Raw genomic sequence first — 44,630 nt, forward strand, 5'->3', positions numbered from 1 at the left:
CTACATTACCCTGCAAGTTGAACTTGAACAACGTACGTTTATTGCTACAGCGCAGTGGTGTCAAGGCAACCAAAGTAGTTTAGTGGTCTCATTAAGCGAACATTTTGAGGGTTACCGACAGCGCTCCAATGCTGAGCGTTTGGAGGCCTTAATCGAGGGCACTCAAGCCGGCACGTGGGAGTGGAATATGCAAACCGGCGAGGTTGTGTTAAATGAGCGCTGGGCCAATATTATTGGTTATACCTTGGATGAGCTTTCACCCATTTCAATTGATACTTGGCTGCTCTACGCCCATCCTGAGGACTTACACGCATCGGATGCAGCCTTTGACCGCCATTTCAGCGGTGAAGACCCTGTTTATCAATGTGATGTGCGCATGAAGCACAAGCAGGGTCATTGGGTTTGGGTTCGAGATTGCGGCAAAGTGGTGACCCGCACCGCAGATGACAAACCCGAGTGGATCTCTGGCACTCATATCGATATAACCCAACGCGTGCATGACTTGGAGCAACTCACACAAGTAAGAAACGAGCTTAAAACCATCATCGACAGTGTCCCTGCCGCTATTTATAAAGCCCCCTTTGATGAGCCTTGTTGTTTTAGTTTTATTTCTTCGCAGATAAGCCACATTACCGGTTATAACCGCATAAAGTTCGTACAAAGCCCGCACTGGTGGCGCGAACATATTCATCCTGAGGATTTAGATGCACAGGACACACAAACCCGCCACTGGCGCAAAGAAGGGGCACACGGGGTGTTTAAATCCGACTTTCGGTTTCGCCACAAAGACGGCCATTATATTTGGCTTACCAACTACAGCCAACGAATGCAAACCACGGCGAATAATGGCCAAGATTACTTAGTGGGCTCGCTCACCGATAAAAGCGAAAATGTCAGCCTCTCGAATCGGCTGGATGCGTTTGCACAAGTGCTTCCGGGAATGATTTATCAATTTGCGCTAACGGCTGAGCGCTCTTGGCACTTCCCTTACATAAGCGAGGGATGTACGCGCATCTTTGAAGTCGCACCCGAAGCAGTGCAACAGGACCCCGCCTCGTTGCTTACCAAAATCGCCCACGACGATCGTCAGCGGGTGGTACGTTCTATTTTAAATTCCGCGCAAAGCCTAGATGACTGGGAGTGCGAGTTTAAAGTGGAGCTTGAAGACAATGAAGAAAAATGGTTATTCGCTCATGCTATTCCCAAGCGCCAGCTCGATGGCACAGTGTTATGGTCTGGCATGGTGATTGATATTACCGATCGTAAAAGCTTGGAGCTCACTTTACTGCGCGAATCAACAACCGACCCTCTCACCGGGCTGTATAATCGCCGTCATTTCAATGAACAATTGCAGCAGCAACTAGCTCGCGCAGAGCGAGATGGTACCCATGTATCGCTGATGATCATCGACTTTGATTTATTCAAACAGATTAATGACCAATATGGCCATCATGCCGGTGACATTGTGCTCAAAGAAGCCACCATGCAGATCAGCGCCATTTTACGTAAGTACGATATTTTTGCTCGCATTGGCGGTGAAGAATTCAGTGTTATTTTACCCAATACTTCCTTGGCACAAGCACGCCATGTGGCAGAAAAAGTACGCCGTCAGGTGGAGCATTGCCACATTCAAGCGCACGAACACAGCATTTCGGTAACCACCACGATAGGTGTTGCCTCTACTGAGCAAACCACCGCCCACCCCGGCGCACTTTTAAAACAAGCAGACAATTGTTTATACCAGGGCAAGCATCAGGGTCGTAATTGCGTAGTGAGCGACTAGGCGTTGGTCTACGTATCAGCACCATAGACAATACTTAAATCTTAATGCACCCTGTGCTTTTAATTGCAGTTATCAACGAATATGAGCCTACGCCAACCTTACTCTGTACTCGTGGTTATCTACACCCTCGAGGGAGAATTTCTGTTACTACAACGCGCTGATGACCCTGACTTTTGGCAATCGGTTACCGGCGGTATTGATGAGGGTGAGCTCCCCTGTGCTACCGCAGCTCGCGAAGTGTTCGAAGAAACCGGCATTGATATTAGCCAGCAGCAACTCAGGCTGGTGGATGAACAGCGCTGCCACCGTTATGCTATCCGCGAGCAATGGCGCTATCGCTATCAACCGGGGGCAACGGTGAATACCGAGTATGTATTCTCATTGTGCTTGCCCAAGCGTTATCCAATCCAACTGGCCGCCGACGAGCACCTTAGTTACCTGTGGCTTGATGCCAATCAAGCCAGCGCCAAAGCGTGGTCTGACAGTAACGCGCAAGAAATCCGTACACTCGCGTCGAAGCTTGCACATAACAGCCGTTAAACACGAATATTTGTTCCGCCTTTAGCTGCTGTGGTAATCTTCGCTTCCTAACATGGAAGTGTGAACGCTATGGATACTGCACAGATACTGATCAACCTCTTACTCTTCGTTTTTTTGCCGCTATGGGGCATTGCCGGCTTCATTGACTGGTGTTGTCACCGCGCAACCGATATCGAACACACCTCTGGGTTAAAAGAGTCATTAATGCACTCGGTGATGGGCATCCAAGTGGGTATTCCTATCCTGATGTGTTTGCTATATCGCGTAAATGTTTTGGTGCTGCTGATATGCTTTGCCGCTTGGCTGCTGCACGAGGTGGTGGCCCATTGGGATGTTTCGTACGCGACGGGTAAGCGGCACATCAGCATATGGGAGATGCATGCACACAGCTACCTGGCGACCTTGCCGCTTTATATGTTGGCGCTCATCGCAGTAGTTAATTGGCCGGTGGTGGTCGATTTAGTCACCTTCAATTGGCAAGGCCAAATGCAGCTTACCCCGATGGAATACCCTCACGGTGGCTCTTGGTTCCTACCCGCTTACTTAACCTTTATGGCGGTGCTGTGTGTGTTCCCTTATTTAGAAGAAAATATTCGCTGTTTACGCAGCAGTTTGAAAGGACTTTAACGTGAGCGTTTATATCACCAGCACGGGTTACCACTTGCCGGGCCCGGCCATTAATAATGACCAAATTGAGCCGCTTCTGGGCTATGTGCACGGCAAAGCAAGCCGTCTAAAAAAGCGCATTTTACAATCTAATGGTATTAAAACACGCCATTACGCCATTGATAGCGATCACAACACCACTATTTCTAACGCCGAAATGGCCGCTAAAGCGGGTGCCGACTGCCTTGCGCAAAGCTATCTTGATAAACATCAGCTTGGCTTATTGTGCGCTGCCACCAGCCAAGGGGATTTAGTGCTGCCCGGGTTTGCCTCTATGGTGCAAGCCGAGCTGGCACTCAGTGATGTAGAAATCCACTCCAGTCACGGCATTTGCTCGAGCAGCTTAATGGCATTAAAGAATGCCTATTTACAACTATTGGCTGGCGAGCACGAATCGGCCATGGTGGTCGCCAGTGAACTCACTTCGCGGCTGTTCAAAGCCAGCCGTTATGAGGCCGCAGACGCGCAGCTAGATTTTAACGCCGAGTTTTTACGCTGGATGCTCTCCGATGGCGCGGGCGCCCTCATGCTCGAGCGCCAACCCCGTGGCACCTGCTTTAAAATAGAGTGGATCCGCAGCTTTTCGCACGCCGATGCCTATCCCGTGTGTATGTCGGTGGGTACGGCGGATAAAAGCACTAAGCCATGGCAGGATTACCCGAGCTATCGCGATGCAGAGGCCGCAGGGGCTATTTTATTACGCCAAGATGTGCGCTTACTCGATAACATCGTCAAACTAGGCGTGGATGGCTTTTTACGGCTATTAGACCAAGGCCGTGTCCAGGTCGACGAGATAGACCATTTGCTGTGTCACTACTCATCCGACTATTTTCGCCAGCCCATCTTCGACATGCTCAAGCGCGCTGGCTGTCATATTCCCGAGCATAAGTGGTACACCAACTTGTATGAACGCGGCAACACCGGCTGCGCCTCTATTTTTATTATGCTTGATGAATTTCGTCGCACTCAGCAGTATGGCGTAGGCGATACCATTATCTGTATGGTGCCGGAAAGCGGCCGCTTTAATAACGCCTACATGAAATTAACCGTGGTACAGGAGTAAATATGGAACATTACGTATTAAGTGAACACGGCCAGCAGTGCCTGCAAGGGCTAATGCGCATTTGGTTCGACTTTGAGCGCCAACTTGGGCGTGTCGACATTATTGCGCGCCTACAGCGTGGTCAGTTTACTGTGCACGACTACCAAAAATTACTCCTTAATCTGCGCCAGCAGGTGGTTGAGGGAGCCCGTTGGATCACCCGCACCGCTTCAAGCTTTGATAGAGACTATGCCGATGTACGCGCCGTGGTCATTGGTCATGCCCAAGAAGAGCACCGAGATTACGAGGTGTTAGAGCAAGATTACCTTGCCACCGGCGGCCAACTTGACGATATTCTCAGCGCCCCTCGCAACGCCGGTAGCGAAGCCTTGCATGCGTTTTTAATGTATCGCGGCTCGCAGCCCAACCCGGTGGATATGATAGGCGCGATGTGGATCATTGAAGGCCTAGGCCACAAGATGGCCAGCGATTGGGCAAAGCAAATAGAGCAATGTGTCGCGTTAGAGGGTGAGTACACTCGCTTTATGCGCTACCACGGCGAAAACGACGATGCCCACTTAGAAAAGCTTTATCAATTAATCGACCGGGTGTGTCAAAACGAGTCTCAAGTGCAAGCTATTTTACGCACCGCCAAGGTTGTCGCTCGCCTTTACGCCCTGCAATTGGAGGAAGTCGATGGCTAATAATAGCGCCAATAAAAACGACTCAGCGCTGTTGCAAGCGCTGGCCGTTGATAATTCCATCCCCATTGAGCAAGCGGCTGTGGATTTATGGCTTAAAGACTTAAACAACCCGCTGCGCTGGTTAGTGCGCCCGCTTTTTCAAGGGCTATTCGCTATTTTGCTGCATTTAGTGTGGTTATTTAAACGCCTACCGCTGCCTCAATTTAGTGCCCATGGACTACTACAAAAGCTGATTTGCTGGTTTTGTCGCCACTTTGTAAGTGTGGAGGCTAATTTGCTGATTTTGCGCCACTATGCCACCGAGTCTAACATCTTGAATTTTATCATCGCCAATAGTGATAAAGCCGGTGTTGAGCCGGTGCCGCTGTATCCAAAAACCATTGATGATATGCGCCATGCCAGCTTTGTTGAGCATGATCAGTGCTTGTTTAAAGCCTTTGCTCAGCTCGGCCATTGGCAACCGCTATCACAGCCTAAAGCTGAGCTTGATTGGCACCATTGGCAAGCGGTTAATATGGATGATTTTCAGGTGGAAAAGCGTTGGAGCCAGTTTTTAGACTTTGAAAGTGCTCATGCACTGTTTATGTGCCTGTTTTGTTTACTGCTCAAACGCGACGAATACCGCGACGCCATTAATGGCTTTAACCTAGACCAATCTATGGCTATTCGCATTGGCCAAATGATTGGCGAACCTAATCTCACCGAAATGGCTTACAACAAACATCCTTTGTATTTAGTTGGGCCATGGAACCTCAGCCAACGCTTTTTAATGCATGGCTTTTTTACCGAGTATATGTACGCACGCTTGGAACAGCTGCGTGACTCATCTTGCTAATATCAACAAGGATTTACATAATTAAAATGAAACATTCGCTTCTTTGTAGTGCTATTGCACTGTCTCTTTTTGGCTGCGGTGGCAGCTCTTCTGATTCACAAAGTGCCCCTTCACAACCACAAAACACAGCCCCATCGCTCAGTGGTGTTGCCAACAACACGGTTAAAGCTTTGCAAAGCTCCACGGTCACTCTAGAGATGAGCGACAACGAAAGTGATGCGCTCACCTTTACCATTGAAGACAAACCACAATGGGTCACTGTGGACCTTACCGAGAATACCGCCACGTTAACGTTGGCACCGGATTTTTTTGATATTGGCAGTCACGAATTAGCACTGAACGTTTCCGACGGTGAGCTTAGCCAAGCCTATTCTTTAACCGTTGAAGTAGATGACAACCCCGAGCAATGGCGTGATGACATCAGTCTGAGTCGCGCTGAACTGCGTGGTGCTTGGTCAAATAGCGCTAATGATTTTAATATTGTATTTAATGGTTATGATGCCGGCGCGCTAATTATTGATGACACCATGAAGCAGTTTGACTATGAGTTAAACAATAGTGCGACCGCTGTGAATTTAGCTATTGACCCTGCTTTATGTGGCCCATACTGCGAGCGTGAGCAACAAACTGCAACGCTGCGTGCCGTCGCTGAGTCTGACTCGCAACTGCGTATCCATGTCGAGGGGCTAGAGCAAAACTACACTTTTAATATGGCCAAACGCTCTGCTCCTACAATCGAAGATGCCTACTTTACAACAGCAATAGACCCTAGACTCACATTTTTAGGGCTGTTCACCGCTAACGCTGAAACTCGTTTAGAAGCGAAAGTTTCGTTACCTGATCGCTCTTTTTATTACGCTAGCCTAGTTGGAAAACTCGATGGTGAGCACTTCACTGTGAATGAAACCGAGATTAGTTTTTCTAAAGACTTTGAAAACGCCAGTGCACCTCGTTGGGAAGAAGTGACGATAGGTCGCAACATCGATTACATCGAGCCACTTTACGTTGATGATAACTTTGTCGTGTATGATGCACTGCACAGTGGCGAAGTATTGTCTTCATTAAATGGCTACGAAGTAGATGACTATATTGGCTTAGCCCCTTTATTAGCTGACTATGCTTCTTTAAGCGCCACCTATCGCCTGCACAAAGTAGCCCCCCCCTCTTTAGAATTCGGACAAAAATATGTTGGTCGATTAGCATCAGTTCACGATGATCTTGCCAGTGAAACACAATTTAAAGGAGTGGTTGAGGTCATCTTTGATTCTGCCAGCGAGCTGACTATTCCTTTAACGGTTCCACATACTGAGGGGTCATTAGAGCTAAAACTTCCTTATGAGATCAAAGCGGATCACTTGCTTGTAGGTAACCCTGGCAATGAATATAAAGTTGGCTTCTTCCAACACAAAGATGACGATATTTTTGTGTCGCCAGATGTAAGCCATGTATATACAACAAAAAGACCTATGAGTCTGTTTATGAAGGCCGAAGAGCAGCCGCTGCTTTCAGCGCAAAGCTTTGCCGGTTTGTATGAGCACCTAGATTGGGTAAATGAAAATGACGATATCTATTACTCAGTTTTTCACTACAATGGCACATTGGGATTCAATTTACGTGCCGATGGCCCTCTCGATGAAGTTGAATTGAGTGAAGAGACAACACACTTTTGGGGAGTTTACGATAATCGCGTCGTTTTTATAAAGTATAATAATTGTCCTCAAGCGACTAACTTTTCTACATGTTTTGGCATCGTACAAAATGCATTAAACAATAATGAATTAACTCTTATACAAAGTTTTGCACCTCTGGCAACAGAGGGTGAGAGTATCATTTTAAACTATTCATCATACTATGGTGGCTGGGCGAATAGTGAATTCGACTCAGTTTCCAATACCGCTGTAACTTCACTTCGACAACTAAAAAAGCATTAACTTTTTAACGCCGAGGCAAGCGCCTCGGCTCGCTTTTGCATTATTCGGGGTTGTTTATTTTGACGACCATTTTGCCAAAGTTACGCCCTGCCAGAACATCATTGAGGCCTTCAGGTGCATTTTCTAGCCCTTCAATTAGGTGTTCCTTATACTTAATTTTTCCCTCTTGCACCCATTTTTGCATGTCGGTGGCAAACTCTTCATAGCGATGAGCGTAATCATCAAAAATGATAAACCCTTTCATGGTCATACGTTTAGTAAGGATTTTCCCCATCAGCAATGATAAGCGGTCAGGCCCTGGCGGTAATTCGGTGGCATTGTATTGCGAAACAAGGCCACACACTGGAATACGCGCACCGGTATTTAATAACGGCAATACGGCGTCAAACACTTTGCCACCGACATTTTCGTAATACACATCAATACCGCTGTCGCAAACCTTGGCTAATTGCTCAGCAAAGTCATCGGCTTTATGGTCGATGCAGGCATCAAAGCCGAGTTCATCCTTTACATAACTGCATTTTTGCGCGCCACCGGCGATACCAATGACCTTTGCCCCTTTTAGCTTGGCGATTTGCCCAACATTAGCACCCACCGCGCCACTGGCCGCAGCAACCACGACGGTTTCCCCCGCTTGTGGCTTGCCAATATCAAGTAGCCCCATGTAAGCGGTAAATCCTGGCATGCCCAAAACACCTAAAGCATAAGATGGGTTTTGTGGCTGGGAGCCTAGGTTAATAACGCCTTCACCATTGCTGATGGCGTAATCTTGCCAGCCATTCATTGATAGTACCCAGTCCCCTGCTTGAAATCCTTCAATATGAGATTCAACAACCTGGGAGACCGTACCACCGACCATCACCTCATCGATAGCCACAGGATCGGCATAAGACTCGGCGTCGCTCATGCGCCCGCGCATATAGGGATCAAGAGATAAATAAATCGTGCGCAGCAGCATTTCCCCTTGCTTCGCTTTCGGGGCGTCCACCTCTTGCAGGCGGAAGTTATCTGCTACGGGCTCACCTTCAGGGCGAGAGTTCAATACGATCTGGCGGTTTGATAATGACATAGTCACTCCTTTTTGAATAGTCGTTCAAATTTAAATTGGGACATGCCGATGAATTTCAATAGCTAAGCGTCGATTTATTTTGAAGATGCGAAGATATCAATACAGCACAAAATGTTATAATATAACACTTGAAATTTAAGGGAGGACCTATGAAAGATAAATTAGCTATTTTTTTCAGTGCTTTTTGCCTAGTCCATTGCATTGTATTGCCCGCAGGCTTTTTGATATCGACATCTATTTTAGGGCAGTTTTTGTTCTCAGAGCGCATTCATCAAGGACTTTTCCTCGTTATTGCAGCCTTGGCGTTATGGGCTCTTCCTCAGGGGTTGCGTCAACATCATCAAACACTGCCGTTACTGCTCGCGTTGATTGGCTTGTCGCTGCTTGGCACCGCGTTATTTGTGCCAAGCTTAGAGGTGCTTTTCTCCGTTGTCGGCAGTTTATTGCTGATGGCTGCGCATCTACGCAATTTTTGGTTGTTAAAAAAAGCCAAGCCACTGTGTGTATAGTGCTTAGTTGACTGTATGTACGAGGGGCTTAAACGCCCCCCGACGATGAGTTAGAAGCGCGCTCGCAACCCAAGGGCTATGCTGCGACCTGGCAATGGAGCAATAAAGCGTAAGTAACTTTGGTGCGCACGGGCATCTTCATCAGTGATGTTATCGATATTGACAAATAATTCCCCGCTATCTCCTAACCAAGGCTGCGCAACACTGGCATCAAAGCCTAACAAGGCATAGCTTGATGAAGGCCTTTCATGCTTACCGACATTTTGTTGTTTGTCATGATGTGTGTAATTTACAGTAAATCGCAAGCCATCATACTGCCAACCTAGCTTTAGGCCCGTTCTATTCGCTGGAGTTTTAGGTATGCTGTCTCCTTCCATAGTGCGCCGCCAATATTCAGCTTCTTGTGCTTTATCTGGATTTAGGAAGTTATCTAGTTCAAAAGGATCGTAGCTGCCATCAAACTGATAGCGAGGCGTATTTTTTACACTATCTGTGAAAGCAGATAGCGTTATTACGCCCCAGTCTGTAAAGGTATATGAATAATCTAAAGTAATTTCATAGCCTTGATTATCGGTATCAGCCTGACGCCACTCTTGAACATACACACCCCCTCTGTTTACGCCAGTATTTCCTAGATAAGTGAAGTCGGTGTATTCATTATCAAACCATGTCGCGGCCAATTGTAGGTCACCCAAAGTAACGCGCGTCCCCCATTCTAACGCTCGGTTTTGTTCGACATTTAAATGCGTATTGCCTTGCTCTTCTATTAATAAAGCCAAATGGGGGTTACTTGCGTAGAGCTCATTAATTGCAGGTGCACGCTGCGCATCAGTGTAGCTAGCATGTAGGGACCACATAGGCACGGGATGATAATTCATGCTTACACTGTAGTTTTGCAAGTGAAACTCACGTTCCTGCACGTTTGCTCCTTGGCCACGCCCGGGCACATAACTCCCTTCAAGATTCGGCTTATATTGAATATGGTCATACCTTGCGCCAAACTGAAGTTGCAATGCTTGCAAGTGCAGGTTTTGAAGTAAATACAGCGCCTCTCGTTTGCCCTCGATCTCAGGCAAGTAGTTATCGCTCCCCTCGCCTCGGTGTTCACTGCGCTCTATCTGTAACCCTATCGAGGCCGGTGCTTGGTCGTGCCATGTAAAGCCAATTCGTGGATTGAGTTGCAAAGCATCTACTTCGAACAGGTTAACGGAGGTGCCAGCTAACGTCTCGTCATCTCTTTGTTGAGAATAAAAGCCATTAATTTCAAGGTAGTCTAGGTAGCTTTGGGTATTGAAGTGTTGACTGTAGCGGCCATCAATACGATGAAAAGAAGAGTAAATGCGAATATCCGCTGCTTGACCTACTTTTGGGGCCGTTGCGGACCCTAGATGCATAAACCCAGGGATCCCTCGGTTAGCTTTACCAAAGCTGTATGCAAACCCGAGCTCTTGATGCTCTGAAAATAGCTGGCTTCCGCCAATTGAGCCAGAGGTTTGATAGCTACTAGAGTTGCTAACTTTCCCTTGGTCATTGAGGCCATAGTGACTAATTATCTGCTCATCAACGGGGGTAATATCAACCCATTTTTCACCATTAAACTGCCACTGCGGCGACGCTAATTTAACCTGACAGCGGCCGGCTAGGCGCACATCGGTCACTAACTCTGACCAGCTTGCACACACCGGTGCCTTGGCGCTGTCTGGCACTTTGTAATCACCTCGTTGACGCACAAGGATATTGGCATTAAAGGCGAATCCTTGTTGCTGCCCTTGAGTTTGCGCTAGCAATGAGCTGGCACTATTGTAGCCACTTTGCAATTCGACTTTTTCTTGCGCTTGCCAAGCGCTTAATTGTTTGGGAATACGGCTATCATCAACGTCGACAACGCCTGCCATCGCCTCACCGCCAAAAGGGATCACCGCAGTGGCGCCTTTAATCACACGGATATTGTCGGCAAAGAAAGGCTCAATCGGCACGAGTTGATCCGCGCTGATAGAAGACATATCACGCACAGCCATCGCATTGGTCGCTAAGACCACACGTTGAGCGCCGAATCCCCTGAGTTGTGGACGACTAGCAGAGGGGCCAAAGTGGCTTGCGCTCACACCTGGCAACGTATCAAGGGTGTCGCCCAGCGTAGGCGCTTTTAACTCGTTTAATTGGGCACCATTGAGTTCAATATTTGCGCCAATCAATTCGCTGCTTGCAGAAGGAAGTTGATGCTGCCCGCTGACTTCGATGTGCTCAATGGCACTATTTACATTGTGGCTGCTGGCTAACGCTAAGGAGATAAGAGAAAGTGAAAGATTCATGATTTACTATAAAAGTTATGATACAACATAACATTATCACCACAATGATAGTTCCTTTTCAAGGAAATTAGACAAACTCTAGGTTCTTTCGTTACGCTTAACTTCTCGTTATCGCTAAGTCTGTTTGCTGTATGGCCTTGAATCCGCATTTACCTTTGGTTTATCACCCCAATTACTCGTTTAGCTTTGACCCCAATCATCGCTTTGTGATGAGCAAGTTTGCGCGCCTGTACCATCATGTAAAAGGCCTAGGCTTGGTCGGTGATAACCTTGAGCAACCGCCGCTCGGAACCCCGGATGATCTCAGCTTAATTCACTGCGATAACTATGTGCATGACCTATGGCATAACCGCTTAGATGCCAAAGCGATGCGCCGTATTGGCCTGCCCTGGTCACACAACTTAATGGCGCGTACCTTCACCGCGCCTTTGGGGACGCTGAAAACAGCCCGCCTTGCCCTTGCTCATGGGGTGGCTTGCCATTTGGCAGGAGGCACTCACCATGCTCATTATGACTTTGGCTCTGGCTATTGCATGGTTAATGATTTAGCGTTCACGGCGCAAACGCTGATTAATAGTGGTGAGGTCACCAATGTGTTGGTTTTTGATCTTGATGTACACCAAGGCGATGGCACAGCGGCGCTGCTGCAACATCAACCCTATGCTTTTACCTGCTCCATTCACTGTGAAAAGAACTTTCCATTTCGTAAATCTGCCAGTGATTTAGACATCGGCCTTGCCAATCACATAAGCGATGACGAATACCTCGGCGTGGTCGATGACACCCTAGTGCACTTGCTCGACAGCCTGAACCCCGACTTAGTGTTGTATGACGCGGGCGTTGATATCTGGCAGCAAGACGGCCTAGGTAAGCTGGATGTCAGCTGGCAGGGGATCGCACAACGTGATCGCTTGGTACTCAAGCGCTGTGCACAGCATAATACCCCGGTGGCTACGGTGATTGGTGGCGGCTACGATAAAGACCATGAACGCCTGGCGGCACGCCATGCCATTGTGGTTGAGCAGGCTGCACAACTATAAGAAAAAAGGCCCTTACGGGCCTTTGGTTAACTTTGGGAAAATGCTGCTAAAAGGTGCTAATTAAGCACCAGCAACTGTGGATTGGCAGCGTGATAGTCCACAGCCATGGTGATGCTCAACACGGTGATATTAACAATGGAAAAGGCAAACACTTGGCGTGCCCAGCCATGCATATCAATATCGCGGCGATAGCCACGCAAGGCCATCAGCAACCACCAAAAACTGGTCGTGCATGCCACCGCCATAAAGGCGAGCCCGGTGTAGCCACCGAGCGGCAATAGCATGACCACCAAGGCATACAAAGCAATGTAGAAAACAATATGCCGCTGCGCCCGGGCTAAGCCCTTTGCCACCGGGAGCACCGGAATATTGGCGTCGCGGTAATCCTGATAACGGAAAATCGCAATGGCATAGGAATGCGGCATCTGCCATAGGCAAAACATCAGCAGCAAAATGACTGCCCCTGCATCAAATTGGCCGGTGACGGCGCCATACCCCACCACCGGAGGCACCGCCCCAGAGAGGCTGCCAACCAGGGTGCCGTACACGGAGTGACGTTTCATATACAAGCTGTATACGCCCACGTAGATGATGTAGCCAAAGGCAGCAAAGCCCACCGCCAAGGTATTGGTGTAGTAGATTAATGCGCCAAAACCACATACCGCCAATACCAGGGCGTGGAGCAGTGCCGCCGACGCCGATATTTCGCCGGTGACGGTGACGCGGCCTTGGGTGCGCGCCATTTTGGCATCAATGTCACGGTCAATAACATTGTTTACAACGCACCCCGAGGCCACCACCAACGAGAGCCCCATGAGCGTAGCCAGCATAAGTGGCCAGTCTATCTCGCCGCGTGCGGCCAGCAAGAAGCCCCCCGCCACAGAGATAAGATTGCCGATGATGATCCCCGGTTTAGTCACCGAAAAATAACGACGAAACATAAGCACGACCTCGACGTTAGTACATCATCATGGCGTTGGACTCATAAATGATCCACACCGATAAGCCAACCACCATAACGATGATAAGGGCACTAAAAATAAAGGAGATACTATTCGCTTTGCCTTCTTCACTAACAAAGTTAAGGTGCAAAAAGTATTTTAAATGCACGCAAATTTGCACTATGGCTGCCACCACCACAGTGGCCAAAGTACTGGTTGTCGACAACGCTCCACTGCTCACCGCCCAAAACGGTGCGCCGGTGAGCACTACCGAGAGCACAAAACCAATGACATAATCCTTAGCGTGGTTAACTAGGCCTTGCTCTGCGACTGCCTCGAGCTTATCCATCGCGTGAGTTTCACTGTGACTCATGACATCACCCCCATTAGATACACCACGGTAAATACACAAATCCAGACAATATCCAAAAAGTGCCAAAATAAGCTTAAACAGCTTAAGCGCGTTACCGTTTGCCCCTTAAGCCCCCGGCGCAGCACCTCAATCATCATCACGCTCATCCAAATCAACCCCGCACTCACATGCAGGCCATGCAGCCCCACCAAAGAGAAAAACGAGGTTAAAAACGCACTTTGTTGTGGGCCATTGCCAGCGGCAATTAAGTGATGAAACTCATACACTTCCATAGCGATGAACACTGCCCCTAGGGCAAAAGTAACCGCCAACCAGCTCAATGTAGCCGCCTGTTTTTGCGCCTTAGCGGTTATCATGGCAAAACCAAAGGTAATACTGCTGAGCAACAAGGCCGTCGTTTCTAGGGCAACAAAGTCAAGCTCAAAGATATCTTTGCCGGAAACCCCGCCGGCGGTGTTCATGTACAGCACCGCGTAGGTGGCAAAAAATGACGCGAATAACAGGCAATCGGTCATCAGGTATAACCAAAAACCAAACACGGTATTGCTTGATGTATCGTGGTGCGCACAATCGGGGTGATGCGCCTCACCTAAGGTGTGAATAGCGGTTGATGTAGTGGCACTCATGAGCGACCCTCCGCAGTTGCATGATGGATATGGGCTGACTCGATGGCTTCAATTTCAGCCACCGGCACATAGTAATCAACGTCATTGCTGTAACAACGCTTAATAAACACGGTTATAGCGGCGCCAAGGCCGGCAATGGCAAGCCACCAAATATGCCAAATCATGGCGAAGCAAAATGCCGTAAGCGCGGCGCTCATAAGCACGCCAGCTGAGGTGTTTTTCGGCATGTGGATGGGCGCATAGTGTTGCCCTTGCTGATAAGCCTGCCCCTGCTCTTTGGTGTCGGTCCAAGCGTCAATATCACGTACCACCGGGGTGTTTGCGAAGTTGTAGTACTGGGGCGGTGATGCCGTAGACCACTCTAAGGTATGGCCATTCCAAGGATCGCCGGTGGTATCTTGCAATTGCGCACGGTTTTTATAACTCACCACCAGTTGGATCACCTGAAATACGATGCCAAACATAATGATCACAGCACCGACAAAGGCAATGTACAGCCAGATGTTCCAATCTGGGTTGTTGGTGTGGTTTAGGCGTCGCGTCATACCTAAAAAGCCCAGTACATACAGCGGCATAAAGGCAACAAAGAAGCCCACCAGCCAACACCAGAATGACGCCTTACCCCAACGCTCATCCAATTTATAGCCCATGGCTTTGGGGAACCAATAAGCAAAGCCGGCAAGGTAGCCAAACACTGCGCCACCAATAATGGTGTTGTGAAAGTGCGCAATCAGAAACAAGCTGTTATGAAGCACGTAGTCTGCGCCGGGAATGGCGAGCAACACGCCGGTCATACCGCCCACGGTAAAGGTGATCATAAAGCCAATGGTCCACAGCACCGGCACGGTGATGCGCAGACGCCCTCGGTACATGGTAAATAGCCAGTTAAACAGCTTCACCCCTGTGGGCACCGCAATGACCATGGTCATCACCCCGAAGAAGGCGTTTACATTGGCACTGGAGCCCATAGTGAAAAAGTGATGCAGCCAGACGATAAAGCCCAAAATGGAAATTGCACCACTGGCATAAACCATGGACTTGTAGCCGAACAAACGCTTGCCAGTGAAAGTCGAGATCACTTCAGAAAAAATGCCAAACGCTGGCAAAATCAGAATATAAACCTCTGGGTGGCCCCATGCCCAAAATAAGTTGATATACATCATGGCATTACCACCTGCTTCATTGGTGAAGAAGTGGAAATCCATGTATCTATCTAGAGTAAGCATGGCCAGCACCGCTGTTAAAATGGGGAACGATGCGGCGATAAGAATATTCGCCCAGGTACATGCCCAAGTAAAAATAGGCATTTTCATCAAGCTCATGCCCGGCGCGCGCATTTTAAATACCGTCACCAGGAAGTTTACCGCCGTCAGCAAAGTACCCAAGCCTGATATCTGCAACGCCCAAATATAATAATCGACTCCCACACCGGGGCTAAAGGATAACTCTGATAGCGGCGGATAGGCGACCCACCCAGTCTTCGCAAATTCGCCAAGCCCTAGAGATAAATTAATCAGTATTGCGCCGCCCGCCGTAAGCCAAAAGCTCAGGTTGTTTAAAAATGGGAAGGCCACATCGCGGGCACCGATTTGCAGTGGCACCACAATGTTCATCAACCCAATCATAAACGGCATCGCCATAAAGATAATCATGATCACGCCGTGTGCAGTAAAGATTTGGTCGTAGTGCTCAGGGGGCAAGTACCCGGCTGCCCCGCCGGTAGCCATGGCCAGCTGAGTACGCATCATTATAGCGTCAGCAAAACCACGGAATAACATGATCAGGGCAAGGGTTATGTACATCATGCCCAATCGTTTATGGTCAATGGAGGTGATCCAATCTCGCCATAGCACGCCCCATTTTTGATATTTTGTCATCGCTGCTGCAAGCAGCAGACCCAGTACAGCCACAACCGCCAAAGTCACCATAATAATGGGCTCGTGGTATGGAATGGCCTCAATTGATAGTTTTCCAAATAGATTCATTTTCACTCCTCGACGCGATGTTGGTTATGCGCCGCATGCTCGGGCTTGGCGTAGTAATTCATTTCACCGTGACCTTGCATGTACTTCATCACAATGCTGTGAAACAGCCCCTGTTCCACCTCGCTGTAATAGCTCACCGGATGGTATTCACTGGGTTGGGTTAACGTCTCGTAGCTGTGTTGGTCTAACTTAGTCCCTTTGGCTTTGACATTGGCAACCCAGGTATCAAAGTCGGCCTGTGTGGGGGTGGCAATGGCATTAAACTTCATGCCACTAAACCCGGCGCCACTGTAGTTGGCTGAAAAGCCTTTGAATGTGCCAGGCTCGTTGGCAATCAGGTGTAGCTGGGTTTCCATGCCCGCCATGGAGTAAATTTGGCTTCCCAGCTGGGGAATAAAAAAGGAGTTCATGGTACTTTGCGAGGTGATTCTATATTCCACCGGCACATTGGCTGGAAACACCAGCTCATTGACCGTGGCAATACCCTGCTCAGGGTAGATAAATAGCCACTTCCAATTTAGCGACACCACCTGCACGGTTAAGTGCTCCCCTTTACCGGCCAGCGGCTTGTATGGGTCAAGTGCTTGTGTGGAGCGCCAAGTGATCACCCCAAGCACAATGATGATAACGATGGGAATGGTCCACACCGCCGCTTCTATTTTGCTCGAGTGCGCCCATTTCGGGGCATAGATCTCATGGTCGCGACCATCGCGATATTTCCAGGCAAAATACAAAGTCATGATGATCACCGGGATCACCACAACCAACATCAGAACGGTGGCAATAATAATGAGATTTTTCTCATCAATGCCAATTTGCCCCTTGGGGTCCAGCACTCCGCCACTACAGCCACTGAGCGCCAACACCATAAGAGCGAAAGCGAATGAAAAGAGTTTTCGAGTTAACAAAACACTACCCTACAACCTAAAGGTTAAACCTCGCCACAAAGTGGCCTGAGCTACTTCAAGCGCATAAATACAGCGCTTAAAGAGCGAAATTCGCGGTTAAGGGAGCATTTTTAAGATGCAAAAATGCTGCTTTGCCAAAGGTTCTCTGCAGCCGCAGCATGGGCGACTAAGTCAGCGCAAAGCTTGACCTTCACTGAGATAGAGTGTGCAGAGATAAATTAGCATTGCTGCCCGAGGCACCGCGAATAACACTGCGGTGGGTTGACTGTGGTCAGTGACAAAAATTAAGCAGACGCACTGAGGTCGCTACCAAGGACACGCATTTCCTGAGTGGTAGCAACTAAAAACAATCAACCGGCAACTGATGGAGGAGCGCGGCACCCATGCGCGCCTTGAGGATTCTGGCAACGGGTGGGGGCGACAAAGGCAAACGCCGCTTTACGCAGCGAAATGGCTGCGCGCTTAGGCGCAAAAAAGTAAAACAATAACCAACATAAACCAATTAACAACTGGGCGCTAAGCACCGGCTGGGCAAAAAACTGCATCGCCGCCACCAACCAAGGCTCTTGGCTTAAACCTTCGCCCATTAGCGCTTCAAGCTCAATGGCATCTCCAAGGGAGCCGCTGAGCAACAACGCCGTATTAAGCGCAAAGAGTACACAAGCAAGCACAACACCACGACCAAAGCACGCGCCCAACACCAGCGGTTGCGTTAGCAAGGTTGAATTGTTCGTGTTAGCTGAAAGCACTGTGTACATCCACTTCGGGTTTAATTGCGAAATATTGGTTAGGAACTTTCACTACTTACTGAAAGTTCGCGCCGAGTATAACAAAGGCATGCTAGGTTGCAACTAACAAATCACCTAAGCCCGCGCATTAAAGTAAGGCGCTAGTTCTCTAGCCACGAGATAGACGCGATTGTTATTTTTTTAAAATAAAAGTGATCGCTCTATTTATAAAGTTCCGTAAAAGCGTGCGAAGGGTTTGCAATTGCAACCACCTTTTGTTCCTCTCTAATTGGATTCAAACAGGGGGTGTGCATAGGAATTGGCCCCCCTTCACCATAGCGTAGAATAAGCGCCCTGACTGGGCGCTTTCTTTTTATTGTGCTTTTTTTTAGGCATCACATCGGGTAATATTGTCGCCAGTTAAAAACAATTTATGTGTGCTATGGAAAGCTCTAGTCTCGTCAAGGATTACAACCCAGTAACGCCTGCGGCATTCGCTCGCGGTTACATTGTGTATTGCAGTTTTGGTCATCCTCATTTGGTGTGTCGCCCTGAACATATCCCCGATGATCCTATGCTTCCCCATCCCATCTATGCATTTCGGTCCGGGCGTGTATTCGCCGAGCAGTTTTTGCATGATCTCGACCCATGGCGCAATAGTCAGTTTATTATTAGCACCTTGTTCGACTATTTACATATCACCAGCTTCGGCTCAGGCTATAAGCCAGTCACTTCACAGCTTAACGAGGTGGCCGAAGCTTTGGTGGATGAACGCTTAGTGATGTTCGAACTGTGGGATATTGCCGAGCACCCCAACGTGGTTAAACAACAGCTGCAAAAATCAGATAAAACACGCAGTAGCGATGCCGCTGGCTCTAGCGCACCGAAGCGCAGCAGCGGCGCCGATTTGGCAAGCCCAGAGAAAAAGACACCCGCACCCAGTTCCACAAGCTCAGCGCCAGTGGTCACCGGCGCAGGCAAAAAAGCGGATACCAGCAAAGCAAGCGAACCGCAAGCAAGTGAAGCAAGCACTAAAAAAGCGCCAGCACCGAAAAAGGCCCCACCGCAAAGCATGGAAGAGTGTGTGCAGCGCCTGGCTGATGCGCGTAAACGTCTAGAAGAGACCGGCGAATATCAACCTAAATATTCACAGAGTGAATTAGAAGCCTTAGCCGCAAAGGGCGTTGTAAAAGAGCGCTTTATTGTCACCTTACAAGAAAAGAAAGGACCTAACGATAAGCTTGGTTTTGAACGTGAGTCGGGGCGGACAACCACTTGGACCACTACCTTTGACCAAATGGAAAATGCTGACACAGACCCTAAACTGCTGAACGATTTAAATGGTATGAATTGGAAAGAGGACGCCGAGTGGGAAGTTATTATCGTAGACCAAGAAAAGTATTTGGAAAACGAAGACTCCTATACCTTTGTACCAACCTATGATCGGATGAAGGACGTGGGTGTTAAGGAGTTTAGCAATAAAAACTTATCGGAAAAAAATGAACACTCCCCAGAGAAGTTAAAAGAGGTAATGACTCCAGAGTACTCTAAAGAGTACAGCAAAATTATGGACGACTTTGAAAAGGCAAAGCTCAACCAATACGATAAAGAGCACGTTAAAGCTTTTTCAAATAACTACTTTAAAGATAAAAATGAAAAAGAGAAATTCCTTTGCCGCCACGAGTACACCTGTGAAATTGGCACAAACAAGTGGTTCTCCGGCGATGGTCTAACAAAGACTAATGGCAACTCTGGATATGTTCCAGCAAATCAACATGGTACGCTAGAGAGCATTACACTAGAACGCTCCCCTAAAACAATCGCCGAACTAGAAGACCCTAGCTTAGGTGCTATTATTCGCGTTCCTGCGAAGCCGATAAAAGGGTAATAAATATATGCTGGATATTAATAACCTTCCTTCTGAATATCGTTTAATTAAAACCTTTCCTAATTATTTTGGCCCTCAAAAATTAATGCATATAATTGAAGGGAAAGATTCTCTTATTTTTTTTAATGAGAGTAAGTTGAACGAGGCACAGCAAGCTTTTTTGAAAAAAAGTGTTATTCAAAGCACCTTTAGCCTCCCATTAAGTTCACTCGATTGGGTGGTAGACGTCATAGAAAATGGCTTTATGAAACTACCGAGCGAGGGTGGATTATCTGCTGACACACGTCATGTTAAGAATAGTTTTGATAGGCAAGAATTAAAAGTACGCTTCTCACCGAATTGCCTAGCAGAAGGTGAAAAGGGAATTACGTTAATAAATCTCTCAATACCTGATGATGTATCAAGCTATACAGAGCTACAACTGCCTTACGTGTCTCTACTAGCGCAGGGTATTCTTGCTGAACTCAAGCGTATAGCCCAAAACTATAAAAACGCTTGAACGCTCTAATATAGATAGAAATAGCCAAAAGCGACTGAAGCGCTCATAAGAGGGTTTATGATTATACCAGCAGAAAGACTACAGTACATTGCAGACCTATTCTTACGCTGTGAAAGAGTAGAACAAAACCCTTGGACAGAATTAGCCTTTGTTTTCGAGTTTAATGAAGGTCATATGGCCAACTCTGGTTTCATATATAACGCAGAAGCAGTACGCCCTGCCTCTGCCGAAATAGAAGACGATCCTTTGTTGTTAGACGACACTCTGCTCGAATTCCGTGAGGAAGTTTATGAGCAATGCGACTGGCGTTTTATAAAGTTATTGTTCCAAATGGAAAGCGAAACCGGGCGCTTTAAAATCGACTTTGAGTTTGAAGATAAAAGCCGCTGGGAAATTCACCCTGGCAATATGATGGAAATGCGTGAGCAGTTGCGCCCTCATTTCGATTAATCGCTATTTTGGCGTTGGTTGTCGATTTTATGCATCAAACGCCTACAAGAGGACACCGTATGAATATACCAATGGAACGTCTCCAATACATTGCAGATCTATTTCTACGCTGCAAGAAAGTACAGCAAAACCCATGGACAGCGTTTTCGTTTGTTTTTGAATTTAACGAAGGACACATCGCTAACTCTGGTTTCCTATACGATAACGATAAAGTAGAGCTCGCTACAGCCAGGATTGAAGACGACTTGCTGTTGCTCGAGGATACCTTACTCGAATTCCGTGAAGAAGTTTACGAGCAATGCGACTGGCGTTTTATAAAACTGCTTTTTCAAATGGATGGTGAAACAGAGCGCTTTAAAATCGATTTTGAGTTCGAAGATAAAAACCGCTGGGAAATCCACCCTGGCAATATGATGGAAATGCGTGAACAGCTGCGCCCTCATTTCGATTAATTTACGCTCTGCCAATATTATTGAGTCTTTGGTTCTGGCCCAGCACCTTTTGTATAACTGACCAGTGCTTTTGTAAAACAAGGCTACAGAACAACTTATATTCAACCATAGCGCCCTGCAACCTGGATAGGGCTTAACTGCTTGGTTATAGGAACATGGGTGCTTTAAGTACCAACTCAACGCGACGGTTACGCTGCATATTATCGTCATTATCGTTTGCAGCCAACGGAGCGACTGGCCCGACACCCACCGCTTGCAATCGCTGTTGGGTTATTTGGTAATCACGAACCAGGGTGTTCACCACTTCTTGAGCGCGTCGACTCGCTAAGTCTTGGTTGTAGTCAAATGCACCTTTGTTATCGGTGTGACCAACCACATACAAAGAGACATCAGCCCTTTGCGTTAAGAACTTTGCAATTTCATCCAATTGCGCTTTTGAGCTAGGTTTAATGGTGTGTTTATTAAAGTCAAACTCAATACCATACAAAGAAACACTGCCTGTATTTTGTATTTCTTTTAAAAGATTGTCACTGTCGATATTTAAAGCTACGTGGCTAACCTCTTTTTCTTCAATAATATCAACCACCAACTCTACACTTTCCTTGGCCCTACGTTGTAGGCTGTACATCGATGTGTATAGCTTGCCATGAGGTGTGTCTTTCTCAGCTGTGAACAAGTAAAAGTTGCTTTTTTCAGTCATGTTATAGATATCAGAATCATGACGCTTAGCAAAAATGGTATCGCGGTAATTATCGCGCAAGATATAGTTGCCACAACTACGTGCTTGGCACTCATAAATAATAGTGAACCCAGCTTGGGTCAGTGCATTCATGTAGTTTTTATGAACTGCATAAGGTCCAACCGTTTTATCAATACGGTAATTTAGCGTGGTCACTTTACCGCCGACGGTGCGCACCGGAATTGACTTTTTATACTGACCTACAATTAACGGATAGGGTTCATAATCACTCACGCCGCTGCTTTTGATATAACTGCCAGGGAAGCGCTCGATTAATGGGTGATCAGCACTGCCTTTTGCATCTTTTTCCTTGGCTTTTAGCTGACTAAAATCCAACGCATCAATCTCAAAGTCTTGCTGTACGCTAAGACCCGCATCAGGCATAGGCAACGATGCAATTTGCTCATAGCCTAAGGAAAGCCCTCCGCTGCGCTCTTGTTTAGCAAACAGCATAACTGCACGTGGCTGCTCATTCACTGTTTTCATCGCTGACAGATAGCCAAATCGGTTTTCCTGAACATTGTAATAACCTAAGCGATACAACACTGTATCGCGAAAGGTATCATCAATTAGCCGAGCGTAAATGCGTTTATCACACTCCTGAACGCAATAAACCTGTATGCTAAAACCCTTGGCCTCCAGCTTGGCTTTAACATCAGCAAGTAGGTGTGAAAAGCCGAGCTTAGCGCTAGGCTCAATCTCCTGCATGTAAGCGCGATACTCCCCCGCTAACTCTATACGTTGATCATCTTTGCCTAGCACTAATACAGGCATATAGCTGTAATGGGCATCGGCCTTGGTGCGGCCGCCTTTGTATTTGTCGACGAATAGATTACTTTGCGCAAGGCTAGAAGTGGTAAGTAACAGTAAAGCGAAGGTAAAGAGCAAGCGAACCATTATTTTCATCCTTAAATATAATTAGCCTTATTAATACTTATTCCCGTATTTAAATCAACTAGTTTAAGTAGCGAAAGCAAAAAGGCGGTGATCACCGCCCTGCTCTTGCCTTACTAGTGTGAAATCTTGGTTTACTGCAAACTCAACGCCCTGCCTCGGCGCTGGGTTAGCGGCGATCGTGCCCGTATCGCCCGCACCGGGCCATAGTGCTTATTGCTCTTAAACGGTTGCCACTGGCCATCCGCCGTTTGTACTTCAATGGCAAACCCGGGAAGTAAAGTAAAGGCATCGATATGGCCTTGTTTAGTGGTGCTTGCCGCCACTGTGGGAATGCGATAAAAACGCCCGTACTTTTCTAATTTAGCTATTTCCCGTTCGCCAACTAAATAAGCAAAACGCTGCCAGTCCTGCTCTCGTTGCTGTTGGCGTTGCGCATCGAAAAACTCGGTGTCGGCACTGTAACTGCGACCGGCCACATAAGGCAATGCCCACTGCGGTTTGTGCCAAGCACGCTCTGCTAACGCCAATAAGCGCGGATACAACATGTACTCGGCTTGGCGGTCTGTGCGCAGCATCTCCGACCAAAGATGTCCTTGCACACCGGCAAACTGCACACCAGGTTGTAATGACGAGTCACTGTCATCGGCGCGATACGGTTGATTTTTAACACTGCGCCATATTTCTGCATGTGCGGGCAGATTATCAGGCATAAACTCAAACACCTTGCGCGTATCAACAGCCCGACTGGCCCAGTGATTACCGCGCTCTTGTGGGTGTGATTGATATGGAAAGTCAAAATAGGTGACATCTGGGCTGGAGATCACCACATCCCATCCTTGATTGGCATGCTGATGAGCAACCTCATGGCCATTGTCACTCAAAGTCGCCCAGGCGTTACTTTGCACGTGAGCTGGCATATTTGCTAAGCGCACATCGCCCATGCCATCACTCCAACCACCTACTTTAATGCCTTTATTAGCCAAAGATTGGCTAATCTTTTCAATAAAATAACCATTGAATGAGCTAAAGTCCGCGACCTTCTCTTTGAGCTGTTGGCATGCCGGTGACGCCAGCCAGGCTCCGGCCGTTTCATCGGCACCAATATGATAAGTGTGCAACGCCACTCCCGCACGCTGGTGCAAACGCTGTACTTCCAGCAGTACCTTATCAATAAAACGATAGGTTGACGGCAAACAAATATTTAAGGTGTTGTCGTTATAATGCTGAATAGAGCGGTATTGCGTACCGTCTTGTGGTTCCACTAAACGGTACTGACTGGCGCGCTGTTTGTCGCCTTGCGCCAGCAAGCGCTGATAGCGAGCCTCCATCGCTTTAATAGCGGCACGCGAGTGCCCGGGCATATCCAGCGAAGGCACCACTTCAATATGATGGGCTTGGGCATAACGCAAAATATCAACATAATCTTGCGCGCTATAAAAACCATTCACTCCACTGTCACTAAGGTGGCCGGCGCCCAACTGGGGCAACAAGCAGCGCTGCTCTGCTAAATCTAAACAACGTGTTGCCGCCACCTCGGTCAGCTCCGGTAAACCATCAATGGCAAGACGCCAGCCTTCATCATCTGCCAAGTGCAAATGCAGCTTGTTAAGCTTATACGCCGCCATTTGCTCTATGGTATTAAGAATAAACGCCTTAGTTCGGAAATTACGCGCTACATCAATGTGTAAACCACGAAAGCCATAATGCGGCGCATCTTCTATAGCGACCCGCTCTAGGCTTAAATCGTCACTATTCAATAGCCCCGCCACACTTTGCAGCCCGTAAAAAGCTCCGGTGGCACTGGGCGCTTGAATAACAATGCCCTCACCACGCACATTGAGTTTATAAGACTCTGGCGGCGCGCCTGCTTGCTCGCTGACATGAATTTCAATGCTCACCGCAGCTTGGCGCTCATGAACGCCGAGGGCTGCTAATCGTTTTAACGCCGCCTCGATAGCGCCTCGCTCTATCCCCTTTAATTGCAGTGTAAAACCTTGGCTGAGCGACAGCCGCCCCGGCGCCGTGCGCGCAATGTGCTGTGGCTGTGGCACCAAACCCAATACGGTATCACGGGGCTTCGGGCGTACTTGATGCTGATATAAATACTCAGCCCCCATCCAAGGTGTTTTATCATCATCACTCACTCGTAATTGCTTGATGCCGGTGAAAGCCTGTAAATAGGGTTGCTGCTCTAAGCCTGTAGTGTCATCAACAGCGTTTTGCGTGCTGGCGATCACCTGTGGCTCAAGGCGATGCTCAACATCGCTTATCAGGTAGTTGGGCATAAATTCCGAGCGGGTGATTTGCGATTGTTCAGTGTAAAAACGCACGCTTACGCCCGCCTCACCAAAGCCGGTAAACTGCGAAGTGGCACGGATGCGGTGTAGATCACCATTAACATGCTCAATAGCGAGCTGCTCCCCCTGCACCGCGTAGATAGGCATCAGTTGGCTAAAATAGATGGCCCAATCGCTTAGTGGCTCTAAATCCTCGGTGTTGGCTAACGACAGTGTCAGTTCACTGAGGTAACACGACTCTTTTTGCTCAGGACAACTATCAGGGTTGGCATCAATCAAGGTGTAATGCACTTGTAGTTGCTGCGCCAAGCGCTCAAGCTGCAACGCCGTGATCGCTTGCGCGTTGGCTGCGAAAATAAGCAACAATAAAATTAGGTTACGCACAATAGACCTCCTTGTGTGGCAAATGGGTGTGACGTTCGAATAACGCATATGCCCCCAACAGCGGCGCATATTCCAACTGCCCGGGGCTTATTTGCAACGCTTTAACTAAAATGGGGTGAGCCTGGTTACTGAGCGCGTGCCGCATGGTTTCAGCAAACAGTGAGTAAGAGCGTGCCACGGAGCCGCCAAGCACGACTTTGTCTGGGTCAAAAGCCAGCATCACCTGCGCCAAGGCATAACCTATGTGTGTACCTAACTCAGCAAATAACGCCTTTGCATGGGCATCGCCTTGTTGCGCTAACAGTGCCTGCTCGCCCCCTTCTAAACCTTGGCGCTTAAAGAATTGCCCGCTGGTATAGTGCTCAATGATACCATCCTGATAGGGAAAGCTCCCAAACTCGCCGGCCGCCGCATGTTTGCCACTATACAAGGTGCCATCGATGACAATGCCCGCGCCAAGGCCGGTGCCTAAGCTCACGCCCACGAGGTTTTGCACTTGATGGCCGCCATAACAATACTCGCCCATGGCAAAACAGTTGGCATCATTGTGCACCACCACTGGTAACTCAAAGTGGGTCTGTAACAATTGCTGCAAAGCAACGTTGTGCCAACTGGGAATATTCACGGTTTCCAGCACCCGACCTGATTGCATTTCCACCATGCTCGGAACGCCAATGGCAATGCCTTGGCTGTGCTCATCAATGGCACTGCGCACTAACTCTAAGACAAATGCATTGATTTGTTCTTTCTCTCCTTGGTAGGGCACCGCGCGACGAATCGGGGCGCTGAGATTCACGCCATCAACACGCGCTGCCAGTGCTTTGGTGCCTCCCAAGTCGATGCATACAACATTTTTCATGAAGGACTCTTTAACTCTTCGTTGGAAACGGATTTTTTAAACAGATTAAGGGTGTGATTGCGCACCAGTGGACGCGCCCAAATACCCACGCTAAAGATATAAATCAGCGGTACAAACAGCACTAGAATGGCGATTTGTAAGCTCCCTATACCTTGGCTGATTGCGCCAATGATTGGCGAGGCCACGGCGCCGCCAATAATGCCAGTGCAGAGGATCCCGGCCACAGCGCCATGCCCGGCTTTAAAAGAGTTGAGCGCCAAAGAGAAAATCACCGACCACATAATGGACAAGAAAAACCCACAAGCAGGAAACGCCAGCACCGACAGCGATTGACTGCCAAACAGCGCTACAATTAAGCAGAGCGCGGCAGCCACGCTAAAGAACATCAATAACTTTTGCGCATCCACACACTTAAGTAGCGCTAATCCGAGTAAACAACCCAGGGTTAAACTCAACCAAAAATGACTCACCACCGCTGCGCCCTCAGTGTTGGGCTCTAAGCCATGTTGCTGCTGTAAAAACACCGACATGGAATTGGCGATGCCTTGCTCCAGGGCAACATAAGCGGCGATTGCAAAGAAGAACTTAATGGCCGTGGGGTTTTTAAAGTATTGCAGGCTTTGCTTGGCGCTGAGCCGCTCACCGGCGTTGCGCTGGGCTCTTTTAATGGGTGTCAGCGCTATCCAGACCAGCATGGCCACACTTAATGCCGCAAACAGCCAATACATACTCAACCACCCCATATTCGCGGGAATACTCGGCGCTATCATGGCTCCAACACCTTGCCCAGTTTGCGTTTGCTCAAGTAATTGTGAATACACCAAAGGGGATAACGTTGCAGCGCCACCAAACATCAACTGCGCCAACACTGACAACAGCGCAAAATGCTGGCTACCGCCGCTTTCGCGCAATAATGGGTTAACCGCTACTTGCAGTAGTGCCATAGCTGAGCCGAGCAAGAACAGCGCTGTCATTGCAACCGCAAATACCGGCATAAGCACAAACGCCACAGCGCCTAATGCAGCGAGTAAAAACGCCAAAAACATCACGTGTTTCTCGCCCCAAGATTGCACTAGCAACCCCGCCGGAATGGACATGACTCCGTAGGCGATAAAAAATGCGAACGGGAAAAACCCCGCTAGCGTTAAGCCAATATCAAAGCTATCAATAAGCGCCGGAAATATCGGTCCGAGGATATTGGTAATGAACGAAATCATAAAAAAGGTCGCGAGTACTAATACGACCACAGGGATATTAGTTTTCATTGTTTTTCCCTCTGTGCCTTAAAATAAAAGGGGTGATGGTTTATACGAGCCGGCTTGTGGGCAAACAAACACAATGCTCAAGGGGAACCACGACCATCACCCCAAATGGGTTATTAATGCTCTTTGTATGCGCTGCCAGTATCGCAGCCTTTTGCCACCACTGGCGGCACAATTCAGTGCCTTACCGATACTATTCTCACAGCCTTAAAACCTGCTCATGGACGCCAAAATGAGTCTCGCATAGTGTTTTTACATAGGCCTTGGCGGCGCTGTCGATATGCGCCGGGGCGCACTCAAAAGGCTGGGTGAGGTGCGTGTCGCGATAATCCATGCCCGCTAATAGGCAATACCAGCTGGCTCGGTTATAAGCCTGCTGATGACGATGCTGATGCAACCACTGGTCGATATCTCCACCGCTGCGCCAACGCTGTAACAGCGGCGCAATTCGCGGGCTTTGTGCGGCTATTTCCGCACTGGCTAACCAATAGGGTGTATCGACACGACGGCTAGTGGCGTAATGGCCGAGAATATAATCTTTCACGCCCAACACGAGGGTGTGTAATTCATCATTAAGATGCTGCGCACTGACCTGGCCTTCAATAAATTGGCTCAGTAGTGCGATGCTGTGGCCAGTGATCATCAGCGCGGTGGCCTCCAAAGGCTCGATAAAACTCTGCGCTAGGCCAATGGCCATGACATTACTGACCAGTGCGCGGCGCATCATGCCCACTCGCATGTGCAGATGTTTAGCGCTGCTATGATACTCACCCAAGGCTTGGCGCAACTGCTGTTCAGCCTGCTCCGCATTTAGATATTGGCTGCTGTAGACATAGCCATTGCCACAGCGGCTTTGCAGTGGAATGTGCCAGCGCCAACCACTCGGCATCGCTTGAGCATGGGTGTACACCGGTGGGTTAGGCAGCGCCTCAGTGGCGAAAGCCACGGCGCGGTCATTGAGTAACTCATCGTTAAAGCGAATAAAGGGCTCTTGCAGCGCCTTTTCCACCAGCAGTGATTGAAAACCACTGGCATCAATGAAAAAGTCTCCCTGCAGCGTGCGCCCATCCGCTAAGGTGACATGCTCGATACGCTGGCGACCTTGTACTTGCGAGACTGTTCCGCTGATGTGCTCAACGCCACGAGCGCAGGCATAGGCGCGCAGCCAATCTGCCAGCTTTTGCGCATCAAAATGATAGCCATAGTGCAGCGGCCGCGCTAATGCACTGAGCGCTTTGGGAGCACGATTTTGCGCCGCCAACTGCGCCGCTAAAAAGTACCCATCCGGATGGGCGGGCACAGCAGCACCGCGACGCCTGGCATTGGCGTTGACAAAAAACACCTCCGCCGTTTTTTCATCTAACTCACTAAAGAAAGGGTGAAAATACTCACTGTCATCGCCATTCCAGTGACTAAAGCGGATCCCTGCCTTATAGGTGGCGTCGCAGGCACGCATCCAACTGCTTTCTGTTACCCCTAAGTCGGCCATAAACTGTTGCAGGTGTGGCGTGGACCCCTCGCCAACACCAATACGACCAATGTGTGCAGACTCTATCACCCGCACCGTTTTATCTCGGTGGTGCTTACTCAGATAGGCGGCGCACATCCACCCGGCCGTACCTCCGCCCACTATCGTGATGGTATTAATATTATTCATCGCCCTGTTTGCCCAGCGCTGAGGCTGGGCCCTTGATAGTTAGAACTTATAGCTGGCACTGAGGTAGTAGCGAGAGCCAAACTCAATGGTGTTTTGCGTTAAGTCATAGTTGGTATCGTAAGATTGAATGACCTCATTGGTAAGGTTCACCCCCTCTAAGCTGATATCAAGATTTTCCATGGCGTGCCAAACAATGGAGGCATCCCATTGTTGATAGTCATCATTGCGTACTGCTTGTGCGGCGCCCACACCTATCCACTCACTGCGCCAGTTGTAGGCGATACGCGCACTGATGTGATCGTTCTCGTAGAACAGCGAGCCATTAAATGAGTTTTCCGACACCCCAGGAACCATTTCTGTGGCGCCATCGGGGCGGGTTGTTTCACTATCAACATAGGTGTAGTTACTGACAAAGCCAAAACCATTGGCAAAGGTATGCTGCAATTGCAACTCTAAGCCGGTGACATCACCATCGCCATTACTGCGAGGTCGGGTGACTCGGCAGCTATCATATTCTGAAGGTTGAGCGCCACAGCCATCGACAAACTCGACCTCTTCAGTGAGAAAGACAACGTTGTCAATTTGTTTCACAAAAGCGGCTGCTGAAAACAGCGATGCCTCGGTAAAATAGTATTCAACCCCGAAGTCAGCTTGGTCGGCCTCATAAGGTTTTAGATAGGGGTTGCCGCCGTTGGCAGAGCCAAAGTTTTCTTGAATGGCTAAGCCGGGCTTCAGGTCGCTGTAGTTCACCCGTGACATCACACTGGATGCGGCGGCGCGCACAATAACATCGTCGCTGACATCAAAGGCGATGTTGATGCTTGGCAACCAATTATCGTAGTCCACCGTTTCTTTAAAGGCTTGGCCATCGGCGTAGCCAGACGAGGTTTGCTCAGTGTCCACATAGCGCAAGCCCACGTTTCCTCGGAAGTATTCGCCGCTGAAATCACTTTGCACATAAAGCGCCAGCATATCTTCATCCACGCCGAAGGTATCGCCCAAGGCCGGTGTTTCAATCAGCTCTCCCGCCTCATATTTGCCACTGATAAAATCCCACCACTGGTCTTCATCAAGCTTGGCATAGGAGTCAAGAATATGGCCGCTGCTTTGCGAGTGAAGATCAGTAAACACGCCATCACTCCAATTGCTTAAATTGCCATTGGGAACAAAGCCAATCACATCGGCTGGGTTACGATGAATCGCTACGCGTGAGAATTCAATGCTATTGACCTTCACCCCGGCTTCAATACTGGTAAACAGATCGCCGCTGAGCAACCATTTGATATCTGCTTGAGCGTAGCGGATATCATGCTCTTGTACGGTGGTTTGAAAGTTGGCCTCTTGAGCATGTTTAAACTGACTGGCATCGGTGGCATCGAGTGAGCTCAGCCATACTTGATAGGGGCCGGTCGCATCATAGCTAAAGCCGCCATCGGTGCTATTTTGACCATTTGCAAATGCCGGGTCGCCGATTTTATCACCCTCGTCAGTCGCCGGTATCCACCAACTGGAGGCGCCGAACTGCGTACCGCCATCGGAGGTAGACTGCCCCAGTACGGCACTTACTTCATAAGTATCACCGATATACTTACCCGATAAGTTCAGTACATCGGCTTTCATATTAACGGCATTGCGCACCACCGGATTATAAATAATCGAGGCGTAGGCAGGCGTAATGGTCGCTTGCTCCGTGCCGCCAAGGGCATTATTTTGCACGTTTTCAGAGCCGCTGCCGCGCCCGCCGACGGTCAAAAAGTTATGGTTTACATGAGGGTTATCGAGTTCGAAGCGAAAATAATCAAGCACAAACTCGGTATTATCGGTAGGCGCAAATTGCGCGGTTAATTGCGCACTGGTGCGCTCGCGCTCAGCTCGAAAAGCCTGCGAGCCTATCGCCCACGCGCCCACTGTCGATTCTTGCCCTGTGCCTGGGTCAGCGGCAAAGTATTCATAGTAACTCCCGATAGACTCCAGCACATGGCGCCCGGAGGTCAGTTGCTCAATGGAGTAAGAAGCGAGAATACCAAAGCGCTCTTGCTCATCTTTCCAGCTCGCTAAAAATGCACCACCCGCGTCGGTTTCATCGTACAGAGACCCACGCGCGAGCTCAGCGGATACCATCAGGGTGTTGGTGTCTAAGTCTAACGGCTTGCGCGTGGTCAAATCCACGGTGCCGCCTAAGGCCCCTTCCTCGATGGAAGCCTTGGGTGTTTTGTACACTTCCACCGCCGATACTTGCTCTGCAGAGAGTAATTCCATATTAAATGTACGCGTTGCAGGGCCTAAGTCGTACCATGAGGTGCTGGCCACTGATTGGCCATTTAACAGCACTCTTGATTGCTCAGGCGCTGTACCGCGAATGGTCACACCGCTCACTTCACCGTATTGGCGGTCCACGGTAACCCCAGAAATACGCTGTAAGGCATCACCAATGTTTTTGTCAGGGAATTTACCAATGTCTTCAGAGGTAATGGCATCGACCACGGCATTGGCAAAGCGCTTAGTGTTCATGGAGGCTTCCAACGAGCGGCGAATACCCCTCACCTCAATGGTTTCCATTTGCTGGTCATCTTGCGCTAACTGCTGTTGTGCATAGACGCTGGGAGTAATAGCCATGCTAGCGAGTAAACTTGTTGTCACGAGTGCAGCCACTCGATTGATTTTAAAGCGGCGTTTAGGTGTTGTTTTCATTGTTATGCTCATCTTCTTCCTTACTATTTTTGGCCTATTCAGAGTAAAGGCATGAGCGTTTTTTAAGCGGTACGATTCTATGCACTGATCATACTTTTCTCGCAGTGTTGCGGTTAAGCTGTCAAAAAAGCGTAAAACCAAAGCACTATAGCGGCAAACGAATGATAGGTTAGTATTGAAGTGTGAGAGAATAGGCGCACACAAGCGCTGGGGAGTTGCTGAAATAGCAAAACAATTAACAAGGACAATAACAGTGGAGGTTAGCGCGTGCGTGCAATGTGTGAAAAGGTGATCCCCTCACCAAACTGCTCTTGGCGTTATTGCTTGTATCGCTTGCCTGAAATCCCATTTAATTGGCACTATCACCCCGAGTACGAAATATGCTTAACCCTCAATAGCCGTGGCGTGTGCCATATCGGCGACTATATTGCACCCTATGGTGACTACGACTTGGTGTTGCTCGGCCCTGAACTGCCCCATACTTGGCAATCGAAAATCAATACTGACTTATCTGAGCAAATTGTCCATGTGGCACAAATACCGGCGCCGTGGTTAGAAAGCATGGTGGCTCAACACCCTGAGCTGCAACAACTGGAGGAATTACTCAGTGGGGCTCGCCGAGGCCTGCGCTTCTCGCAACAATTGGCAAAGCAATGCCAGGCCTTGTTCGAGAGCATGGAGCAAGCCAGCCCGTTACAGCGCTATGTACTGTTAATGGATATGCTAACGCGCATGGCACAATCGCAGTATGATTACCTTTCCAGCGCCGGTTTTCGTTTTGATTACCGCCAAGACCCAGCCAAAGACAAGTTTGACCGGGTGATTTCCTTTATTTATGACAACTACACGGAAAAGCTCAGCGCAGATATGCTTGCCGAGCATGCTCACATGAGCACCAACCACTTCCATCGCTTTTTTAAAAAACGCACCGAGCGCACCGTGACCGAGTTTATTAATCAGCTACGCATCGCCAAGGCGTGTAAGCTACTCATTAATACTTCTTCGCCGATTACGGTGATCTCCGATCAATGTGGATTCAATAACATTTCTAATTTTAACCGACGCTTTCAAACAATAAAGAACTGCACCCCGAGCCAGTTTCGCGCGCGGCTTCAGCAGCGCGCACTGATCTAAACATCGGAACCTCCTCCCAGGCGCTATTAAAGCTTTACGCAGCAACCACGCCAGAGCAGCCGCACAGCGCTATACTGATACTGTTAGCGCTTTCTAGCAACTGTACCAAAAATTAAAACTCATTGACTTTATAGCTCACAGTTGCCACAGTTAACTTATTGAGTAAAAAGACATTACTGGAGGCGAAATGGCTAATTGGCTGAGCGCAAAAGTGACCCGAGTGAAGTGGTGGAATGATAAGTTATTCTCGCTGGTGGTCCACGCCGACATCGCCCCTTTTACTGCGGGGCAATACACTAAGCTTGCATTAGAGGTGGACGGTGAGCGTGTGGCCCGAGCCTATTCATTTGTAAACCCTCCTAGCAGTGATGACCTCGAGTTTTACTTAATTAAGGTTGACGATGGTGCCCTATCTGAGGCGCTGGCCAACTTACAACCCGGTGATGAGGTACGCATCGCCGAGCAGAGTACGGGCTTTTTCACACTTGATGAAGTGCCCAGCAGCGAGCAAGTGTACATGCTTAGTACCGGCACCGCGATTGGCCCGTTTTTATCAATACTGCAACAGCCCCATGTATGGCAAAAATTTACTCACGTGGTGTTGGTACACTGCGTAAGAGAGCAGCAAGATTTAAGCTATCAAGCATTGGTTAAACAGCTGCAACAGCAGTATCCACAACTACACTATGTGCCCGTGGTCACCCGCGAAAATGTCGATGGCATGTTGAGTGAGCGTATTCCCGGGTTAATAAAAAGTGGCAAACTTTTTGATCATGTTCAGCTCAGTGCCAGCCCAGATGTGGCACAGTTTATGATCTGCGGTAACCCTGAGATGGTAAAAGACACCAGTGCCTGCCTTCAAGAATTAGGCTATAAACGCAACCGACGGCGTACGCCAGGGCAGATCACCGTAGAGCAGTATTGGTAAAAAAGGACCAACAAATGAAATACCTAATTGTGTCATTGCTATGCCTAAACTTTATTGGCAATGCCTACGGCGAACAAACGCCGCTTGAAAAAGACCCAGCGCAGCAACAAGCGCTTGAGCAAGCCATCAAAAAAGCCGAAAAGAAAGCGGTTAAAAAGCTCAGTAAAGAACAACAACAAGCGGTTGCAGTCGTGGATGCCTTGGTGGATGCCTATAACAACAAAGACATCGACACCTTCATTAGCTACTTCGCTGAGGATGTGGCGTTTTATATGTTCCCCAACGAGTTGATGTTCACTGGCAAAGAGCAACTCATAGCCCGCTATGGTTTGATGTTTAAAAAATTACAGTGTGTAAATACTGCCCCTATCAAGCGTATTGTTCATGGTAGTTTTGTTATTGACCAAGAGCTTTCAGAGTCGTGCAGTACAGACCCTGAAGTTATTGATAAACGCTCTGAGGTGGTCACCAGTTATCAAGTGAAAGACGCCAAAGTACAAAAAGTGTTGTTTTTTAAAACTACCAGCTAAACTGCTAGGTGTGCGCAAGTAATTGAGGAAAGCCATGGCAGCAAACCCCCCACCACAGATACAGTTATTATACCGTGTTGAACCGGGATGTTTGGGGCCGGATGGCAAAGATCACATAGAGGGGTTTTGTGCCTACGCACAACAGCATATCAGCGCTCCCGAATTTGCCACTTACCGTTTTGTGCCGCGTTACGATAAAAGCAAAGATGAAGTCAGCTACACGCTGCGTAACAAGCGTTTATCACTGCAACAGGCCGAGCAATTTCTCGCTCACTTTGGCAGCCAACGTAGTGATTTTGAAGAACATCTAGACGAACAACTCGCCGAAGCCATCGACCAATTTTTACGTCCCAGCTAGGGGCGTAGCACCGGCTACAACCCCCAAATTCCTTTAGCCATTAACGATTTCATTAAAGCTATCGTTGTCATGTAGGCTGGCAAACGCGCTTTCGTGCAACAGCTCATTGCGCAGATTAGGCGAGTAGTCTAAGGCCATACGAATATCCGCCAAGGCATCGCTGTGCTCGTGTGTTAGTGCGTATGCACAAGCCCGCTGCCAATAGGCATAGCCATAATCTGAGTCAATTTCTAGCGCCTGATTACACAAACTAATTGCCTCTTGGGTATCACCAAGCTCAAGTAAGGCATCCGCCTTATAGGCTATAGCTTCAACATCTTCAGGCTTACGATTGAGGATCTCGTCGTAAATCTCAACCTTGGTAGCAAAGTCACTCTCTAAATTAGCACGCATCCACAATGAATGAATTTCGTTGGTGATGGTGATCTTCTTCTGGTTGTTGAGGATTTCCTCTGAGCGACCTCGAAGCTGCTCTTCTAAATCTTTTAGGCGCGCTTCATATTCGTCGGTAATGGCACTGACGCGGGAGTTAACAATGTCTTCAACCTTATTTTTTACATCGCGTAGTGAGTTCCACCCAACTAACACCAAAATTGACGCCGTCGCGGTAAGAATAAAAAACACATTGTTAATGGTGTCTGTGGTGTAGACAATAGCGCGATCAGCGGTTTCTAGCTGCGCGTGAGCAATCTTTTCGGTGTATTCGGCACGCAAAGCCTGTTGGTCTTGGCGCACCGCCTTGAGCTCATCGAGGATGTAACGCTCAATCAACGGGCGATACATGGGCTCATTTAAATCCTTAACCACCTGCTGTGTTTGTTGCTCTTGGTTCGGTGTTAGCCCTTTCGCCTGTTGCGCCGGCAGCGCCGACTCGGGGGTATTGGCATAACTGCTGGCCATAGTGCCAAAAACAAAAAGTAAGCCGCTGAATATAAAGCAAACTAACTTAGACATGCCTATTTCCTTTTTTATAATTCTCTCAGCCCCTATGATGCCAGTTTGCTGTGTTTCAGGCAAAAAAAAGCCAGCTACAAAAGTAACTGGCTAACCTGCTTAACAACAATAAAGGTTCAAAGGAACATTAACAGGAGTGAGATTATAACTTAGCAAGATGTCCCTGAACCCATACTTAATTGATTTTGCTAAAACTTAGTTTATCTCCTAGGCTTATTTGGGACGAAGGATTGAGTAGATTGATGTGAAGTATTGGCTGTTATTATTACCCCTTGTGAGCTGTTTGAGCATAGCCCAGAATAAGGTTTTTTTGGTAACCGAGCAGTTGCCGCCGTTAAGCTATGTTGATAAGCAGGGCCAGGTGCGAGGAGATGCCACCGAGCGCGTACAGCAACTTATGCATCATGCCGGCCTTGATTACAGCATTGAAGTGTTGCCATGGAAGCGCGCCTACAAACAAGCAGAATCCTCTGCCAATACCCTTATTTTTACCATATTAAAAACCCCCACACGCAGTGAGCGTTTTGATTGGTTATGCCCTCTGGTTCCTCCTTTGGAGGTTTATCTGTATAAACTCAAAAACCGTCATGACCTGGCCCCAAGCTCTCTGGCTGACGCAAAATCGAGCTTAGTGGGCGTGAGTCGTGGCTCGGTTGCACATTCTTTACTACTCAATCAAGGGTTTATCGAAGGCAAAAACCTGATGGTGACGACCAATATCGATGTATTAACGCAAAACCTCCGTAATGGCCGGTTAGATTATGTGTTATTAATTAATACCTCAGTGCATGATACAGACAATATTACCGCAGCTCTGCCGGAGAATTTCAGCCGCGACCTCCCTGCATGCTTGGCAATTAATAAGCAATCTGACCCACAGATCAAGCAGCGATTAATGGCTTCGTTCACTACGTTGAGCGCTACAAACTTCCACCAACCTTGAGAAAAGCGCCAGTGTCATATTGGCTAATGACACTGGCGTTGAATACAGGCCGTTAATCAACTAACGCGATAGGCCACTGCCCCATTTCTCGTACAGCATTCATAACCGTCACAACTTGCTGATGACGGCTTTGCTCATGCGCGCGAATGGCAACCGAAGAGAATGGCTCTGTGGCAGATATGCGGGCGATGTTGCTGGCGATTTGTGAGGTCTCGATATTCCTCCCCGCCATCACCACATGGTTACTGTGAGTGACTTGAATCATCAAGGTTTTATTTTCTGCTGACACCGCTGAATTAGACTCGGGACGAGTAACGCTCAAACTGTGCTCGCGAACGAATGAGGTTGTCACCACAAAGAAAATAAGCAGGATAAAAACCACATCAAGCATTGGGGTCATATCAGCTTGCGCTTCGGTGTTGGTCGGTCTTTTTCTATTCATAGCATGTTCCTTTTTATTAGACTCCTTATTCACCCTAGACCACGAATGAAAACACTTTGTTACATTAAAAGCGTATAAACATTTTATTTTTATGATCTTTTTGTGCTTTTAGTGATGCAAAAATAAAAACAGTGCGGTGTATACCTTTGGCTGCGTTTGTCTCACGCACTTTTGTATTGTTTTGTAACAAGCTGGTTGTTTTTATTTACGTAGCCATGGCTTATGCTCACAGTAGCCAAGTAAATATGGATATAAGGAAAGGGCAATGAAAGACTTACAAAAACTCGTAGGGAGTTTAAATAAATCAGGCGCACTAAGCGGCTTCCTAGGCGGTGTCGCTGGCGGCGGTCTAAGTGGCTTAGCCACCGGCAAAAGTGGCAAAAAGACATCTAAGAAAGTGATGAAGTATGGTGCCCTTGCCGCCATTGGTGGCCTTGCTTGGAAGGCATACCAGCAGTATGCACAAAAAAGTTCCGCTGCTGAACCAAGTACAGTACATCCACGCTCAGGCAACTTTAATTATCACTCGACTCCTATGCAACAACAAAGCTTTGAACACGTTGTGGAAGATGACAACGAAGGCGGTCAACTGCTGCTGATGCGCGCGATGATTGCAGCCGCCTACGCCGATGGTCATATAGACGAGCAAGAGCGACAACGCATTTTTGCGCAAGTAGAAAACATGGACTTGCAAACCCATGAAAAAGCCATGTTATTTGATGAGCTGCGCCAGCCTATGAGCTTGTCGGAGCTGGTTAATGCTGTACCAAATGCGCAAACAGGTATCGAAGTCTATGCCGCCAGTGCCAGCGCCATAGACCTGAGTCAGCCCATCTCTGGGCAATATCTTGATGCGTTAGCAAATAAACTCTGTATCCCACAGGAATTAGTCAACAATGTGCATCAACAGCTGACTCAGCAAGCGCGCCTAGCCAGTGAGTAACAGTTGAGTGCACGCTAGAGTGACCCACGCGGCGTCACTCTCTGTTTATTTATCAAGTCACACTCCCCCTGGTTTTTCACGGCATTTGAGCCGACAAATAAAAAAGATTGATGTTATTTGAAAGTTAACTGAGAACCACAAGGTCTGTCTTAGCTGAGTGATGAAACGGCCGATTCGCATTCACGAACTTCCCATAACTAGGTTGCCTTTGCCAGTGCAAAACGCGCTGTGATCGGCATATGAATAACAGAGGATTCGAGATGAAATCGTTGCCAAAAATGACCCTGAGCGCTCTTGCACTCACACTTTGCCACACTGCGGGCGCTGCTGAACTTGATGTGCGAGTGCAAAACCTAACCCAAGGTATGTATTTCACGCCCCTGCTGGTGGCTGCCCACGATAGCAACAGTGAATTGTTTCGCGTTGCCACTGCCGCCTCCAGTGAATTACAAGCCATGGCCGAAGGCGGTGCCATCGACGGTCTTGTTAACCAAGTAGAAGTCGCTGGCGGTGATGTGCTTGCCAACCCCGCGCAAGGTTTGCTTGCGCCCGGACACAGTGGCGAAGGCACCCTCACCACCAGTGAAAGTAATACCTATTTATCGCTGGTGGCGATGATGCTACCCACCAACGATGGTTTTGTTGGCCTTAGCAATTGGCCTGTACCGAGCGAACCCGGAACTTACCATGTATACCTTAACGCCTATGATGCCGGCACTGAAGCCAACGATGAAATACGCGGCGGCGGTGCCCCAGGTGTGCCTGGTATGCCGGTTCCACCGCCTTTAGAGGAACTCATTGGCAGCGGGGGCAACGGCGTCACCAACGAATTGAGCAATACGTTGGTGCACATTCACCCCGGTAACCTTGGCGATGACAGTGCATCAGCGGGAAAAAGCGACATCAATAACAGCGTCCAGCGATGGTTGAACCCTGTCGCTAAACTAACAATTACTGTGCAGTAGGGGGTGAGCATGCGTTTGCAAACACATTTCCCTCGAGCACTGGGTTTAAGTGCTCTTGTGGTGCTTGGTTTAAGTGCCTGCGGCTCTGATAACACAAAACCTACGGAATCAGCCGTGGACACGCCAGAGCCGGTGCAATATCATTATCAGGTGACACTGACCAATTTAACGCAAGCGCAACCATTGAGCCCTGTCGCTGGCGTACTGCATCAGCAAGGTCAATTTTGGCGTATTGGTGAGCCGGCTTCAGGTGCTCTCGAAGCACTTGCTGAAGGGGGCGATAACTCGGCGCTGCTTGCAAATACAGAAGTGATTGCACTCTTTGGTGGAGAAGCCCCTATCAGCCCTGGTCATACCGATGAATTTACCCTATCAGTAGAGGATGTTGCTGATAGTAAGTTGACCTTAGCAACCATGTTGGTCAATACCAATGATGCGTTTACGGGTGTTAACGCCGTCGATTTAACGCCGCTGGCTGCTGGGCAAAGCATCTCGCTCTATGGCCATGGGTATGATGCTGGCACCGAGGGCAACTCTGAACTTGCGCAGTTTATCCCAGGTCCTGCCGGTATGGGTGAAGGATTCAACGCAATAAGAGACGACACTAACTTTGTGGCTTTGCATCCAGGCGTGGTAAGTGCCGATGATGGCTTAGCGCAATCGGCTTTGGGTGCTCAACATCGCTTTGACAACCCGGTGATCAAAGTGGTGATCACGCGCATTGAGTGAATCACATTCATATCTAGGCGTCACACCCACGAGACACAACCGCTGGGTGTGAATTCACAGCTTTTTACGCCAAACTGCAACGGCACTGAATACCTGCTATGTGACCTTGGTACTTACGAGTCAGTGTTAAGCGGGGCATAGGCAACTGTATTTCTGCCAGAGTCTTTAGCATGATAAAGCTGCACGTCGGCGGCTTTTATCAACGCTTCAATATTATCGCTAATGCCGTAGGCAGCCCCGATAGAGACAGTAAATGCAATGCTCTGCGGCGTTAATGCCGCACCTTGAGTGTGCACAAAGTGGCGAAAAGCCTCCAGTTTTTGCAAACAGTGCTGTGGGTCTTCAGCGGCAAAATACACCGCAAATTCCTCACCGCCCATACGTGCGACTTGCTCATAATCAAAATGCTCACATAATGCCTTACTCAATGCCTTGAGCACCTCATCGCCACCATCATGGCCGTAGCGATCGTTCACCGCTTTAAAATGGTCAACATCTAACATGGCAATCATACTTGGTTGCTGTTGCTGCGCAGCCGCCTTAAGAGATTTGTTCACTTGGCTAAAAAAATAACGCCGATTCGGCAGTTCGGTTAAGTAATCAGAGTTTGCTTGGCGACGGATGGTTCGAATTTGCTCGAGCATTTCTACGTTTTGTCTTACTCGACAGTAAAACTCTTCCGGGTTAAAAGGTTTACGCAGATAATCGTTGGCGCCATTTTTTAAAAATCGCGCCGATAAATGTGCCGACTCCACCCCAGAAATACCGATAATGGCAATATCCTCTTCAGTGTAAATACGACGGATCTCGATGCACAGCTCCTCACCTCGCATTTTCGGCATTTCACTGTCGGTTACGATTACGGAAATATCGTTATATCGCTCAAGCATAGCCAAAGCTTCTAAGCCGTCTCGCGCTTCCAGCACCTGATATTTATGGCGCTTAAGCAGGCCACTTACATAGTTTCGGGATGTCGCTGAGTCATCCACCACCAATATCTTTATCTTCTCATTGCGCGGCAAGCGCTCGAGCTGACGCTTTAGGTACTGATAGGCCTGCTTGTTTTCTTTGGTGATGTAATCAATGATGGGATGGCGGTCTACAATTTCTCGGGTTTTGCTCTCTAAGCTGCCGGTCATCACTATGGTAGGAATTTTCGCCTTTGTACTACAAGGTATGGCCTCCCCCTGCGGCGCATCGGGCAATATAAAATCGACAATAGCGCAAAAGTAATTGTTTTTTGCAATCAGCGCCTCGGCTTTCGCTTTAGAGTCAGCGATATCAACCTCATAGCCCGCTTGCAAACAAATGTGCTTTTGCACCCGGGCGATAGTAGGGGTGTCTTCTACGATAAGGATTTTTCGTAGCACTATCCGGCGCTCCAACTGGTGCTCAATCGATAACTCAATTGTTAGCCCTACTGGCGCTAAAAGCAATCTTTGCATTTGAATCTAAAGCAAAAATATTGTTATTTAGAAAAAACGTACAGAGGGCTTAAAAAGATACCTGCCCTGCATGCTTAGGTTTGCCTAGAACCGCAAACCTAACTTCTATAAAGTATAAAAGAAAACAAGGACCATCATGTATATAGGTGAAGTTGCCAAAAGGACCGGGTTATCCGTTAAAGCCATCCGTTTGTATGAAGCCCGAGGGTTAATAACCGCACCACCAAGGCAAGGGCGCTACAGGGTGTATAACAAGCCTCATGTAGAAGTGTTGTTATTGATTGTGGAGGCAAAAGCCTTAGGCGCGACTTTGGCAGAATTAAAAGATGCGCTTATCTACAACAACGGCACGCTTGATTGGTCACGGGTGCACGGGTTTTTAGCTGAAATTAAAAACAAATTACTCACTCAGCAATCCGATATTTTAAAGCGTATAGACGCTGTAGAGCGCTGTATATCCACTCTCGATTCATGCCCCCATATTCAGCACGCTTGACTCTACCCCTAGGGGCAGAGCTTAAGATAGTCATCGAGTTTTCACCTTACGGAAGTAAACCCGATGACAAAAAACATCCTAATCATTAACGCTAACCCAAAACGTTCAAGCTTTTGCCAACACTTAGCAGATATCTATGAATGTGAAGCGAGGGAGCAAAATAATACTCAAAGAGTTAACCTGTCGGCATTGCAATTCAATCCTAGCTTGGATTGTGGCTATGATGATGAACAACTATTAGAACCTGATTTACAAGTATTTCAGCAGCAAATTGCCTGGGCAGATCATGTTGTGATCGTTTCGCCTATTTGGTGGGGCAGCCTTCCGGCAAAATTCAAAGGCCTGTTTGATAGAAGTTTCCTGCCCGGGTTCGCATTTAAGTACCAAGGCTATACACCCGTGCCCCTACTCACCGACAAAACCTCTCGCATCGTCTTAACCATGGATGCACCGCCGCAGAGCCTACAAGACCAAGCCGCATCGGTTATTGCACAACTCGATATATTCACCTTACAGTTCAGTGGGTTTCAGCCCAGCGCAGTGAGTTTATTTGGCTCAGTAGTAGCGGCCTCTGAATCCGAAAAGTCTGCTTGGGTAAATGAAATAAAGCAACTAGGCCGAGCAGCGAAATAGCTTGTACTGACTCGAGCAGTTTCTCCAGTGCTAGGGATTTCAAAGGGGATTTCAAAGGGTCAGAGTTGTTGATTTTTATCCCGAGCGTTAAATGATGCCGACTTCCTGTCTCCGCCATACGTTTTTAACTCAATGGTATGCCCCAACTGCTGCTCAATCTGTTTCTTAAAACGCTCATCCCCCAGTACCCAGGTTCTTTGCAGGGCATCTCGAATCTGCGCGACGGAATAATCCGGCATCTGCGATTTAAACAAGGCTTGGTACGCCTGCTTTCGAGCTGATTTGTCTTTACCTAGAGCCTGATAGACAGGATGCTCCTTAATCAGCTCTATTTGCTTGTCCAAAGCATTATGGCGATAACTGGACCAAGGGTATTCAGACGGATGAACAACCATGTTCGCTCGCACCGGGTTCAGTTCAATATACCGACTGACCAAAAGCAAATATTGGTCACTATCAACCAATGACGACTTAAAACGTCCTTCCCAAAGTGTTCCTGTCCGCTTATAAGTATTGTTCACGTAGCGGACATAGTAACGTCCTAACGATTGCATCAGTTGGCTGACGCCCGTTGCTGTAGTAGGTGTCATCAATAAATGAACGTGATTGGTCATCAACACAAAAGCGTGAACAGAGACGTCAAAGCGACGACTGTAATCTTTCAACTTGTCCAGGTATACGGTGTAATCCTGTTCCGTATAGAAGGTGACTTGACGGTTATTTCCACGCTGAACAACATGTTGCGGAATATGGGGTAAGTTTAATCTCGGCCGACGCGCCATGGCCTTTCCTCCCTGAAATAGCCAATTGCACTAAAAACTTAGCGCAACTCAGCAATTTCAACAACTCTGACCCCTTATCGATCTAGGAGGGCCCATGATTCTATTTTTTATTTATTTTCATAGACATCAAATAAATTGTAATTGCGAAGATAAACAGTGAGATTCCCCCAAGGTAAAACTTTTCTTCGTTCTCCATATAAACATTCATCGAAAAGACGCCAAAAATGACTGAAGCTATATAAAACAGCCAAGTCGCAGGTCCGTTTTTTGTACTCGCAAAAAGCTTAAAATATATAAATCCCAAAAATGAGACCACCTGAAGAATAAATAACATTTATTTCTCCACCTTATTCAATTCACCAACAGCTTTTTGTAACGATTAATACAAATTTCAACAACTCTGACCCCTTGATTCGACCCCTTGATTCGATTCTGCCATTTCCGGGGTGGCAGTAATACCATCTATGGCTAACCCTTTAGTGGTAAAAGCCCTTATCCAAGTGTTGGCTGGTGTATCTTGGTTGAGGTTTATTTCAATCGCCTTCTAAAACCAATACTTGGTAACATCAGTGACAACACCATCTAGTCCCTGAATTTCTCCAAGAATATAGCCGTAGGCACCTCCATAATCTTCATCTTTGAAAAAGCCAGCAATGTTGCCTAGTTGCTCATCATTAAAGGAAGCTTGCAATTTCAATTTCAACAACTCTGACCCCTTGATCGGACGCCCGTTGCTGTAGTAGGTGTAATCAATAAATGAACGTGATGATTAGTCATCAACACAAAAGCCTGAACAGAGACGTCAAAGCGACGACTGTAATCTTTCAACTTGTCCAGGTATACGGTGTAATCCTGTTCCGTAAAGAAGGTGGCCTGACGGTTATTTCCACGCTGAACAACATGTTGCGGAATATGGGGTAAGTTTAATCTCGGCCGACGCGCCATGGCCTTTCCTCCCTGAAACAGCCAATTGCACTAAAAACCTAGCGCAACTCAGCAATTTCAACAACTCTGACCCCTTGATTCGATTCAACAACTCTGACCCCTTGATCGCTGTGTCATCGATCGCTGTGTCATCAATAAATGAACGTGATTAGTCATCAACACAAAAGTGTGAACAGAGACGTCAAAGCGACGACTGTAATCTTTCACCTTGTCCAGGTATACGGTGTAATCCTGTTCCGTAAAGAAGGTGGCCTGACGGTTATTTCCACGCTGAACAACATGTTGCGGAATATGGGGTAAGTTTAATCTCGGCCGACGCGCCATGGCCTTTCCTCC

The 44,630-nt window shown here is 48.1% G+C and carries 44 protein-coding genes (1 of these 44 cut by a window edge); 23 read left to right on the top strand and 21 right to left on the bottom strand.

Annotated elements, in window-relative coordinates; translation table 11 throughout:
* The 7 genes from MHM89_RS06915 to MHM89_RS06945 form a co-directional block, all read left to right on the top strand.
* Window positions 1-1,783 carry the 3' portion of a sensor domain-containing diguanylate cyclase gene (locus tag MHM89_RS06915; RefSeq protein WP_239408454.1) on the top strand. 167 nt of this gene lie to the left of the window's left edge, so only the last 1,783 of its 1,950 coding nucleotides appear in the window; its start codon lies off the left edge, out of view; its stop codon occupies window positions 1,781-1,783.
* A gap of 81 nt (window positions 1,784-1,864) precedes the next feature.
* Window positions 1,865-2,323 carry a dihydroneopterin triphosphate diphosphatase gene (nudB, locus tag MHM89_RS06920; protein ID WP_239384884.1) on the top strand — a complete coding sequence of 153 codons (459 nt, stop codon included), beginning with the start codon at window positions 1,865-1,867 and terminating at the stop codon, window positions 2,321-2,323.
* Window positions 2,324-2,392: 69 nt separating this feature from the next.
* Window positions 2,393-2,950, top strand: coding sequence for a diguanylate cyclase (locus MHM89_RS06925; protein WP_239408455.1), 558 nt, complete (start codon window positions 2,393-2,395; stop codon window positions 2,948-2,950).
* A gap of 1 nt (window position 2,951) precedes the next feature.
* A complete protein-coding gene (locus MHM89_RS06930; RefSeq protein ID WP_239408456.1) occupies window positions 2,952-4,052 on the top strand; it encodes a beta-ketoacyl-ACP synthase III in 1,101 nt (366 codons plus the stop codon).
* Between the two features lie 2 nt (window positions 4,053-4,054).
* Window positions 4,055-4,735, top strand: a complete 681-nt coding sequence (locus MHM89_RS06935; RefSeq protein ID WP_053909584.1) for an iron-containing redox enzyme family protein — start codon at window positions 4,055-4,057, stop codon at window positions 4,733-4,735.
* Window positions 4,728-5,570, top strand: coding sequence for a hypothetical protein (locus MHM89_RS06940; protein ID WP_239408457.1), 843 nt, complete (start codon window positions 4,728-4,730; stop codon window positions 5,568-5,570). Before MHM89_RS06935 ends, MHM89_RS06940 begins: the two co-directional genes overlap by 8 nt.
* 26 nt (window positions 5,571-5,596) lie before the next feature.
* Window positions 5,597-7,501: a hypothetical protein gene (locus MHM89_RS06945; protein ID WP_239408458.1), complete on the top strand. Its 1,905-nt coding sequence runs from the start codon at window positions 5,597-5,599 to the stop codon at window positions 7,499-7,501.
* 40 nt (window positions 7,502-7,541) lie between these two features.
* On the opposite strand, the gene MHM89_RS06950 is transcribed toward MHM89_RS06945, so the two are convergent.
* The gene (locus MHM89_RS06950) at window positions 7,542-8,570 is read right to left on the bottom strand and encodes an NADP-dependent oxidoreductase (protein WP_239408459.1); all 1,029 of its coding nucleotides are present in this window, start codon (window positions 8,568-8,570) and stop codon (window positions 7,542-7,544) included.
* Between the two features lie 149 nt (window positions 8,571-8,719).
* On the opposite strand from MHM89_RS06950, the gene MHM89_RS06955 reads away from it, so the two are divergent.
* Window positions 8,720-9,079, top strand: a complete 360-nt coding sequence (locus tag MHM89_RS06955) for a MerC domain-containing protein (RefSeq protein ID WP_239408460.1) — start codon at window positions 8,720-8,722, stop codon at window positions 9,077-9,079.
* Window positions 9,080-9,129: 50 nt separating this feature from the next.
* Here the strand turns inward: MHM89_RS06955 and MHM89_RS06960 are convergent, their stop codons facing one another.
* Complete coding sequence (locus MHM89_RS06960; RefSeq protein WP_239408461.1) at window positions 9,130-11,391, bottom strand: TonB-dependent receptor; 2,262 nt, start codon at window positions 11,389-11,391, stop codon at window positions 9,130-9,132.
* 131 nt (window positions 11,392-11,522) lie between these two features.
* Between MHM89_RS06960 and MHM89_RS06965 the strand changes: the two genes are divergently transcribed.
* Window positions 11,523-12,431 carry a histone deacetylase gene (locus MHM89_RS06965; RefSeq protein ID WP_239408462.1) on the top strand — a complete coding sequence of 303 codons (909 nt, stop codon included), beginning with the start codon at window positions 11,523-11,525 and terminating at the stop codon, window positions 12,429-12,431.
* A 56-nt stretch (window positions 12,432-12,487) separates the two neighbouring features.
* Here MHM89_RS06965 and cyoE read toward each other — a convergent pair whose 3' ends face one another.
* The 6 genes from cyoE to MHM89_RS06995 all read right to left on the bottom strand — a co-directional run bounded on the left by cyoE (window position 12,488) and on the right by MHM89_RS06995 (window position 18,013).
* A complete protein-coding gene (cyoE, locus tag MHM89_RS06970; protein WP_239408463.1) occupies window positions 12,488-13,372 on the bottom strand; it encodes a heme o synthase in 885 nt (294 codons plus the stop codon).
* A 16-nt stretch (window positions 13,373-13,388) separates the two neighbouring features.
* Window positions 13,389-13,745 (bottom strand): cytochrome o ubiquinol oxidase subunit IV, encoded by a 357-nt coding sequence (cyoD, locus tag MHM89_RS06975; protein WP_239408464.1) that lies wholly within the window; start codon window positions 13,743-13,745, stop codon window positions 13,389-13,391.
* Window positions 13,742-14,371, bottom strand: coding sequence for a cytochrome o ubiquinol oxidase subunit III (cyoC, locus tag MHM89_RS06980; protein ID WP_239408465.1), 630 nt, complete (start codon window positions 14,369-14,371; stop codon window positions 13,742-13,744). The genes cyoD and cyoC overlap by 4 nt, the downstream gene beginning before the upstream one ends.
* Window positions 14,368-16,356: a cytochrome o ubiquinol oxidase subunit I gene (gene cyoB / locus MHM89_RS06985; protein ID WP_045980165.1), complete on the bottom strand. Its 1,989-nt coding sequence runs from the start codon at window positions 16,354-16,356 to the stop codon at window positions 14,368-14,370. Before cyoB ends, cyoC begins: the two co-directional genes overlap by 4 nt.
* A gap of 2 nt (window positions 16,357-16,358) precedes the next feature.
* Window positions 16,359-17,225 (bottom strand): ubiquinol oxidase subunit II, encoded by an 867-nt coding sequence (cyoA, locus tag MHM89_RS06990; RefSeq protein WP_082079354.1) that lies wholly within the window; start codon window positions 17,223-17,225, stop codon window positions 16,359-16,361.
* Window positions 17,226-17,614: 389 nt separating this feature from the next.
* Window positions 17,615-18,013 (bottom strand): hypothetical protein, encoded by a 399-nt coding sequence (locus MHM89_RS06995; RefSeq protein WP_138542797.1) that lies wholly within the window; start codon window positions 18,011-18,013, stop codon window positions 17,615-17,617.
* Between the two features lie 421 nt (window positions 18,014-18,434).
* On the opposite strand from MHM89_RS06995, the gene MHM89_RS07000 reads away from it, so the two are divergent.
* Genes MHM89_RS07000 through MHM89_RS07015 form a run of 4 tightly spaced genes read left to right on the top strand, consistent with a single transcriptional unit; the run spans window position 18,435 to window position 21,281 of the window.
* Window positions 18,435-19,880, top strand: coding sequence for a hypothetical protein (locus tag MHM89_RS07000; protein WP_239408466.1), 1,446 nt, complete (start codon window positions 18,435-18,437; stop codon window positions 19,878-19,880).
* Window positions 19,881-19,887: 7 nt separating this feature from the next.
* Window positions 19,888-20,379 (top strand): hypothetical protein, encoded by a 492-nt coding sequence (locus MHM89_RS07005; protein ID WP_239408467.1) that lies wholly within the window; start codon window positions 19,888-19,890, stop codon window positions 20,377-20,379.
* Window positions 20,380-20,436: 57 nt separating this feature from the next.
* Entirely contained in the window at window positions 20,437-20,829 is a 393-nt protein-coding gene (locus MHM89_RS07010) for a hypothetical protein (RefSeq protein ID WP_151173895.1), read from the top strand.
* A gap of 59 nt (window positions 20,830-20,888) precedes the next feature.
* Entirely contained in the window at window positions 20,889-21,281 is a 393-nt protein-coding gene (locus tag MHM89_RS07015) for a hypothetical protein (protein WP_239408468.1), read from the top strand.
* A gap of 145 nt (window positions 21,282-21,426) precedes the next feature.
* Here MHM89_RS07015 and MHM89_RS07020 read toward each other — a convergent pair whose 3' ends face one another.
* From MHM89_RS07020 to MHM89_RS07045, 6 genes are all read right to left on the bottom strand, one after another.
* Window positions 21,427-22,917 (bottom strand): OmpA family protein, encoded by a 1,491-nt coding sequence (locus MHM89_RS07020; RefSeq protein WP_239408469.1) that lies wholly within the window; start codon window positions 22,915-22,917, stop codon window positions 21,427-21,429.
* A gap of 131 nt (window positions 22,918-23,048) precedes the next feature.
* Window positions 23,049-25,598: a family 20 glycosylhydrolase gene (locus MHM89_RS07025; RefSeq protein ID WP_239408470.1), complete on the bottom strand. Its 2,550-nt coding sequence runs from the start codon at window positions 25,596-25,598 to the stop codon at window positions 23,049-23,051.
* Entirely contained in the window at window positions 25,591-26,457 is an 867-nt protein-coding gene (locus MHM89_RS07030; protein WP_239408471.1) for an ROK family protein, read from the bottom strand. Before MHM89_RS07030 ends, MHM89_RS07025 begins: the two co-directional genes overlap by 8 nt.
* Window positions 26,454-27,722, bottom strand: a complete 1,269-nt coding sequence (locus MHM89_RS07035; protein ID WP_239408472.1) for an MFS transporter — start codon at window positions 27,720-27,722, stop codon at window positions 26,454-26,456. The genes MHM89_RS07030 and MHM89_RS07035 overlap by 4 nt, the downstream gene beginning before the upstream one ends.
* A gap of 196 nt (window positions 27,723-27,918) precedes the next feature.
* Entirely contained in the window at window positions 27,919-29,376 is a 1,458-nt protein-coding gene (locus MHM89_RS07040) for a tryptophan halogenase family protein (RefSeq protein WP_239408473.1), read from the bottom strand.
* A 39-nt stretch (window positions 29,377-29,415) separates the two neighbouring features.
* Entirely contained in the window at window positions 29,416-32,067 is a 2,652-nt protein-coding gene (locus MHM89_RS07045; RefSeq protein ID WP_239408474.1) for a TonB-dependent receptor, read from the bottom strand.
* A gap of 267 nt (window positions 32,068-32,334) precedes the next feature.
* Between MHM89_RS07045 and MHM89_RS07050 the strand changes: the two genes are divergently transcribed.
* The 4 genes from MHM89_RS07050 to MHM89_RS07065 all read left to right on the top strand — a co-directional run bounded on the left by MHM89_RS07050 (window position 32,335) and on the right by MHM89_RS07065 (window position 35,017).
* Window positions 32,335-33,201, top strand: a complete 867-nt coding sequence (locus MHM89_RS07050; protein WP_152441857.1) for an AraC family transcriptional regulator — start codon at window positions 32,335-32,337, stop codon at window positions 33,199-33,201.
* Between the two features lie 187 nt (window positions 33,202-33,388).
* On the top strand, window positions 33,389-34,129 hold the full coding sequence (locus tag MHM89_RS07055; RefSeq protein WP_239384908.1) for a ferredoxin--NADP reductase: 741 nt from the start codon (window positions 33,389-33,391) through the stop codon (window positions 34,127-34,129).
* Window positions 34,130-34,143: 14 nt separating this feature from the next.
* Entirely contained in the window at window positions 34,144-34,659 is a 516-nt protein-coding gene (locus MHM89_RS07060; protein ID WP_022944669.1) for a nuclear transport factor 2 family protein, read from the top strand.
* Window positions 34,660-34,693: 34 nt separating this feature from the next.
* Window positions 34,694-35,017 carry a hypothetical protein gene (locus MHM89_RS07065; protein ID WP_239408475.1) on the top strand — a complete coding sequence of 108 codons (324 nt, stop codon included), beginning with the start codon at window positions 34,694-34,696 and terminating at the stop codon, window positions 35,015-35,017.
* A 33-nt stretch (window positions 35,018-35,050) separates the two neighbouring features.
* Here MHM89_RS07065 and MHM89_RS07070 read toward each other — a convergent pair whose 3' ends face one another.
* Window positions 35,051-35,917 carry a tetratricopeptide repeat protein gene (locus tag MHM89_RS07070; RefSeq protein WP_040643106.1) on the bottom strand — a complete coding sequence of 289 codons (867 nt, stop codon included), beginning with the start codon at window positions 35,915-35,917 and terminating at the stop codon, window positions 35,051-35,053.
* Window positions 35,918-36,215: 298 nt separating this feature from the next.
* Between MHM89_RS07070 and MHM89_RS07075 the strand changes: the two genes are divergently transcribed.
* Window positions 36,216-36,914: a transporter substrate-binding domain-containing protein gene (locus MHM89_RS07075; RefSeq protein WP_022944666.1), complete on the top strand. Its 699-nt coding sequence runs from the start codon at window positions 36,216-36,218 to the stop codon at window positions 36,912-36,914.
* Window positions 36,915-36,966: 52 nt separating this feature from the next.
* Here MHM89_RS07075 and MHM89_RS07080 read toward each other — a convergent pair whose 3' ends face one another.
* Window positions 36,967-37,356, bottom strand: a complete 390-nt coding sequence (locus MHM89_RS07080) for a biopolymer transporter ExbD (RefSeq protein ID WP_022944665.1) — start codon at window positions 37,354-37,356, stop codon at window positions 36,967-36,969.
* A 265-nt stretch (window positions 37,357-37,621) separates the two neighbouring features.
* On the opposite strand from MHM89_RS07080, the gene MHM89_RS07085 reads away from it, so the two are divergent.
* The 3 genes from MHM89_RS07085 to MHM89_RS07095 all read left to right on the top strand — a co-directional run bounded on the left by MHM89_RS07085 (window position 37,622) and on the right by MHM89_RS07095 (window position 39,993).
* Entirely contained in the window at window positions 37,622-38,299 is a 678-nt protein-coding gene (locus MHM89_RS07085; protein ID WP_045980151.1) for a tellurite resistance TerB family protein, read from the top strand.
* 260 nt (window positions 38,300-38,559) lie between these two features.
* Window positions 38,560-39,264: a spondin domain-containing protein gene (locus MHM89_RS07090; protein WP_239408476.1), complete on the top strand. Its 705-nt coding sequence runs from the start codon at window positions 38,560-38,562 to the stop codon at window positions 39,262-39,264.
* Window positions 39,265-39,273: 9 nt separating this feature from the next.
* Window positions 39,274-39,993: a spondin domain-containing protein gene (locus tag MHM89_RS07095; protein WP_239408477.1), complete on the top strand. Its 720-nt coding sequence runs from the start codon at window positions 39,274-39,276 to the stop codon at window positions 39,991-39,993.
* 113 nt (window positions 39,994-40,106) lie between these two features.
* On the opposite strand, the gene MHM89_RS07100 is transcribed toward MHM89_RS07095, so the two are convergent.
* The gene (locus MHM89_RS07100; RefSeq protein WP_239384933.1) at window positions 40,107-41,363 is read right to left on the bottom strand and encodes a diguanylate cyclase; all 1,257 of its coding nucleotides are present in this window, start codon (window positions 41,361-41,363) and stop codon (window positions 40,107-40,109) included.
* A gap of 211 nt (window positions 41,364-41,574) precedes the next feature.
* Between MHM89_RS07100 and MHM89_RS07105 the strand changes: the two genes are divergently transcribed.
* Complete coding sequence (locus tag MHM89_RS07105) at window positions 41,575-41,934, top strand: MerR family transcriptional regulator (RefSeq protein ID WP_239384913.1); 360 nt, start codon at window positions 41,575-41,577, stop codon at window positions 41,932-41,934.
* A 63-nt stretch (window positions 41,935-41,997) separates the two neighbouring features.
* Window positions 41,998-42,567: an NAD(P)H-dependent oxidoreductase gene (locus tag MHM89_RS07110; RefSeq protein ID WP_239384914.1), complete on the top strand. Its 570-nt coding sequence runs from the start codon at window positions 41,998-42,000 to the stop codon at window positions 42,565-42,567.
* A gap of 59 nt (window positions 42,568-42,626) precedes the next feature.
* On the opposite strand, the gene MHM89_RS07115 is transcribed toward MHM89_RS07110, so the two are convergent.
* The 4 genes from MHM89_RS07115 to MHM89_RS07130 all read right to left on the bottom strand — a co-directional run bounded on the left by MHM89_RS07115 (window position 42,627) and on the right by MHM89_RS07130 (window position 44,618).
* Complete coding sequence (locus MHM89_RS07115; RefSeq protein WP_239408478.1) at window positions 42,627-43,349, bottom strand: transposase; 723 nt, start codon at window positions 43,347-43,349, stop codon at window positions 42,627-42,629.
* Window positions 43,350-43,893: 544 nt separating this feature from the next.
* Window positions 43,894-44,055, bottom strand: a complete 162-nt coding sequence (locus tag MHM89_RS07120; RefSeq protein WP_235418536.1) for a hypothetical protein — start codon at window positions 44,053-44,055, stop codon at window positions 43,894-43,896.
* Window positions 44,049-44,294: a transposase gene (locus tag MHM89_RS07125; RefSeq protein WP_343224218.1), complete on the bottom strand. Its 246-nt coding sequence runs from the start codon at window positions 44,292-44,294 to the stop codon at window positions 44,049-44,051. Before MHM89_RS07125 ends, MHM89_RS07120 begins: the two co-directional genes overlap by 7 nt.
* A gap of 84 nt (window positions 44,295-44,378) precedes the next feature.
* A complete protein-coding gene (locus MHM89_RS07130; protein WP_343224220.1) occupies window positions 44,379-44,618 on the bottom strand; it encodes a transposase in 240 nt (79 codons plus the stop codon).
* Window positions 44,619-44,630: the final 12 nt, after the last annotated feature.

The sequence above is a fragment of the Pseudoalteromonas sp. CNC9-20 genome, assembly GCF_022347875.1.
GTDB lineage: Bacteria > Pseudomonadota > Gammaproteobacteria > Enterobacterales > Alteromonadaceae > Pseudoalteromonas > Pseudoalteromonas ruthenica.

Excerpts from the sequence above, each read along its gene's own strand:
- MHM89_RS07005 (WP_239408467.1), top strand. The coding sequence starts at position 19,888 with ATGCTGGATATTAATAACCTTCCTTCTGAATATCGTTTAATTAAAACC.
- cyoB (WP_045980165.1), bottom strand. The coding sequence starts at position 16,356 with ATGAATCTATTTGGAAAACTATCAATTGAGGCCATTCCATACCACGAG.
- cyoE (WP_239408463.1), bottom strand. The coding sequence starts at position 13,372 with ATGTTTCGTCGTTATTTTTCGGTGACTAAACCGGGGATCATCATCGGC.
- MHM89_RS07035 (WP_239408472.1), bottom strand. The coding sequence starts at position 27,722 with ATGAAAACTAATATCCCTGTGGTCGTATTAGTACTCGCGACCTTTTTT.
- MHM89_RS06940 (WP_239408457.1), top strand. The coding sequence starts at position 4,728 with ATGGCTAATAATAGCGCCAATAAAAACGACTCAGCGCTGTTGCAAGCG.
- MHM89_RS06945 (WP_239408458.1), top strand. The coding sequence starts at position 5,597 with ATGAAACATTCGCTTCTTTGTAGTGCTATTGCACTGTCTCTTTTTGGC.
- MHM89_RS07085 (WP_045980151.1), top strand. The coding sequence starts at position 37,622 with ATGAAAGACTTACAAAAACTCGTAGGGAGTTTAAATAAATCAGGCGCA.
- MHM89_RS07125 (WP_343224218.1), bottom strand. The coding sequence starts at position 44,294 with ATGGCGCGTCGGCCGAGATTAAACTTACCCCATATTCCGCAACATGTT.
- MHM89_RS07010 (WP_151173895.1), top strand. The coding sequence starts at position 20,437 with ATGATTATACCAGCAGAAAGACTACAGTACATTGCAGACCTATTCTTA.
- MHM89_RS07000 (WP_239408466.1), top strand. The coding sequence starts at position 18,435 with ATGGAAAGCTCTAGTCTCGTCAAGGATTACAACCCAGTAACGCCTGCG.
- MHM89_RS07015 (WP_239408468.1), top strand. The coding sequence starts at position 20,889 with ATGAATATACCAATGGAACGTCTCCAATACATTGCAGATCTATTTCTA.
- MHM89_RS07030 (WP_239408471.1), bottom strand. The coding sequence starts at position 26,457 with ATGAAAAATGTTGTATGCATCGACTTGGGAGGCACCAAAGCACTGGCA.
- MHM89_RS07065 (WP_239408475.1), top strand. The coding sequence starts at position 34,694 with ATGGCAGCAAACCCCCCACCACAGATACAGTTATTATACCGTGTTGAA.
- MHM89_RS07060 (WP_022944669.1), top strand. The coding sequence starts at position 34,144 with ATGAAATACCTAATTGTGTCATTGCTATGCCTAAACTTTATTGGCAAT.
- MHM89_RS07105 (WP_239384913.1), top strand. The coding sequence starts at position 41,575 with ATGTATATAGGTGAAGTTGCCAAAAGGACCGGGTTATCCGTTAAAGCC.
- cyoC (WP_239408465.1), bottom strand. The coding sequence starts at position 14,371 with ATGAGTGCCACTACATCAACCGCTATTCACACCTTAGGTGAGGCGCAT.
- MHM89_RS06925 (WP_239408455.1), top strand. The coding sequence starts at position 2,393 with ATGGATACTGCACAGATACTGATCAACCTCTTACTCTTCGTTTTTTTG.
- MHM89_RS07090 (WP_239408476.1), top strand. The coding sequence starts at position 38,560 with ATGAAATCGTTGCCAAAAATGACCCTGAGCGCTCTTGCACTCACACTT.
- MHM89_RS06935 (WP_053909584.1), top strand. The coding sequence starts at position 4,055 with ATGGAACATTACGTATTAAGTGAACACGGCCAGCAGTGCCTGCAAGGG.
- MHM89_RS07095 (WP_239408477.1), top strand. The coding sequence starts at position 39,274 with ATGCGTTTGCAAACACATTTCCCTCGAGCACTGGGTTTAAGTGCTCTT.
- MHM89_RS07070 (WP_040643106.1), bottom strand. The coding sequence starts at position 35,917 with ATGGCCAGCAGTTATGCCAATACCCCCGAGTCGGCGCTGCCGGCGCAA.
- cyoD (WP_239408464.1), bottom strand. The coding sequence starts at position 13,745 with ATGAGTCACAGTGAAACTCACGCGATGGATAAGCTCGAGGCAGTCGCA.
- MHM89_RS06950 (WP_239408459.1), bottom strand. The coding sequence starts at position 8,570 with ATGTCATTATCAAACCGCCAGATCGTATTGAACTCTCGCCCTGAAGGT.
- cyoA (WP_082079354.1), bottom strand. The coding sequence starts at position 17,225 with ATGGTGTTGGCGCTCAGTGGCTGTAGTGGCGGAGTGCTGGACCCCAAG.
- MHM89_RS07055 (WP_239384908.1), top strand. The coding sequence starts at position 33,389 with ATGGCTAATTGGCTGAGCGCAAAAGTGACCCGAGTGAAGTGGTGGAAT.
- nudB (WP_239384884.1), top strand. The coding sequence starts at position 1,865 with ATGAGCCTACGCCAACCTTACTCTGTACTCGTGGTTATCTACACCCTC.
- MHM89_RS06965 (WP_239408462.1), top strand. The coding sequence starts at position 11,523 with ATGGCCTTGAATCCGCATTTACCTTTGGTTTATCACCCCAATTACTCG.
- MHM89_RS07110 (WP_239384914.1), top strand. The coding sequence starts at position 41,998 with ATGACAAAAAACATCCTAATCATTAACGCTAACCCAAAACGTTCAAGC.
- MHM89_RS07020 (WP_239408469.1), bottom strand. The coding sequence starts at position 22,917 with ATGGTTCGCTTGCTCTTTACCTTCGCTTTACTGTTACTTACCACTTCT.
- MHM89_RS07115 (WP_239408478.1), bottom strand. The coding sequence starts at position 43,349 with ATGGCGCGTCGGCCGAGATTAAACTTACCCCATATTCCGCAACATGTT.
- MHM89_RS06960 (WP_239408461.1), bottom strand. The coding sequence starts at position 11,391 with ATGAATCTTTCACTTTCTCTTATCTCCTTAGCGTTAGCCAGCAGCCAC.
- MHM89_RS07040 (WP_239408473.1), bottom strand. The coding sequence starts at position 29,376 with ATGAATAATATTAATACCATCACGATAGTGGGCGGAGGTACGGCCGGG.
- MHM89_RS07130 (WP_343224220.1), bottom strand. The coding sequence starts at position 44,618 with ATGGCGCGTCGGCCGAGATTAAACTTACCCCATATTCCGCAACATGTT.
- MHM89_RS07080 (WP_022944665.1), bottom strand. The coding sequence starts at position 37,356 with ATGAATAGAAAAAGACCGACCAACACCGAAGCGCAAGCTGATATGACC.
- MHM89_RS06955 (WP_239408460.1), top strand. The coding sequence starts at position 8,720 with ATGAAAGATAAATTAGCTATTTTTTTCAGTGCTTTTTGCCTAGTCCAT.
- MHM89_RS07045 (WP_239408474.1), bottom strand. The coding sequence starts at position 32,067 with ATGAAAACAACACCTAAACGCCGCTTTAAAATCAATCGAGTGGCTGCA.